The sequence below is a fragment of the Labilithrix sp. genome (genome assembly GCA_019637155.1).
Classification (GTDB): Bacteria; Myxococcota_A; Polyangia; order Polyangiales; family Polyangiaceae; genus Labilithrix.
On sequence record JAHBWE010000008.1, the window covers coordinates 112,084 to 169,754 of the forward strand.

Sequence of the window (57,671 nt, forward strand, 5' to 3'; positions counted from 1 at the left end):
GCGCGTCCACGATCGCGGCCTGGAAGCGCTCGTCGCCGAACTGCTCCTGCCCCTTTCGAGCTTCGACGAATCCATCGGTATAGAGGTAGACCCCATCTCCCGGCGCGATCCGATCCTCGTGGAGGCCAAACTTCATGCCGGGCCGGAGCCCGAGGAACGCGCCGCCGGCCTCGAGGAGGACCGGCGCGCCGGCGCGGACGATGCATGCGGGCGGGTGCGCGGCGGACGCGATCCACAGGCGCCCGGTGTCGAGGTCGAGATCGACGCACACCGCGGAGAAGAGCATCTCCGCGCTGCGGTAGGTGTGGGCGATCGTCTCGTTCAGCGCGGCGAGGAGCGAGGCCGGATCCGGCGCCGAGCGGCGGACCGCCTCGTAGCCGCTCTTGATGAACATCGTCGTGAGCGACGCGCGGACGCCGTGCCCCGTCGCGTCGGCGACGAACATGCGCACGCGACGGTCCTCCGCCGACACGGCGTAGAGGTCGCCGCCGACGAGGCCGAGCGGCGTGTACACGACCTCGACCGCCGCCCCCGCGATCCGCGGCGGCGTCCCCAGCATCTGGCGCTGGAAGCGGCGCGCTTCTTCGAGATCGCGCTGGATGATCTCGTCGCGCGCCTCGACGTCGCGCAAGAGGCCGACGAGCTCGCGCTCCTGGATCTCGAGCACCGCGAGCTCCTCCGCGCGGAGCTGCGCGATGAGGCGCACCGCGAGGACGCTCTCGACGTCGAAGGCGAGCTCGCCGAGGAGCTCCTCGTCGAGGCGCGCGCCGGCGACGAGGAGCGCGCCGAGCGGCTGCCCCGCCGAGCCGCGGAGCGCGACGGCGGCGGCCATCGGCTCCCCTTCCCCGAACGCGGTCACGATCGGATCGGCGGTCGTCCACACCGCGTCCGCGAGCGCCTGTCCGAGCGGGGACGAGCGCTCGATCGACGCCGGCGTCGCGCGCGTCTCGTCGGTGACGGCGAGGCGGACGTAGTCGCCGTCCTCTTTCTCGGCGCAATACAGCGCGGCGCGCGCGCAGCCGAGCACGTCGACCGCGAAGCGGAGGGCCACGCGCGCGATCCCTTCCAGGTCCTCGAGCACGCGCAGCTCGCGGCGGAGCCCGCCGAAGGCGCGCAGGCGGTCGAGGTGTTGTTGGATCTCCCCGTTCACGCCGTCACCGCGCGTACTTGCGGAGGACGACGCGCGTGCCCTTCTCCGGGCCGGTGTCGACCTCGAAGAAGTCGACGAGCCGGCGGGCGCCGAGGAGGCCCTTCCCCATCCCGGTGCGCGACTGGTACGTGCCGCTCAGGACGAGCTTCAGATCGGAGATGCCGGGGCCGCGGTCGGTCGCGACGATCTCGATGCCGGGGCGCGGCGACGCGAGCTTCCGGAGGTGGATGTTCCCGGTCTGCGCGTAGTGGAAGATGTTGCGCGCGAGCTCGGAGATCGCGGTCGCGACCTTGACCTGGTTGATCTCGCTGAGCCCGAGCTCGCGACACATCTCGCGCCCCGCCCCGCGGGCGCGCACGATGTCCCCCTCCATCTTGATCGCGATGTCGATCGTCTCGGGCCCCATCTCGCCGCCTCAGCGGTGGTCCGATTTTGCACTATTCTCACGAAAACCAAATCCAAGATTTCGACTATCGTCACGCTTCGTGTCTCCCCGGAAGATCCTCCTCGTCGACGACAGCGCCCTCGTCCGGGCCGTCGTCGCCCACGCCCTCGCCGCGGCGGGCCACGAGGTCGCCAGCGTCGAAGACCCTGGAAAAATCGATGATGCGGTCGCCGGCGGAACCCCCGACTTGCTCCTCGTCGACGCGAGCTACCCCGGCGTCACGGACGACGCGCTGGTCGAGGTGGTCTCCCGCCACGCGGCGCGCCTCCCGGTGGTCCTCTTCTCGGATCGCCCCCCCTGCGAGGTGGACGCCCTCGCGTCCCGCATCGGCGCCCGCGGCTCGGTCCCCAAGGACGGCGCCACCCTCGCCTCCCGCCTCGCCGCGTTCTTCTCGGAGGCCGGATAGCGCGAGGCCGCTGCTCGGCGCCTCCGCCCCGCGCTCCCACGGCGCAGCATCCTTCGAGGCCGGGCCGCACCGGCGGCGCGGTCAGCGCATTCGCACGTCCAGCTCCGCGGCGAACGCGGGGTCGCTGCTCGGCGGCGCGGTCGTCTTCTTGCCGACGTCGGTCATCGCGCTCACGAGCGAGCTCGCGATCATCTGCGCCTGGAGCGCGCGCGTGGCGGCGCCCGAGGCGAGCGCGGCGGCGGGGAGCTCGGCGACGGGCGCGGAGTCGGGGCTCTCCGCGATCGTGAGCGCGCCGGCCTCGCGCATCGCGGCGAGGCCCTCGAGGCCGTCGGTCCCCGTTCCCGAGAGGAGCACGCCGACCGCGTCTTTTCCGTAGGTCTCCGCGATCGAGCGGAACATGACCGTCATCGACGGCAGCGCCCCCGCGTACGGCGCGCCCTCGCGCGAGACGACGACGCCGCGCCGCGGGAAGTACACGTGCGCTCCCGGCTCGCCGACGATGACCTCACCCGGCATGCAGTCGTGCGGCGTCGCCGAGACGGTGCGCACGCGGAGCGCGGTCGCGCCCTGGAGGTACTTCACGAACGCGGCCCCGAACTTCGCCGGCATCTGCTGCACGATCACGATCGGCGCGGAGATTCCCGGCGGGATCGCCTCGAGGATCGTCGCGACCGACTTCGGCGCGCCGGTGCCGCCCGCGATCGCGATGAGCGAGAACGGCGGCGGCTCTTCGATCGGGCCCGCGCGCATCGTGCGCGACGCGTCGTGCCGCTCTTCCATGTGGAGGAACACCGGCACGTCGGCGAGGACGCGGACGTGCTGGCGCAGCATCTTCATGCTCTCTTCGTCGCCGATCGACGGCTTCGCCATGAAGTCGAGCGCGCCGGACTGGATCGCGCGGAAGCCGACGTCGCTGTCGGGTCCGAGGCGCTCGGCGGTCACGACGAGGATCGGCACCGGGCTCGTCCCCATGACGCGGCCGATCGTCTCGAGCCCGCTCGGGCCCGGCATGTCGATGTCCATCGTGACGAGGTTCGGCTTGTGCTCGAGGATCTTCGGGAGCGCCTCGAAGCCGTTCGTCGCCTCCCCGACGACCTGGATGTCGCCGTCCGCCTCGAGGATGCGGCGGAGGACCATCCGCGAGATCGACGAGTCGTCGACGACGACGACGCGGATCGTCACGGCGCGCGCTCCTCGGCGACGGCCTCGATCTCCGAGCGCAGCTCCTCGACGAGGTTGCGGAGCCGCACGCGGTCCCCCTTGCGCGCCGCCGCCTCCGCGTCGCGCGCGACGTCGGCCACGCCGTCGAAGGCGAGCATGCTCGCCTCGCCCGAGAGGCAATGCAGCTCCGACGCCGCGGAGCGGAGCTCCGTGCTCTCCCCGCCGGCCTCGCTCAGGAGCTGGGCGATGCGACGGTGGCGTTGCCACGCCATCTCCAGAAAGGGCGCGCGAAAGCTTTCCCGCATTTCCATGAAATCACCCATAACAGATGTAGCGCCGAGGCTCGACGGACACGGCGTCTCGTGCGAATCTCGGCCGCGATGACGGACAGCCTCGATCGCCTCCCGGTGATCCACCTCTGGAACCAAGTGCTCGTCCCGCTCCAGGGGGACGTGAGCGACCACATCGCCGAGCGGCTGGTAGATCAGGTGCTCGACACCATCCGGGATACCGGGGCGGAAGGGTTAATCATCGATCTCACGGGTATCTGGATGGTCGACAGCCACCTCTGCGCCGTCCTCTCGCGCCTCGCCGCCTCCGCGCGGCTGATGGGCGCGGACAGCATCATTTGTGGGATGAACGCGCAAGTCGCGATCACCCTCCAAACGATGGGGATAGACATGGGCGTGGTCCGGACGGCGCTCACGCTCGAGGCGGCGTTCAAGTCGCTCGGGATCGGCCGCCTCGACGGGCACGCGCCCAAGGGCGGCCCCAACAAGCGGCCGCGGCCGCGAACGCCGCGCGAGACGCGCTGACTTACCGAGAATAGTTTGCTTCCACGAAATGCCGTGCCATCGTGCGCGGGACGCAAAGGACCTGACGAATGCCGGAGGCGGTCGACCAGAACTTGTCGGAGCTGATGCTCGAGCGAATCGCTGACATCCTCATCGTCGTCGCGGACGTGGGAAGCGGTGATTACTCGACGCGCCTCAAGAGCAACCTGCCCGAGAACCACCCGCTCTCGACGCTCTACGAGGGCATCAACCAGATGATCGGCTCGCTCGCGAAGGAGCAGGAGCGGAGCGCGACGTACCAGAAGGAGCTCGAGGAGAAGCTCGCGACGATCGAGATCCAGCGCGCGGCGATCCGCGAGCTGTCGACCCCGATCATCGAGGTCTGGGCCGGCGTCCTCTGTCTCCCGGTCGTGGGCGTGCTGGACAGCACCCGCAGCGCCGAGATGACGGAGGCGCTCCTCAGCGCGATCGTCGAGAAAAAAGCGGACTGCGCGATCATCGACATCACCGGCATCCAGGTCATGGACACCGGAACCGCCGATCACTTCCTCCGCATGGCACGCGCGGTCCGCCTCCTCGGCGCCGAGTGCCTCCTCACCGGCATCAACCCGGCCATCGCGCAAACCATCATCCACATGGGCGTCGACCTCAGCGGCGTCCTCACCCACCGCACGATGCGCACCGCCCTCCAGCGCTACATCACCCGCTACTTCTCCCCCGACGACGACTGACCCAAGCCCGCGCCATCGCCGACAAGCCGCGACGCGACCGCTTCCAGAACGACGCGCGACGAGCCGCGACGCACCCGCTTCAACTACAGCGACGAGCGGCAGCCGACGAGCAAGCGCGACGAGCCGCGGACGGTACCGAGCAGGCGACGGGCGGCGGCGCGCGACGCGGCGGGGGCGCGCCTTCAGACGATGGCGACGAGCCGCCGGCGGCCGCACCGGCAGCGCGACGAGCGATGCCACCGCTTCGGAACGACGCGTGGCTTGGCCGGCTGAGCAGGCGGCGCGCTACGAGCCGCGACGCCGTCGGCCGAGCGATGACGAACTTGCAGCCACCTTCGGCGACGGCGCGACCGCTTCAGAACGACGGCGACGAGCCGCGGCGTGGCCGGCCGAGCAGGCGGCGCGCTACGATGCGCTTTCCTCCGCCGGCGAGGGGGACGAGATCGAGCCCGTCGCTGAAGCGCGCGACCGCGCCGAGCCCGGCGCCGATGCCGCCGCGGCCGTAGACGCTCGCGGGATCGAGCTTGCCGCGCGCGTCGTAGCCGTCGCGGAGGCTCCCCGCGAGGTCGAAGGGCGCGGTCTCGTCCTCGGCCGCGATCGCGATCCCGCGCATCCCTTCCTCCGGCCGATCGATCGCGGTGAGCTCGATGCGACCGCGCCGCCCGTACTTCACGATGTTCGAGGCGAGCTCCGACACGACGACGACGAGCTCCTCCACGACCTCGCGATCGAACCCGAGCGCCCCCGCGAACGAGCGCACGTGCGCGCGCGCGGTGAGCACGGCGTCGAAGTCGGCGACGGTGCAAGCGACAGGCAGCGGCGCGGTCATGCTCGGCTCGCGGTCATGCTCGGCTCGCGGTCATGCTCGGCTCGCGGTCATGCTCGGCTTCTCCGCTCCTCTGCTCGGATCGAATCAGAGCGCCACGTCGGCGACGAGGACGGTCGAGTCGTCGTGCGAGTGACGATGCTTCGCGAAGACGTGCGTCGCCGCTTCGCCGGGCGACATGGCGGCGAGCGCTTTCAGGTCGAACCGCCCCGAGATTCCGTCGCTAAACATGACGAACCGCTCCGCGACCGGCGCATCGACGCGGCACGATCGCGGGCTCCGCAGCCGCACCCCGAGCACACCTGGCGTAAGGACGAACGGGAGCCGCCCGCTGACGGAGCGGAGATCGACGTTGCCGACCCCGCATGCCTCCACGCCGGCGGCGGACGCCGCGACCACGAGCGCCGCCGCGCCGCGCGATCCCTGAAGCGCGCGATGGAGGCCATTGGAGATGTCCAGCACCGTCGCCGCGTCCGTCGTCGAGCGCACCCACTCCGTCGCCGCCCGCGCGACCCGCGCCGCGTTCGGCCCATGCCCGAGCGCATCGACGACGACGAGGAACACGGCGTCGCGACGCTCCAGCACGATCACATCGTCGCCGCTCTCCACCTCGCCGACGCGCGGCCGCGAGATCCACGCCGCCGTCACGCGCGGCGCCTCGGCGCTCCACACCGTGGGCTCCACGAGCGCAGGAGGCCGATTCGATCGCCGCCCGATCACGCCCACGTCACTCCCACGTCACTCGCTTCCCATCCCACTCCCACGTCACTCCACTTCCCTCCCATCGCACTCCCGCATCACACGCTTCCCCATCGCATGCCCACGTCGCTCGCTTCCCCATCGCATGCCCACGTCGCTCGCTTCCTCCCCTCACTCCCACGTCAGCTCGTACGCGAGCGCGCTGGGGGCGGGGCTGCCTTCGTCGAAGACGAAGCTGGCGCGGGGGTTCTTGCAGCCGACGGCTTCGAGCGCGTAGAGGACGAAGCCGGACGCGACGAGCCCGATGAAGTCGAAGCCCTCGACGTCGGTGAGCTTCATGCTCATCTTCCGATTCGCGGCCTCGAACGACGGCACCGCGAGCTCGCCGCAGCGGCTGTTCCGTTCCCACAAGTCCGACGCCTTCTTCGCGAAGAGCGCCGGCGTCATCAGGCGGAAGAGCAGCTTCAGCGACGTCGTCGAGGCGGTCTCGGCGATCTGGCGACCGACGCCCTCGAGCGCGGCGGCGATCTTCCCGTCGCTCTCGCGATGATGCGCCGCGATCGCGCGGAAGATCTCGGCCGCGTCATCGACGGGGTACCACTCGAACTTGTTCACGAACGCAAACAGCTCCCGCACGCGGGGAGAGATGCGGTCGTAGATGCGTTTGCGCGTCGCCGGCTCGTAGGCCTTCTCGATGTAGCTCGCCGCGCTGTGGATCATGTACCCGCGACACGTTCGCGCTGTTCGCGTGCTCATCTTGGGGACGTCAGCCTAGCAGACTCCGCCGTCGATGCGCACATCCCCGAAGCGCGCGAGCGGCACGGTATCCCCGGTCCCCCCGATTTAGCTGGCAAGCGCACCCGCCGTCGTGCACCCTGACCGCATGAGCAACGCACACGTGACGTTCATCGCGAAGGTTACGGCGAAGGCCGGTTCCGAGGGACAGCTGGCGGAGGCGCTCACCAGCCTCATCGCGCCCACCCGGGCCGAGACCGGCTGCCGTCACTATTTCCCTCACGCCTCGCTCGACAACCCGCGCGAGTTCCACATCTACGAGAGCTGGAACACCGAATCGGATTTCGAGACCCACACGAAGACCCCACATTTCCAGGCAATGATGGCCCGCTTCCCGGAGCTCCTCGACGGCCCCCCATCCCGCATCATGCTCCGCGATCTCGGCTAACCCGGCTCAACCGCCGCCCCCTCCACGCGCCACCGTCCACGACTCGGGACGCCCTCCACCGCAGCCTCGCCGCACAGCCGGAGCAAGAACGCGAACGCCGCGAGGCCCATGTGGGGAACGGGCGCGAGGCCTCCACGCTCGCTGCATCCGCAAGAGCATCCACAGATGCGCCCGCACGCCGCACCCGAAGGCGCTCGCCGCGCACGGCGCTGGTCGTCCACGCACCATGCATGCGCGAGAACATCCACGTGCGCTCGCTGCGCATGCGCCACGCACTCGCTGCACGCGAAGCCATCCCTTGCACGCGTGCGCGCCGACAGCTGCATGCGCGAGGCCACCCGCATGCGCGCTGCAGGCGAGCCTATCCGCTGGCGCACCGTGCACGCGCGAAGCCATCCTCAGGCGCCACGCGCTCGCTGCAGGTGAGGCCATCCGCAAGCGCACCGTGCAGGCGCGAAGCCATCCGCGTGTGGCGCCTGCTCGCTGCAGGCGAGGCTATCCGCGGGCGCCACTCACGCGAAGCCATCCGCAGGCGCCGCACGCTCGCTGCAGGCGAGACCATCCGCAGGCCACCGCTCGCTAGGCACGAAGCCATCCGCGGGCGCCGCACGCTCGCTGCAGGTGAGGCCATCCGCACCATGCGCACGCGCGAAGCCATCCGCGGGCGCCAGGAGCCACCACCACTGGCGCGAGGATCCGCGGGCGCCACGCTCGCTGCAGGCGAGCCTATCCGCTGGCGCACCGTGCACGCGCGAAGCCATCCGCGGGCGCCACGCGCTCGCTGCATACGCGTACACCACTCGCTGGCGCAGCGAGGCATCCGCGTGGGCCACGCTCGTTGCATGCGCGAGGCGTGCCTTCGCTGCGTGTTCCGCGAGCGCTTGCCCCGTCGAAGGCGTGTTGCATGCTGGGCGCCATCCGAGAGCGCTCATCCGAGAGGGCGGTCGAAGGCGTGCATGCGCGAGAGCGGCGGCGGCATGCGGCCGCTCTCGCGGGCGTGATGGGTGCGCGAGGGCATTCGATGTGCATCGGTGACGATGCCCGTCGGCGCGCCGGGTGCGTTGTTGCATATGGCGTGCTCGGCGCCGTACGTGGTCGCGAGGACGGTGGGCGCTCGTGTGCGGGGCGGCGAAGGGCGTGCGGGCGTGCGCGCGCGGCTTGCATGCTCGTGTGCTTGCGCGATGTTTGCATATTTCACGATTTGGAGCGTGGGCGGGGTCGGGGGCGGGACGTCGCTGATTCGTCGGGATCGACGAAACACCTCTTTCTCCGGAGGAACTGCTTGAAGTCGTATCCGGCTGGGGATAAATCTGGAGACGCGATTGAGACGACATCGGACGACAGGCGATGTGGGCGTCGGAGCAGGCGCGCGATCTACGTGATCAATCGCACTTTTTTTGAAATTCTCGATTCCGACTCCTTGCACGACTGCGGTCCATAGGTGATGGTAGAGGTAAGCGCTCTGCTTCTTTGTACTTGACCGTACGAGAATGCTCTTTGCGCACCCAGAACAACCCATCGCTCGACTCGTCGAAGCGGAAGCAGGAGTGCGAATGATCCTTCCGAGCTGGAAACTGTCGGTGCTTGTGTTGCTGACCGGCGCGACTGCTGCTTGTGGGTCGGAGACCTCCACGTCAGAGAACTTCGCGTCCACCGACGATGCCCTCCACGGGCACAACGGGAAGGGAAACGGACACGGAAAGGGGAACGACCACGGGAAGGGGAAAGGGCACGGCGACCACGGGAAAGGGAAAGGGCACGGGCACGGAAAGGGGAACGACGGGAAGGGAAAGGGGAACGGGAAGGGAAAGGGGCACAACCACGGCGACTGGTGCGACGACGCGGTCGGCCTGAGCCTCTGGTTCGAGAACGGCGCGGTGCGTCTCGAGAACGGAACGCCGAAGACGCTCACGATCTACGGCGACGAGGATCGCTACATGCAGGAGCTCGACTTCACGTCGAGCGTGGACACGACGACCGACAAGGGCATCACGCCCGTCACCCAGACCGGTGACATGGCGCGCCTCGACTGGCGCGGCGTCGAGATGGTGGACGAGGACTGGCGGCCCGAGCTCGGCTCGATGCCGAAGACGTACACGCGTAGCCGGTTCTATCGGAAGGCGAAGTGGATGACCAACGCGAGCGTCCTCTCCGTGACGCCGGTCGACGCGCAGAACCGCCCCGTCGGCGATCCGATCATCGTGAACGCGGGCACCGACGACAAATGGCGCGACTCCGACGACGGGTTCGTGCGCCGCTTCGATGCGCGCCAGATCACGTACGGGTGCCGCGCGATCGGCGACTGCACCGGCGCGACGAGCTTCACGGCGCAGGCGCTCATGCAGGTGCGCGACGCGATGCACGCCGAGCGGCGCGCCGAACGCATTCCGATGAACGCGAAGAAGCTCGCCGTCTTCTGGTCGGAGGACCCGCGCAACACGCGCTACGTCAACATCGTCCGCAAGCCGATGGCGCAGACGCCGTACCGCTACGGCTTCAACATCAAGCTCGACGTCGTGAGCAAGCCCGCCAACGGCAAGTACTTCCTCCCCGGCGACGTCATCGACTACCGCCTCACGATGCGCGACGGCTCCGGCAACCGCCTCCACCCCGCCGGCACCCTCCCCTCGTACGCCGACTTCGCGACCGACAACATCCCGAGCGGCATTCGATACTACGACGGTTTCCAGCAGTACCTCACGCTCTACTACGCGCTGAAGCACCGCGAAGGCAACAACATCTGGCAGTTCTCGGGCCCGACGAACAAGGTCAAATATTCGAGCCACGTCGTCAGCGATTTCGACTTCTTCGTCCTATCGGGCGCGACCGGCATTCCGTCGGCCACGGTCGCCGAGAACGGATTCAGCGCCGTATTCGACGTGTTCCCGAGCGTCGCCGGAACCGTCGATCCCGTCGTGTCGACGCTGCCCAACTCCGACATCATCCACGTGCAGGTCCCCGCCGACGCGAAGCCGGGCACCTACACGTTCACGTACAAGGGCCGCCGCGACTGGAGCGGCGAGGCGCTCAACGACTCCACGACCGTCGACGTCCAGGTCGGGCAGAAGCAACAGACCGAGTTCAGCCCGAAGACCGGCAAGTGCAACACTTGCCACGAAGGCCCGTCCGGCTTCGACGAGGTCCTCCACCGCAACGCCGACCGCCGCACCTGCTACGGCTGCCACATGCCGCTCGAGTCCGAGCCGGACCAGGCCCTCGACTACCGCATCCACCTCATTCACACGCGCTCGAACCGCGTCCCAGGCAACCCGAACAACTGTTCGACCTGTCACCTCACGACCCCGAGCGGCCCCCCCCGCGGCTTCCCCGGCGTCGGATACTGACCCGAGCCCGCACGCCCACGAGGCGTCGCGGGCGTGAACACGACAACTCGTAGGCGGATGGGATCAGCCTGGCGCGCCCGAAGGCGCGCCAGGACTGGTAGGGCAGAGCCCCATCACAAGAGCGGATGATCCGGCTCCACGCCGAGAAGGATCTTTCCGAACAGCTCGTAGCCGTGCGGCGCCACCATCGTGTGTTGCGTGATCGCGTGGACGTCGCGGAAGGAGCGCTGGAGCGGGCTCTTCGCGTAGACCGCCGAGCCGCCGCCGGCGGTGTAGACCAGGTCGACCGCGTGCGCTGCGCTCGTCACCGCGTTCGTCGCGGCGATCCGGAGACGGGCGCGGTCCGGCGGGGTCGGCGGCGTTCCCGACGTGACGCGATCCCACATCGCTGCGACCTCGGAGTGCAGCATCGCGCGGCCGGAGAGGAGCGACGCCTCCGCCTGCGAGACCGCGACCTGCGCGGTCGCGCGCGTGCTCAGCGACGACATCATGCCGAACGGGGTCTTCGTCTTCGCCATCCGCGTGAGCTCGTCGATCGCACCGCGCGCGATGCCGACGGCGCACGACGCGATCGAGAGCGACAGGAAACCCCACAGCGGGAAGCGATACAGCGGGCTCGTGAAGGCCGGCGGCTCGCGCGGCGGGATCGGCGTCGCGCGCGTCCGCGGGACCAGCACGTCCTGGACCTCGAAGTCGTGGCTGCCGGTGCCGCGGAGGCCCGCCACGTGCCACGTGTCGTGGATGGTGCCCTCCCCCACCGGCACCATCCCGATGACCATCTGCGGACCGAACGGCGTCATGTGCGGCTTGTCGCCGTCCATGAGCACGCCGGTGCAGCCGACGTACTTCGACGCGTGGATGCCGCTCATGAAGGCCCACCGCCCCGTGATGCGGTATCCGTCCGGCGTCTCGACCACCATGCCCGTCGGGGCGAAGCTCCCCGCCGTCGACTCCGCGAACGCCTCCGCCGCGCCCTCACGCGAGAACAGCGCCGCGTTCACGCCTCCCGCGCCGATGATCATCGCGCACCACGCGAGCGAGCCGTCGACGCGCGCCAGCTCCTCGATCGTGGCGCTCATCGTGAGCGGATCGGTCTCGAGCCCGCCGATCTCCTTCGGCGTGCACATCCTGAAAATTCCGGCCTTGGCGAAGGCGGCGGCGACCTCGTCGGGGAGGCGGCGCTCCCCCTCCGCGCGGTCCGCGTACTCGCGCAGGAGGGGAGCCAAATTGCGCGCAGCGTCAATCAACGGCGAAGAGCCCGGCGTATTTCCCATGTTCATTTTCCCTCCATTTACGATTTCCACGACTCGATACCAATCGAGGGTTGCGACCCTCGCCCTCGTGTGTAGCGTTTCCTTCCAAGATGAAGAACATCTTTCGCCTCATTGGAACGAAAGCATCCGTATTGTCACGGAACCCACTTTTCACGGAGTGGTTCGCGGACCCGGCGGTGCCACCTCGACGGAAGTTCGTTTTCACCCCGATGGCGCTGGACTTCATCATGGGGTTCCGCGACTTCAACCGCTACTTCGTCCACTACCCGAGCCCGCAGAACGAGCTCGAAGAGGCGATCAACGCCCACGCCCGCGAGGACGAGACGCACTCGGCGCTCCTGCTGAAGGACTGGGAGGCGCTCGACATGGACGCCACGCTCGGGTGGCGCCCGCGCGACCTGTTCTGGTGGCTCACGTCGGAGTGGACCGCCGACGCGCGACGCATGGACTTCGAGCTCATCTCGCTCGTCTGGCACAACCCGGATCCGCTGCTGCGCTTCGCGATCATCGAGTCGATGGAAGCCGCGGGGAACGTCTTTTTCGCGCGCACGGTGCGCATCATCAAGGCGCTCGGCGACGATCAGGATCGCCTCTTCCGCGAGTTCCCCTACTTCGGGCCCGATCACTTCGCGCGCGAGACGGGGCATCTCCAGGGCGGCGCCGACGAGCGGCCGTTCCTTCGCGCCACGCTCTCGGACGAGGACGCGGCGAAGGCGCGCGCGCACGTGGAGCACGTCTTCTCGATCTTCACGCGCCACTTCGACAGCTGGAACGCGCTCGCGCGATCGATGCACGACGGCACCTGGAAGTTCGACGCCGAGAAGGAGGGACGCGCCGCCGCCGTGCTCCGCCCCGACGTCCCGCACGACGTGAGCGGCGCCCTCGCGCTCGAGCACCCGACGTCCCCCTCCCCCGAGGCCGCTCCGCTCGTGCAGAAGCGTCGCGAGGCGTTCGACGAGCTGTGGGCGACGCCGGCGTACCGCTGGATGCGCGAGACGTGGCCCGGCGACTTCCGCCGGATGGTCCGCTACTTCCTCCTCCAGTGGGTCGTCGACAACTGGGCTTGCGCCGACTACTTCACGTTCGACACGACCTACCCGGACCCGAAGACCCCGCTCGAGCGCGGGATCAACCGGCTGTCCCAGCTCTACGCCTCCGAGATGCGGTGCCGCTACACCGAGTGGGAGACGCTGCAGCTCGACGAGTACACGCGCTGGACCGCGCTCGAGGCCCTCCGCCACTTCTGGCTCGACGAGCGCGTCGAGGAGCACCGCGAGGTCTTCGCCGACCTCCGGAAGCTCACGTTCCAGTATCCCGATCCGCTCTACCGGTACTGGATCCTCAAATGTTTCGTGCGCTTCGGCGACTCGATGATCCGCTCGCTGGGGGTGGCGCTGAAGCGGGGACAGGAGAAAGAGGATGATTTCGCGATGTTCGCGGGATCGGCTGAACGCATGCATCCCGATCTGCCCCCTGACCCCGAGGCCGACCGCGCCGTGTTCGAGCTGGAGCGTCGACCGTTGACGCCGGACCAAGTTAAGACGATCGATCGAATCATCGAAGAAACGAAAAAGCAGGAAGCACAGCGATCCGCCATCACCTGGAGGATCATCGGAGAGAATCGGTACGACTCTTTCGATCGACAGTGGGCGGAGAAGAACGGCGGCGCGACGCGCAAGAGCGTGGCGCCGCTCCGGGAACAGACGGCAGAAACGCGGTAACAGAGGGAAAAAGAGAAGCCATGGCCCAGATTGACCTTGCGAGCGCGCGCACGCACGAGACCGACCCCGCGAAGGCGGCGGAGGAGCTCCTCCAGAACCTCTCCGGCAAGACCCCGAAGCTCGCCGTCATCTTCGCGCACAGCTCGATCGACCAACGCGCCCTCAACGCCGCGCTCCGCGAACGCCTGCCGAAAGCGACCCGCCTCATCGGCGCGAGCACCCTCACGCCGCTCGACAACAGCGGCTACCAGCCCACCGGCGCGATGCTCGGCGCGATGACCGGCGACTTCGAGGTCGGGGTCGGGGTCGGCCGCCAGATCTCGGGCGACGCCGCCAGCGCGGGCGCGAAGGCGTTCACCGACGCCGCCCAGCAGCTCGGCGTCAAGCCGGCGGACCTCGATCCGCGGCGTCACGTCGGCCTCGTCATCGACGACGGGTACAAGTTGAAGAAGGAGGAGTTCCTCGTCGGCATGCTCGACGTGAACCCGTCCATCACCCTCGTCGGCGGCGGCGCGAGCAACACGACGCCGCCGGGCATGGGCGTCGAGGTCCACCCCGAGCTCCACGTCGACGGCGAGGTCGTCACCGACGCCGTCGCGGTCACGCTCTTCCGGATGGACGCGCCGTGGGCGGCGATCCGCCATCACGCCTACGTGCCGACGAACGAGCGCGTCGTCATCACCAAGGTCGATCCCAGCGCGAAGTGCGCGGTGGAGCTCGACGGCAAGCGCGCGGTCGATCGCTGGTCCGAGCTCGCCGGCGTCCCCGTCGACGAGCTGGAGAGCAAGGCGGCGCTCGTGACGATGAGCACCGCGATCAAGGTCGGCCGCGAGTACTTCATGCGGTCGCCGTGGAAGCCGCTCCCCGACGGCTCGATCATGTTCGCGAACATGCTGACGGAGAACACCGAGCTCCACGTCATGAAGCTCGGCGACATGCCGGAGATGCTCGATCACTTCCTCGTCGACGAGCTCCCGCTCAAGCTCCAGACGCCGACCGGCCTCATCGCCTTCGAGTGCGGAATGCGCGGGCTCGTCTCGCACATGATGGGGCTCAACGCGCGGATGGGCGCGGCGTTCAAGAAGGCGCCCACCGTGGTCGGCATGGCGGCGTGCTTCGAGCTCTGCAACGGGTTCCAGATCAACAGCACGATGACGGGGCTCGCGTTCGGCGCCAGCCGCACGTGAACAGGGACGAGCCATGAGCCTCAGCCTCGAAGAACGGGTCGCGCAGCTCGAAGCCGAGAACGCGCGGCTGAAGCAGGAAGCGGCAGCCCAGAAGTCGCTCGCCGCCCGCGCCATCGCGAGCTACCAGCAGCGCGCCCTCCAGATGGAGGTCATCCGCCAGCAGAACGAGGACCTCGATCGCCTCGCGAACGACCTCGCGCGCTCGAAGCGCGTCGAAGAGGAGCGCGCGCGACAGCTCGAAGAGGCGGCGCGCCTGAAGAGCGAGTTCCTCGCCAACTTCTCGCACGAGATCCGCACGCCGCTGAACGGCATCCTCGGCTACTGCGACCTCGTCCTCCGCGAAGAGGGCGCGCGCCTCACCCCGCACGGCCGCCGCGATCTGAACGTCATCAAGTCGAACGCGAAGACGCTCCTCGCCCTCATCAACGACATCCTCGACCTGTCGAAGATCGAGGCCGGGCGCGTCGACATCGTGCGCGAGGAGGTCGATCTCGCCGCCGTCGCGGACGAGTGCGTCGCGACGGTGCGCGAGCTCCTGAAGGGCAAGGACGTCACCGTCGGCTGCAACATCGACCCCGCCGCGCGGACGATCTTCACCGACTCGCTCAAGATCCGGCAGGTCCTCCTCAACCTGCTCTCGAACGCGGCGAAGTTCACGGACTCGGGCGAGATCATCGTCGAGGCGACCGCGCAGGGCAGCACGCTCGTCCTCGCGGTCGAGGACACCGGCGCCGGCATCCCGCCGAACCAGCTCGATCACATCTTCGAGAAGTTCCGCCAGGTCGACGGCACCTCCACGCGCAAGATCGGCGGCACCGGCCTCGGCCTCGCGATCGTCCGCGAGGTGAGCCGCATCCTCGGCGGCCGCGTCGACGTGGTGAGCACGCTCGGCCGCGGCTCGAAGTTCACCGTCGTGCTGCCGAACGCCTTCGACGCGGAGGGCCTCGGGACGCCGGTCGTCCACCGCGCCGAGGCCCGCGGCCACAGCGCGCCCGCGGGCGAGGCGCCGCTCATCATCATCATCGACGACGACCCGATGATCGTCGCGCTGCTCGAGGGCGAGCTCGAAAAAGAGGGCTTCCGCGTCATGTCCGAGGCCGACGGCGTCGCCGGGCTCCAGGCCGTGCGCCGGCATCGCCCCGCCGCCGTCGTCCTCGACATCCATCTCCCGCGCCTCGACGGCTGGTCCGCGCTCTCGGAGATGAAGAACGACCCCGCGACGAGCCACATCCCGGTCCTCATCATCTCCGTCGAAGAGGCGCGCGGACGCGGCTTCTCGTTCGGCGCGTGCGACTTCCTCGTGAAGCCGTTCGATCCCGAGCGCCTCGTCGACGTCGTGAAGCGGAACATCCGCGACACGGGCGGCACCGTCCTCGTCGTCGACGACGAAGCGCACGCGCGCGAGCTCGTGGTCCGCAACCTCCGCGCGGCCGGCTTCAGCTGTCAGGAGGCGCGCGACGGAGAAGACGCGCTCCTGAAGACACGCGTGATGAGCCCGGCGCTGCTCGTCCTCGACCTGACGATGCCGCGGATGGACGGCTTCGAGGTCCTCGCCCACCTGCGGAACGAAGGATCGTCGGTGCCCGTCATCGTCCTCACCGGGCGGACGCTCGACGCGAACGACGAGGCGAGCCTCCGCGCCGGCCTCGCGCACGTCATCCGGAAAGGAGGGCTCGCGATGGACTCGGTCGTCACGCAAGCGAAGCTCCTCCTCCGCGAGTCGCACAAGAACGCGCGGAAGCTGCCGCGCGTCCTGTACGTCGAGGACTCGCCGCAGAACCGCGACATCGTGCGGCGCTACCTCCAAGGCGACTACGAGGTGCTCGAGGCCGAAGACGGCGAGCACGGCTACGAGCGCGCCAAGCGCGAGATGCCCGACGTCATCTTGATGGACCTGTCGCTGCCGCGCATGGACGGCTGCGAGACGACCGCCAAGATCAAGGCGACGCCGCAGATCGAGCACGTCCCCGTGATCGCGCTGACGGCGCACGTCTCGAAGGAAGACCGCGACCGCGCGCGGCGCGCGGGCTGCGTCGAGTACCTCACGAAGCCGGTCGAGCGGGAGCTCCTCCTCGCCGCGCTCCGACAGGCGATCGGCGACTCGAAGGGGGCGAAGGATTCCCATGGCTGAAGACTCCCTCCGCGTCCTCGTCGTCGACGACGACGCCATGCAGCTCGAGCTCCTCGAACGCACCCTCAAGGGCGAGGGGTTCGACGTGATGACCTGCGAGAGCCCGATCGGCGTCACGAACATCGTCCGCTCGTTCGTGCCGCACGTCGTCCTGATGGACGTCGACATCCCTGCCCTCTCCGGCGATCGCATCCTCTTCATCGCGCGGAAGAGCGCGCCCCCGATGACGCGCTTCGTCCTCCACAGCTCCTCGGACGAGACGATCCTCAGGAACCTCGCGAAGGAGGTCGAAGCCGACGGCTACATCTCGAAGAGCGTCACCGGCTCCGACCTCGCCGCCCGCATCCGCACGCTCGTCGCCACGCCACGGCGTGCTCCCAAAGCGCTTCGCTAGGCTTTCAACGTCGGGGGCTTCGCCCCCGACACCCCCACCCCAGACACTCTTTCAACGTCGGGGGCTTCGCCCCCGACACCCCCACCCCAGACACGGCCCTCGCGCGGAGCGCGAGGGTTGCTTCGCAACCGCTGGAGCGGCCGCTTCTGGGGCCCCGGGGCGCGCTCGCAACCGCGGGCGCGGCCGGCTCTGGGGCCCCTGGGGCGCGGTCCGGTTCGCGCTCGCAACCGTTGGCGTGGCCGCTTCGCGAGCTGCCTGCGGCGCCGCGGTCTTAGCAATAAAACACAGATGTTTACATGCTACCCGATGGATCGGGCGTGGGGGACTGTAACGGTGGAGTGACGGGGGAAGGGGCGTAAAAGTGCGGAATCATCGAAGATCGGGTCGGCATCCTCTTCGCTTGGAGGGGACGCATGGTCCGTCCGGTCCTCCTCCTCGCGTTCCTCGTCGGTTCCCTCGCCGCCTGCGATGGAGCAGGCGATGGCCCTCCCGCCCGTGTCCTCGTCGAAGGGAGCGACGACGCGGAAGAGGCCGCGGCGGCGGCGAACGATCCCGCCGCGCCGGCGGAGGAGGAGCCGAAGGGGCCCTTCCCGATCGTCCTCCTCCACGGGATGGGTGGGTTCGTCGAGACCGAGGGGCTCATCAAGGTGAAGATGTTCCAGGGCGTGCCCGAGGACCTCACCAAGAACGGCAACCAGGTCTTCCAGACCCTCTCGCAGCCGTACGACACGAGCGAGCAGCGCGCGAAGATGATCGTCGAGCAACTCGAGACGATCATGAAGAACACCGGCGCGAAGAAGGTGAACCTGATCGGCCACTCGCAGGGCGGCCTCGACGCGCGCGTCATCGCGAGCCCGGGCGGCCTCGGCCTCGGAAAGAAGATCGCCTCCATCTCCACCGTCGCGACGCCGCACCTCGGGAGCGGCGTCGCCGACTTCGCGCTCGGCATCACCGCCCGCGTGCCGGACGGCGTCATCGACAAGGGCAGCGACGTGCTCCTCGGCATCGCGCAGAAGCGGATGTCCGATCTCGACGACGATCCCGCGCTCCGCGCGCAGGTGACCGAGCTCTCCACCCCGCACATGCGCGACGTGTTCAACCCGAAGTACACCGACGATCCCGGCGTGAAGTACTTCAGCTGGGCGGGGCGCACGAACAAGCAGACCGGCGCCGGCGTCTGCGACGACGGCGAGCAGCCGAACGATCCGAACGACGTGCGGCGCGTGAGCCCCAACCTCCTCGCGACGGTGAAGATCCTCGAAGACGGCCAGGGCAAGGCGAACGACGGCCTCGTGACGGTCGAGAACGCGAAGTGGGGGAAGTTCCAGCGCTGCGTGCCGGCCGATCACAACGCGTTCGTCATCGGCCAGGGCGGCTTCGATCAGGTCGCGTTCTTCCGCGACGTCGTGGCGCGCATCCGCAAGGACGGGCTCTGATCTCGGGCGCTGTCGCACACGAGTGCACTCTGCAACGTTCGTAAACTCATGCAAAGCGAGGCAACGCCGCGCCGCGGTCTTCGTATGATGGAAGACCATGGGCGGAACGATGCGGCGGTCCGGCGTCGCGCAGACGGTGACGGACTCGCACGAGCAGACCTCGCCCGCGCCGCCCGTCGCGCCGTACGCCGCACAGGCGCTGACGCCCGCGCCGCCGGCGACGATCGCGGCCGCGCCGCTCGGCGCCACGATCGCGCAAGGGCCCGCCGCGCAGACGGTCTCGTCGGTGCTCGCGCCGGGCGTCGTCGTCGCCGATCGCTACGTGCTCGAGCGCGAGATCGGGTCCGGCGCGACGGCGGTGGTGTGGCGCGTCCACGATCGACAGCTCCGGCGCGACGTCGCGCTCAAGGTCTTCTTCGTCGACGACGTCCACGGCCGGAAGGCGAACGAGGTCAGCTCCGAGGCGCAAGCGTCGAGCTGGATCCGGAGCGACCACGTCGTCCGCATCCACAACGCGTGCGTCGACGCGAAGCTCGGGATCGTCGCGATCGACATGGAGCTCTGCGCCGAGTTCGGCGACGACGGCGCGGAGCACTTCGCGACCGAGCTCGGCGCGCTCGTGCCGCGCGCGAGGCCGACCCACGCCGAGGTGCGGGAGGCCGCGCGCTGGGTGATGGAAGCCGCGCTCGGCGTCCACTCCGCGCACACGCGCAACGTCTTCCATCGCGACCTCAAGCCGGCCAACGTCCTCGTCTCGCACGCCGCTCGCCGCGCGCAGGTCGCCGACTTCGGGCTCGCGGCGTACGAGATCTCACGGCCGGACGAGGCCGGACCCGCGAAGGCGCGCACCGTCGCGGTCGACATGTCGGCCGGTCGCTTCCTCGCCGGAACGCCGGAGTACATGGCGCCGGAGCAAGCCCGCGGCGTGCCGCGCCTCGATCCCGACGGCAACCCGCAGCATCGCGCGCTGCTCCAGGGCATCGACGTGTACGGCCTCGGCGCCGTGCTCTTCGAGCTCCTCGCCGGGCACGCGCCGCACGACGCGGGGCCGGACGCGGACGTCATGACCGTCGTCGCGAAGGCGGCCGCGAACCAGGTCCCGTTCGACGCGCTCGCGCGCCGGCGCGTCCCGCGTCGCCTCCGCGCGATCGTGCGGCGCGCGCTCGACACCGATCCGACGAAGCGCTTCGCGACGGCGAAGGACATGGCGGCGGCGCTCCGCGCCTTCCTCGACGATCGCCCCTTCCCCGGAGAACGCGGCCTCTTCGGCGCGCTCTACCTCGCCGGCCGCCGCCACCCCGGCCTCGTCGCGTCCGTCGTCGCGTCGATGCTCTTCCTCGCGCTCACGATCGGGCTGTCGACCTGGCGCCTCCGCGCGCTCGACGCCGAGCTCGACGACGGCGACCGCCGCCTCGCCGCGCTCGAAGCGGAGACGACGCGCAAGCAGCAGGAGATCACGGACCTCCAGAAGCGGATCGTCGAGAACCAGGAGACCGCGCGCCAGCAGGCGCAAGCGGCGGCAGAGAGCGCGCAGTCGCTCGCCGACAGCCTGCGGAAGAAGGCCGAGACGGCGGGCTCGGAGGCGGAGCGCCAGAAGCTCCTCCTCCGCGCGAAGGAGGCGAGCCTCCAGGCGGAGAAGGAGCACGGCAAGGAGCTCGTCGCGCAGCACGAGACCGAGGTCGCGCAGCTCCGGTTCGAGCGGGAGATGGCGCTCAACGAGCAGAAGCTGAAGCACCAGCAGGAGACGACGAAGCTCCACACCGAGCAGGCGCAGTCGATCCAGCAGCTCCGCGACGAGCACGCGAAGGAGAAGCAGCGCATCGAGGGCGAGCACGCGAAGGAGATCGCGCGCCTCAACGCCGACCACGCGACGGCGATGAAGCAGACCGACGAGAGCTACCGCCGCGACATCAAGCGCGTCGAAGACGAGCGCGACAAGCTCCGCGCCCGCGTCGCGCAGCTCGAGTCCGCGCCAGCCCCCACGCCCGCGCCCGCGCCGGTCCCCACCCCCACACCCGGCCGCGAGGAGCCGCCGCGCCGCCGCCTCCCGCCGACGGTCCGCTGATCGCGAGCGCCGGAGAGCCGCGCCGGGATCAACGCCGGACGATTCGTCGATCGCCGCTGCGCTCGCCCGGCGCGAGCGTCCATCCCGGCTCGAGGCGGAGCGTCCAGTCGCGACGCGAGAGCGACACGAACGCGCGGGCGCTCGCGCGGTCCTCGAGCATCGCGCCGTCCTCCATCGTCAGCTTGCCCCACGGCGCGACGAGCGTGCGGCTCGTGTAGACGACCTGGTTCGACGCGAAGGCGTGCACCTTCCGCGGATCGAAGCTCCCCGAGGTCACGGTGGTGAGGTCGATCGCGAGGACCGGGCCCTCCACGAGCGCGACCCGCCACGCACGGAGCCGCACCTGGCGCTCGGCCTCGCGCGTGTCCTCGGCGGTGCCGAGCGCGATGCCGCCCCAGCGCTCCGCGTCGCCGGACGCGGGGACGTCGACGCGCGCGCGACGCGCGAGGAGGGCCCCGAGATCGGAGTCCTTCCCGAGGCCGCGGCGCCAGTCGTCGCCGGTGCGATCGAGCAGGTATCCATAGAGCGGGCCGCTCACGTACGCGAAGCTGCGGACGAAGCCCGAGGTCGCCTGGCGCCGCGCGCGCACCGCCGCGACGGCGTCGGCCTCGCTCGTCCCGCTCGCGCGCGCGCCGGTGTACTCCGCGAGCCCTTCGTGGATCTCGAGCGCGTTCTCGCGCGCCGCCGCCTCCGGGAACGCGCGGCGACGCGCGGCGCGGAAGGCGAGCGCGTCCGCGATCGCGGCGGCGGCGACGGGCGGCGACGCGATCGCGGTCTCGAGCGCGTTCCATTCGAGCTGCAGCCAGTAGCGTCCGTCGCGGGTGTCGAGGTGCTCGTTCGGCTCCCCCGCCGCGACGAGCCCGAGCGCCGGCTGCACGCGGTGAAAGGCCTCGTGCAACATGAGGCGGCGCCGACGCGCGGCGTCTTCGGCGAAGTCGTCGTCCCACATCACCATCGTCCACCGCGTCCCGCTCCACTCGACGGAGGTGTTCGCGATCATGTCGTCGTCGCCGAGGCGCCCGACGAACACGCCGTCACGCGCGGCGAGCTTGCCCTGCGCGTCGCGCTCGTTCGCGACGACCTGCCGCGTGCCGGGATCGACGAAGAGGAACGGACCCGCGAGCGAGCGGCCCCAGAGCTTGCCGCCGTCGGCCGCGGCGAGCCCGGCGTATTCGTCGAGGTACGATCGCGCGGTCGCGAGCGGGATCGCGCCCGTGCCCGCGACGCTCCGCGGCGATCCCGTCGCGACCTCTTCGACGCGGCACGCGCCGAGGGCGGCGCCGAACACGAGAACCGCGAAGGCGAAGGCACGCACGCGGGCCCGTTCTAGCGGAAGATCGACGGTCGGCGACTACTTCGCGGCGGCCGTCGTCTCCGGCTTCAGCTCGCCGAGGATGTACTGCGTCTTCGAGAGGTACTTCTTCGCCGCCGCCTTGATCCGATCGGACGTGACCTTCTCCGTCATCGCGGAGATGTCCTGGATCTGCTTCGGATCGTCGCCGTAGACGTACGCGCGCTCGAGCTCGCGGAGCCAGAAGGAGTTCTCCTTCAGGTCGGTCTCGTGCGCGCGCTTGCGCATCTCCTTGATCTTCGTGACGTAGAGGTCGCTGACGCCCTGGGCCTGGACCGACTGGATCTCGTCGAACACGGCTTTTTCGAGCTTATCGACGTTTTCGGGCGAACAGCCGAAGCTGACGTTGAACGAGTACTCCGCGCGCGGCCGGCGCGCGATGCCGCCGTTCGCGCCGACGCCGTAGACGCCGCCCATGTCCTCGCGCAGGACCTCGCGGAGGCGGATCCGCAGCGCCTCGCCGAGCATCTTCATGTCGTTCTCGGTGTCGCGCGTGAACTTCTCGTTGCCGTGGAACGTGAGCATCACCCTGCTCTTCGGCTCGCTCCCCTTGGTGATGACCTTCTTCGCGACGCCGGACGGGCGCGCGACCTTGGGGTCCTTCCACGTCTCCTTGCGTCCGCTCGACGGCAGGCTTCCAAGGTAGGTCTCCACGAGCGGCTTCAGCTTCTCGAGCTCGACGTTCCCGACGAAGAGGAACGTGAAGTCGCCGGCGTCGCCGAAGCGGTCCTTGTAGATCGCGAGCGCCTTGTCGAGGTCGACCTTCAGCAGGCTCTCCGGCGTCGTCGGCTGACGGCGGAGGTGGTTCTGCGTCGAGAAGAGCGACATGTCCTCCAGGAACGTGCTCTCGGGCGAGAGGCGGCGGTTCTTCACGCGCTCGGTCTCACGCGCGCGCCAGCTCGCGAACGCGCTCTCGTCCTTGCGCGGGGCGGTGAAGGTGAGGTGCACCATCTGCATCAGCGTCTCGAGGTCGTTCGGCGACGCGTTGCCGGTCAAGCCCTCCTCGAGCTCGTTGATGCGCGGATTGAGGGACGCGATCTTCCCCGCGAGCGACTTCCGGAGCTGGACCGCGTCGACGGGCCCGATGCCGCCCTGGCTCACGATCGTGTCGGCGGCGCGCGCGGTGTCGAAGTCGGCGTCCTTCACGAGGGAGGTGCCGCCCGGCGAGAACGCGGAGAGCTTCACCTCGTCGTTGGCGAAGGTCGTCGGCTTCACGACGACCCGCACGCCGTTCGACAGCGTCCACTCCGTGACGCCGATCTCGGCGATCGACTTCGTCGCGGTGACCTTCCCCGGCGCCGGCGCCTTCGCCATGAGCGGCACGCCCTCGCCGCCGTCGTCGTACGGCTTCACGTCCTTCGCCGCGAGCTCCTTGTCGAGCGCGGAGAACGTCTCCGGCGTCGGCTTCACCATCTTGGGCCCGCCCGCGACCGCGAGCACGTGGCTCCCCTTCCCGAGCGTCTTCCCGAGGACGTTCAGCTCCTCGAGCGTGATGGTGGGGAGCATCTCCTCCGCGAGCGCGAGCTCCTTCTCGGGGCCCGGCATCGCCTCTTCGGTGAGGAAGTTGCGGACGATCTCGGCGGAGAAGACGCGCGAGTCGCGCTTGTCGTACTCCTTCACGTGCTGCTGGAAGTTGCGGAGGGTCGACGCCTTCGCGCGCTCGAGCTCGCTCTTCACGAAGCCGTGCTTCTCGACGCGGAGGAGCTCCTCCCGGAGCGCCGCGTAGCCGGCGGGGATGCCGTCCTCCTTCACCGTCGCGTTCTGGCTGAAGACGTCGAGCGAGCGGACTCCCCCGCCCGCGTACGACATCGCGCTCAAGAACGGCGCGTTCGGCGCGCGGCGGATCTCGTCGAAGCGCGCGTTGAGCATGCTGTTGTAGAGCTGCTCGGTGAGGACGCGGCGGTAGTCCTTCGCGCTCTTGTGCGGCCGCTTCGGCAGCTTCGTCATCACGCTGATCGACGTCGCCGTCATCTCGGGATCGGTCTCGATGCTGTAGAGGTCCTGCGCGTGCGCCGGCACCTCCGCGAGCGCGCGCGGCTTCGCGTTCTTCGCCGCCGGCGGCAGGTTCGAGAACTCCGCCTTGATCTGCTTCTCGATGTCCGCGGCGGTGAAGTCGCCGACCGCGATCACCGCCATGTTGTCGGGGCGATACCAGTCTTTGTAGTAGCGATAGAGCGTGTCGCGCGACGCGGTCTTCAGGATCTCCGGCTTCCCGATCGTGATGCGCTCGGCGTACTTCGATCCGTGGAAGAGGACCGGCGCGCGCTTGTCGAAGAGGCGCATCCCGGCGCCGCGGCCGAGCCGCCACTCCTCGAGGACGACGCCGCGCTCCTTGTCGACCTCGACCGGGTCGAAGGTCACGTCGCCGGCCCAGTCGCGCAGCACGTTGAAGGCCTTCGCGAGGATCTCCGGTTTGTCGGTCGGGACCTGCAGCGTGTAGACGGTCTCGTCGAAGCTCGTGTACGCGTTGAGGTCGGCGCCGAACCGCACGCCGCTCTTCTCGAGGAAGTCGACGATCTCGCTCTTCGGGAACCGCTTCGTCCCGTTGAAAGCCATGTGCTCGACGAAGTGCGCGAGCCCGCGCTGGTCGTCGTCTTCCAGCACCGACCCGGCGTTCACCGCGAGCCACACCTGCGCGCGCGCCTCGGGCTTCTTGTGCGGGAGGATGTAATAGGTCAGCCCGTTCTCGAGCTTCCCCTTCGTGACGCGCGCATCCATCGCGAGCGGCGGATCGCTCTGCTCGGCCGCCTGCGCCGCCTTCGCGCCCGGCGGCGAAGCGACCGGCGCAGCCGGCGGAGGACTGCCACCACAGGCGGCGAGGAGGAGAAGAGCGGAGACGGCAACGAGTCGACGCATGGGCGAGTGATACCCCTTTCAGGGCTCGGGCGGAGCCCGAAACGACGGCGGACGAGCGACGAGTGCTACGATGATCGTCATGCAGCGGTTCCCCGGTCGTGGAGCGCCTCCCGTCGATGAACGGATCGTCGCGCCGGGCTCGCGTGCCGAGATCCTCGAGGGGCAGCTCGTGTTCGCGCCGCCGTCGGACGAGAACCATGCCGTTCCTCACGCCGACCTCGCCTACCTGCTGCGTGCGCACGTGAAGCCTGGGTTCAGCGTCGCCGTCGACATGCTCACGCGGACGAGCGTGCCGAACGACTTCGCGCCCGACGCGAGCGTCTTCGAGAGCGAGCGCGACGAGGTGACGGGCGGCCGCCGCCTCGAACAGCTCGCCTTCGAGGTCGTGAACGAGCAGTCGCTGGCCACGCAGACGACGAAGGCGCGCCAGCTCTCCACCCGCGGCGTGCGACGCATCTTCGTGCTCATCGTGAAGAAGCGAAAGATCCTCGAGTGGGCGCCCAGCACCAACGCCTGGGCCGCGACGCCGCTCGAGTCCATCGACGACCCATGTTTCGTCCGCCCCCTCGACGCCCGCGCGGTGTTCAGCGCGATCGACGCCGACGAAGCCGTCCTCCGCGCCCTCGCGGCCAAAGGCCATCCGTTCCTGGACTCTCTTCGCGAAGAGAGCCGCGAGGACGGTCGAGAGGAGGGGCGCGAAGAGGGGCGCGAGGAGGCCATGCGCGAGGTGCTCCTACGACAGATGCACCTCCGCTTCGGCGACCTCCCGCCCACCGTCGCCCAACGACTCCGCGACGGCACGGTCGACGACCTGACGCGCTGGACCGATCGCGTCATCACCGCGACGAGCATCGACGACATCTTCACGGCCTCCTGAGCGCGCGCAGCTCGTCGGCGCCGCACGACCACCGTCGAAGCGAGCGACAACGCGAGCCCGAAGCGAAACCCACCAGTCAAGAGGACAGCGACTCTCGGGCGAGAGGGCGCCGCCCCCGCCGCCCGCGCCCCCGCGGCTCACATGGAAGAGAGCGACGGAGGCCGAGCGAGCCCCTCAGCCCACCGCGATGCCCAGCGCCTTCCGCAGCGCCAGGTACTGCTCGCTCACCGAGAACATGATGAGCTCCTTCAGCTTGTCCGGCGGCGGGAGGTCGCCGGGGAGTTGGGGCTCCGCGGCGATGATCTTCTTCGCGATCTCGAGGTCCGCGCAGAGCAGGAGGCCCGCCCGCGCGCCCGTGACGTCGACCGCTTGCATCCAGCGCTTCAGGTCCGCCTTCGCGCCGTCCTCGATGAACTTGTGGACGACGAGGCGGAGCGAGTCGCGCTCGACCGGCTGCATGTACTTCACGAACTCGGCCGCCGTCATGTTCACCGCCTGCGCCATCTCGGCGGGGACGTTGAACTCCGGCTGGATGATCTTGATCGCCGAGAAGAAGACGACCTTGAGCTCACCGAGCGTGGGGAACAGGTTCTTGATGTAGTGCTCGCCGCGGTAGTAGCTGAGGTGCTTGCCGACGATGAACGTCAGCTCCTGCGGCGTGTACCCCGTCAGCACGTTCTGACCCGCGACCGACGCCGGGGGGCGCGACGGAACGGCCAGGAGCGCGCCCGCCACGTCGTTGCGGACGTAGAGGTCCGGGAGCTGGATGCCGAGGACCTGCGCCGCCCAGCCGAACGTCTTCGCGAACGTGACCGTGCTCGTGGCAGGGTCCTGCTTGAAGCGGCGATCGAGCACCGGCAGCTGCTTCGCCTTCGCGAGGGCCTGCGTCTTCGCGACGATCGCCGCGGGCGTGACCATCTCGAAGATCTTGCCGATGAAGATGTTCTCGTCCTTGTGGAAGAGGTTCTTCACCCACTGCTCGTTGTCGAGCCGGCTCTTCACCTGGATCATCGCGCGCGGGCGATAGTCCTCGAAGAAGCGCTGCTCCTCCTCGTCCGCCTTGTGGAGGAACGCGAGCGCGGAGCACATGCACCACGCGCGATCGTAGTCGTGCATCTTCAAGGCGAGCTTGTAGAGCGCGCGGTACGGGTCGACGCGGAGCGGGTCCTTCTGGAGGACCTGCGAGTGCTCGCCGACGGCCGCTTCGAGCTGGTCGGTCGACTCGTAGAGCTCGGCGAGGATCTGGCGCTCGACCGGCTCGTCCTTGAACCGCGTCGCCATCTTGAACGCCTCGATGGCGCTGTTGATGTCGGAGAGGCGGTCTCGGTAGATGAGGCCGAGGTTGTGCCAGAGGTTGAACTCGAGGTCGGGGTTGCCGGCGTTCGAGGTCGAGAGGCGGCGCAGCATCTTGCGGAACGCCCGCTCGAGCTGCTTCCAGTCCTTCTGCGCGGTCAGGATCTTGTTGATGCGCTCGAAGGCCTCGAGGTAGCTCGGGTTCAGATCGAGCGCCTCGTTGAACTGCTCGACCGCGCGATCCTGGTCCTGCATCTTGTCGCGGTAGAGCTGCGCGATCGTGAAGATGAACTTCGCCTTGCGGGCGTTGTCCTTCTCCATGTCGGCGATGGCCTGGATCGTGTCGATCATCTTGGCCCAGTTCTGCGTCGCCTCGTAGAGCGGCAGCATCTTGTTGAGGAGCGGCCGGTTGTCCGGCTGGAGATCCTTCGCGTCCTCGAGGGCCTCGATCGCCTTCGCCGGGTTCTTGTCGTTGTCCTGCCAGATGTCGGCGATGTCCTGGAGGACCTTGAAGCGCTCGTCGCCGTCGACGATCGAGTCGAGGATCTGGCGCTTGTAGTGGACGACCTGCTTCCAGTCCTTCAGGTCGGTGTAGATGCCGACCATCGCCTCGAGGGTGGGGCGGTGCGACGCGTCGACGCCGAGCGCCTTCTCGAAGTTGTTGATCGCCTGCTTCGCCTGCCCCTGCTCACGCTTGATCGCGCCGAGCTTCGAGTAGACGTCCGCCCGCTCCTCGGTCTGGTCCTCCGAGAGCGCGGTCAGCACCTTCTGGAAGTTCGTGAGCGACGCGCCCCAGTCCTTGAGCCGGAACGCGACCTCCGCGAGCCCGCGGATCGTGACCTGATCGGTCAGATCGAGCTGGTGCGCGGCCTGGTAGGCCTTGTGCGCCTTCTCGTCGCGACCGAGCGCGGCGGTGACCTGACCGAGCTTGTTGTAGAGCGAGTGCTGCTCGCCGCGGTCACGCTTGCCCGCCTTGCGGGTCAGCATGTCGAGGAGCGGCTCCGCCTTCTCCCACTCCTCCTTGACGATGTACTCGTCGACGAGAGGCATCGCCGCCTCCTCGTTCTCGGGGTCCGCCTCGAAGGCGGCCTCCCAGGCGAGGACGGCGCTGTCGTGATCGCCGAGCATCTCCTCGCGGAGACGACCGAGCTCGCAGAGCAGGCGCGCACGCTGGCGCGGGGCCGGCGTGTAGCTCTGCTCCTGATCGATGTAGCGCGCGGCCTTGTCGTAGTCCGCGTTGTCCATCGCGATCTGGCGCAGCGCGCCGAGGGTCGCGATGTGCGAGGGATCGAGATCGAGCGCCATCTCGAAGCGGTCCTGCGCGGAGACGCGGTCTCCGAGCTTCTCGTCGAGGGCCTTGCCGATCTTGTAGTAGCTCTCGACGCGCTGCTTCGTGTCCTGCGTCAGCTCGGCGACGCGCGTCATGTAGTCGATCGCCTGCGAGGCGTCGCCCTGCTTGTCGTAGAGCTTCGAGAGGGCCTCGAGCGCGGGGAGGTTCACGTCGTCGAGGTCGACGATGTTCCGGTACGCGTCGATCGCGCGCTCGGTGTCCTCGATCTCGTCGGCGTAGACCTGCGCGATCGAGGCGTAGAGGTCGATCTTCGTCTTGCGGTCGAGCGTCGCCGAGATGTGGCGCTCGTAGACGTTGATGAGCTCCACCCACTGCCGGAGCTTCCGGTAGCAGCGCTCGAGCGCGAAGTAGGCCTCCTCGTGGTTCGGGTCGATCTCGAGGACCTGCTCGAGCCGCTGCGCCGCGATGTCGGCCTTGAGGAAGTGCTCCTCGTGGATGTTGGCGAGCTGCATCAGGATGTCGATGCGCTCACGCTCGGTCGTGACGACGTCGAGCTGCGACTCGAGCACGCGCACGAGCTCGGGCCACTGGTTCAGGATCTCGTAGACGCGGGCGAGGCCGCGGAGGCCCTGCAGGTTCTGCGGCTCGATCTCGATGACCTCGCGGAAGGTCTGCGCCGCCTTCTGCGGATCGTTCATCTCCTCGTTGAGGCCGCCGATCCGCAGCTTCGTCGCCGCGATCTCCGCCGCGTCTTCGAGCGCGCGGACCTTGCGCGTCAGGATGTCGACGAGCTGCTTCTTCTCGCCGCGTGACGCGTAGATGCGCTCCAGGTTCTCGATCGCCGGGATGAAGAGCCCGTCGACCTCGAGCGCGCGGTTGAAGTGGGTGACCGCCTGATCGGTCTGGCCCATCTGCGAGTCGAGGAGCTCACCGAGCTCGGTGAGGATCTCCTTCCGGTCCACGTCGCTGACCGCGACGTCGAGCGCGCGCGTGAGCGTCGCGCCGAGCTGCTGCCAGTTGCCGTTCTTGCGATAGAGCTGGCCCATCTGGCGCAGCGCGCCGACGTTGTTCGGGTCGAGCGCGACGATCTGCGCGTAGTAGGGCTGCGCGTACTCGGGGTGGCCGAGGTCGTCGCCGTACCACTTCGCGAGGTGGAGGCAGAGGCGGATCTTCTGCGTCGGCTCCGTCTGCGCCTGGAGCCAGTTGTTCGCGGTCTGGATCACCTCGCCCCAGCGCCCGGTCGCCTGCGCCATGCGCTCGAGGTACTTCGACGTCTCACGATCGTGGAAGTCGAGGCCGAGCGCGTTGATGAGCGCGTCGAGGGCTTGGTTCTTGTCGTCGAGCTTCTCCTCGAAGACCTTCGCGATGCGGCGGAGGAGGTCGGTCTGGTCGGCGACCTCCGCGCGTGTGTCGAGGCGTCCGAGGTAGAGCTCGATGAGCGGCTCCCACCGCGACGCGTTGGTGTGCAACTTCTCGAGCTGGAGGAACGCCTCGTCGTGGGTGTTGTCGATCTCGAGGATCTTCTGCCAGGCGGTGGTCGCCTTGTCCGGCTCGTCCACCGTCTCGCGCCACAGCTCGGCGACCTGACGGTACTCCTCGATCTTCTGCGCGGGGTCTTCGAGCGCCGCCGCGCGCTGCATCTTGACGTCGATGACGTCCGGCCACTGCTCCTGGCCGCGGTAGATCGCCTCGAGCGCGTCCATCGCCTCGAAGTCGGGGCCGACCTCGAGGAGCTTCCGCCACGCGTCGGCCGCGTCGTACGGCTGCGAGAGCTGCTCGCCGTAGACCTTCCCGAGCTCGCGGAAGATCTCCTTCAGCTCCTCGGGATCGAACATCTGCGCCGCGCGGTCCACCTGCTGGTGGAGCGCGGTCACGAGCTCCTGCGCGTCGCCCTGGCGCCGCCGGATCGCGGCGATCGCGCGGAGCGCGGCGAGGTTCGCGTAGTCGATGTCGAGGACGCGGTTCCAGTCCTCGAGCGCGAGGTCGTCGCGCTCGAGCTTGCCCTCGAACGTGCGCGCCTTCCGCGTGAGGATGTTCACGCGGTCATCGTCGCTGTCGGCGATGTCGTATTGGCGCTCGAGGATGTCCACGAGCTCGCGCCACATCTGCTGGCCCTCGAAGAGGTTCGAGAGCGCGGTGAGGGCCTCGGGGTCTTCGCCGCGGAGGTCGAGGACGACCTTCCACGTGTCGATCGCGCGGTGCGGATCGTTGAGGCGGTCCGACGCGAGGTGCGCGAGCCGCGCGCGGATCTCGGCCTCGGCCACGTCGCCGGAGGCGTTCTCGAGCTCGCGCTCGTAGACGCCGTTCAGCTCGACCCAGTTCTCCTGCCCCGCGTAGATGCGCGCGAGCGCCTGGATGGCGGGGTCGTGCGTCTTGTCGAGGCCGTCGAAGATCTGGCGGAAGGCGCGCGTCGCGTTCGGGATGTCCCCGATCCGCGACTCGTACACCTCGCCGAGGCGGGCGTAGAGCTCGGTGAGGTCCAGCTCGTCGGCCGGCGCGCGGACGCGCATCTCGAGGATGCCGGCGAGGTCCGGCCACTGCTCGAGCGAGAGGTAGATGCGATCGAGGTTGGCGAGCGCCTCGAGGTCGAGCTCCTCGACGCTGAGGACGTAGCGGTACGTCTCGACCGCCTTCTCGACGTCGCCGAGATCGTCCTCGAACGTCTTCGCGAGGCGGCGGCCGATCGAGCACTGCACCGTCTTGTCGTTGTGCAAGCCGAGGATGTCGGCGTACGCGTTCGCGAGCGTCTCCCAGCCGTTGTCGATCGACCCGGCGAGGCGCGGCGCCTCCTCGCTCGACTTCTCGTCGAGCGGGAACTCCTTCAGCGCGCGGATGTACACGTCGAGCGTGCGCACCGGATCCATCAGCTTGTCTTCGAGGAGCTCCGCGATGCGGTAGTACGCGGCGAGGCGCTCCTCGTTGTTCGTCTCCGGGTTCGGCGGCGTGTGGTTGAGCTGCGCCTCGTGAACCGCGACGAGCTTCTCCCACTCCCCGGCGGCGCGGTAGAGCGGCTCGAGGATCTCGGCGATCTCGACCTGCTTGATGCCGTTCGAGAAGAGGCCCTCGAGCGCGCCGGCGGCGTTCTCGTGCTCGGGCGCGGCGGAGAGGACGTCGCGGTAGGCCGCGATCGCCGCGTCGACGTTGCCGAGGTTCGCCTGCTGGACCTGGCCGAGGCGGAACTTGAACTCGAGGATCTCGTCGGGCGTCTGCCCGATCTCGGCCTCGCGCTCGAGGATCGCCGCGAGGTCGGCCCAGCGCTCGGTGAAGACGTAGAGGCGATCGAGCGAGCGGACCGCGTTCTGGTTCTCGGGCTCGACCTCGACGACGCGGCGGTAGCGGCCGATCGCGTTGTCGACGTCCTCGAGCTGCACCTCGTAGATCTGGGCCAAGCGAAGGCCCAGCTCGACGAAGCGATCGGGCTGCTCCTCCGCGAGCTTGTCGAGCTCGACGTCGTAGAGCTGCGCGACCTGCGGCCAGCGGTTCACCACCATCGCGAGGCGCTCGAGGTTCTGGAGCGTCGCCTCGTTGCCGTTGTCGAGCGTGAGCGCGCGCGCGTACGTGTCGAACGCCTGGCCGTGGTTCTCGAGCGCGTCCTCGTAGAGGCGCGCGATGCGGTGGAGGAGGTCCACCTTCTGGAACTGATCGTCCGCGTGCGCGACCTGCACCTCGTGGACGGAGATGAGCTTCGGCCAGTCCTGCGACGCCTCGTAGACCGGCTCGAGGACGGCGGCCGCGCCGAGCGGATCTTGCGTCCCGGCCTTGAGGCCCTCGAGCGCCTGGAGCGTCGGCTCGTGATCGACCTGGCGCTGGAGGATCTCGCGGTAGAGCTCCACCGAGCGCACCACGTCCTCGAGCCGCTTCTCGTAGAGCTCGGCGATCCGGTACTGGAAGCTGATCGCCTCGCTCGGGTCGTCGCACATCTCCGACTCGCGCGTCAGGATGCCGAGGAGCTCCTGCCAGTTCTGCGCTTGCTCGTAAAGGACGTCGAGGCGCGAGAGGGCCTGGAGGTCGTCGGGATCGAGCTCGAGGATCTTCGTGTACGTCTCGATCGCCTGCTCGACGGAGCCGAGCTCGCGCTCGTAGACCGCGCCGACCTGGTAGTAGATGCGCTTCTTCTCGTCGGGATCGCCGACGAGGTCCGCCTTCCGCTCGTAGACCTGGAGGAGGTCCTGCCAGCGCGAGAGGCCGAGGTACCGCTTGATGAGCGCGTCGAGCGCGCGGACGTCGTCTTCGTCGATCGCGAGGACCTTCTGGTAGACCGCGATCGCGTCCTCCGGCTTCTCGAGGACGTCCTCCTCGATCGCCGCCGCCTGGAAGAGCGCGTCCTTCTGGTCGTTCGGCTCGACGAGGATGAGCGCCTTGCGCTGGAGGATCTGCGACAGCTCCGCGTAGCGCTCCGTCACGCGGTAGAGGCGCTCGAGCGACTCCGCCGCCGCGAGGTGGCCGGGGTCGATCTCGAGGACGCGGGTGTAGAGCGCGATCGCGGTGTCGACGTTGCCGATGTCGGCCTCGTAGACGCGCGCGCTCATCATCGTGAGCGCCGCGCCGAGCGCGGGATCGTTCGCGACGACCTCCTCGCCGAGCTGGCGGTACACCGAGGCGAGGTCTTCGAAGCGGCCGGTCGCGCGGGCGACGCGGTCGATCGCGGTCTGGGTCTGCTCGTTCGCGGGGTCCTCGCGCAGGGCGCGCGCGAGGGTCGAGAACGCGTTGTTCAGATCGGCGGCGGCGTCTTCGTAGAGCTGCGCGATCTGGTGGAGGAGCTCGACGCGGCGGTTCGGATCGTCCGAGCGCCGCACCTGCACCTCGTGCGCGCCGATGAGCTTCGCGTAGTCGCCGATCTGGCGGTACAGCGGCTCGAGGAGGTCGGCGATGACGAGCTCGTGGGCCGGATCCTGCCCTAGCCGCTCGAGCGCGCCGAGCGCCTCCGCGTTCTGGATGTCCCGCTCGAGGACGGAGCGGTAGCCGTCGATCGCCTGCTCGATCTGGCCCATCTGCGTCTCGCGCAGCGCCGCGAGGCGGAGCATGAGCGCGATCTGCTGCTCCTCGTCGGCCGCGAGGGCGAGCTGCGCCTCGAGGTTCTCGGCGAGGTCGCTCCACATGTGTTGGCGCGTGAAGAGCGCGTCGAGCGCGGCGAGCGCGGTCTGCGACGCAGGGTCGAGCTCGAGGACGCGCTTGTAGCAGGACACCGCGTCGTCGGGACGCGAGAGCTGCTCGTCGTAGATGCGCGCCATGCGGACGTAGAGCTGCTCGCGGAGCTCCGGCTCCGCGGTCTGCTCGATGCGGCGCTCGGTGACGCTGATGAGATCGGTCCACCGCTCGGTGCGCGTGAAGAGCGCCTCGAGCGCGTCGAGCGCCTCCGCGTCGGCGGGGTCGAGCGACAGCACGTGGAGGTAGCCCTTCGCCGCGTCGTCGACGAGGCCGAGGGCTTCGTCCTCGATCCGCGCGCTGAGCATCCAGTAGCTCCGCGCGAGCTGCGCGTCGGTGAGGCCCTCCGCGATCGACTCGTAGAGGTCGGTCAGCGCCTTCCACGCGTTCGAGACCTCGGCGATGTGCTGGATCTCCGCCCGCGTCTCGCCGTGGTGCGGCTGCTCGCGGAGCGCGGCGGCGAGCGCGTTGAACGCGCGCGCGTGGTCGTTCAGCATCTCGGAGGAGACGCGCGCGACCTTGCGCAGGAGCTGGACGCGCTTGTCGGAGTCGCCCTCGCTCTGGGCGAGGATCTCGAGCGCGACGAGGAGCTTCGGCCAGTCGCTCCGCTCCTCGTAGATGTTCTCGAGGATCGCGGCCGCCTCGCCGCGGAGCTGCTCGTTCTGCAGCAGCGCCTCGAGCGCCTCGCGCGCGCCCTGGTGCTGCGAGTCGAGGAAGAGGATCTCGCGGTAGTTCTCGAGCGCGCCGGCGGGGTCGCCGGTGTACCGCTCGAGCGTCTGGCCGAGGCGGAACTTGAGGTCCACCATCTCGCCTTCGTTCACGTCGAGCTCGATGCGGCGGCGCAGCGTGTCGACGTACGGGTCCCAGCGCTCGAGCTGACCGTAGAGGATGTCGAGCGCGCGGAGCGCGTGCGCGTCGGTCGGCTCGTCCTCGAGGACGGCGTTGTAAGTGTCGATCGCGCGATCGAGGTCCTTCACCTCGGTCTCGTACAGCTTCGCGATCTCGTAGCTGATCTGCTTCTTCTCGTCGTGCTCGGTCGAGAGGTCGCGGCGCTTCTCGTAGATGCCGAGGAGGTCGGCGTAGCGCGACGTCGTGCGGTAGAGGCGCTCGAGCGCGGCGAGCGCCTCCGCGTTCTCGCTGTCGGCGTCGTACACCGCGCGGAACGCGTCGAGCGCCTCGTCGACCTGGTTCATCTCCTCGACGAGGACGCGACCGAGCTTGAGGCGGAGCGTGATCGCGAGCTGGGCGTCGCCGGCGTTCATCGCGTCGTCGATCGCTTGGCGGTAGGCCTGCTGGACCTCCTCCCACTGCCCGGTCGCCTTCGCGGCGCGCTCGACGTCCACCGTCGTCTGCTCGTCCGACGGAGCGAGCACGAACGCGGACAGGTAGCGCGCGAACGCCTTGCCCGGATCGCGGACCTTGCCCTCGTAGAGGGAGGCGACCTCGCGCAGGAGCGCGAGCTTCGAGTACGGGTCCTCCTCGTGACCGAGCTTCACCTCGATCGCGTTCGCGAGCGCCTTGCTGTTGCCGGCCTGCGAGTAGATCGGGATGAGGGCCTCCGCCGCGCGGAGGTTCTGCGGATCGAGCTCGAGCGCCTTCTCGTAGGCGCGCGCGGCGCGGTCGTTCTTCTGCTTCTTGTCCGCCCAGAGCTCGGCGATCTTGAAGAGCATCCCGATCTTGGCTTCGGGGTTGGTCTCCTTGCCTTCTTGCTGCTCGAGGACGCGGATGAACTCGTCCCACTTGCCGCTCTCGGCGTAGAAGACCTCGAGGTCGTCCCAGCGACCGAGCGCGAGGTACTTCTTCTTGAGGGCCTCCTGCGCCTTGCGGTCGTTCGGCTCGATCGCGAGGAGCGCGCGCCAGGCGCTGACCGCGCCCTCGTCGTTGCTCAGGCGATCGCCGTAGATCGTGCCGAGCTTCGTGAGGATCTGGACCTTCGCCGCGTTGTCGAAGGTGACCTCGGCCTGCTTCTCGAGGACCTGCGCGAGCGTGTCGTAGTCCTTGTTGCGCTCGTAAAGGCCGGCGAGCGCGCCGAGCGCCTCGGCGTTCGACGGATCGCTCTCGAGGACCTGGCCCCAGAGCTCGATGCAGACGTCCGGCTTCTTGACGCGCTCGGTCGCGAGCTTCGCGATCTCGAGGAACTTCCGCGCGCGCTCGTCGCCGTAGAGGCGCTCCGCCTCCCTCCGCTCGAGACCGAGGAGCTTCTCCCAGTCTCGACGCTTTTCGTACATTCCACGGAGGTAGTCGATCGCGCTCCGGTTCTCCGGATCGATCGCGATGACCGCCTCGTAGGCCTTCACCGCCTCCGCCTGGTTGGCGAACTTGCCGGTGTAGAGCTCGGCTGCCTTCGTGTAGAGGGCGACCTTCTCGTCGGGCTCGGGCACGAGCTGCGCGAGCTGGAGGAGCGTCTTGACGTACTCGTTGTAGCGCTTGTTCGCCTCTTGCTTGTCGGCGAGCGCGCGGAGCTCCGCGATCTTGCCGGGATCGCCGGCGGGGGGGACGCTGGCGGCGGGCGGTGCGCTCACCTGCGCGGGCGGCGCGCTCACCTGCGCGGGCGGCGCGCTCACTTGCTGCGGGGGCTGCTCGCTGACGACGACGGGCGCGGGCGGCGGCTCGGAGACGAGCGGCTTCGGCGGCTCGCTGACCACCGCCGCGGGCGGCGGCACGCTCTGGCGAACCGGGGGAACCGTGTCGCGCGGGGAGGGCGTCGGCGCGGGCGGCGGCACGCTCTGGCGGACCGGCGGCGGGATCGACGGTGTCTTCTGCTGCTGCCCGAGCGGCTCGCCGATCTGCGCCTCGAAGGCACGGAGGATCGGGTGCTCGGGCGAGATCTGGTTGAGCCGCTCGAACACCGTGCGCGCGCGGATCAAGTTGCCGAGCTGACGCCACGCGATCGTGCCCGCCTGCGCGAGGAGGAAGGTCGCGTTGCCGTTCTCGCCGGCGCCGGTGACGGCCTCTTCGGCGAGCGTGAGCACGCGATCCCAGTCGCCGCCCTTCCGGCCGTACGCGTCGCGGAGGTAGTGGAAGGCGCCCTCGTTCTCGGGATCGAGCTTGATCGACTCCTCGAGGTACTTCGAGCCGCTGTCGACGTTCTGATGACGCGAGACCCAGCGCGTGCCGAAGACGAGCGCGAGGTGCGCGCGGCGGACGCGATCCGGCTCCGCCTGGAGGAGGCGCGTCTGGAACTGATCGAGTTGATCGAGCTGCCCCGCCTCCGCGAGCGCGCCCTCGAAGAGCGCGGCGGCCTGCTTGTCGCTCGGGTCCGCGGCGTAGGCCTCCTGCAGCAGCGCGAGCACGCCGTCCGGCTGGAAGCGGCGCGTGATGCGCGCGGCGCGCAGGTAGAGGCGGCAGCGCGCAGCGGGCTCCGCGGAGGCGGCGGCGCTCTGGAGCGCAGCGACGTGCTGCTCCCAGGAGCCGCTCTCGGCCTGCACGTCCTCGAGGCACGCGCGCGCGTCGGCGTTGCTGCCGCCGCTCGTCGCGAGCGAGCGCGCGTACGTGCTCGTCGCCTTGTCGTAGTCGCCCATGTCGCAAAGGACGTCGGCGAGCTCGAGGAGGAGCGCGCTCGCGACCTCCCCTTCTTTGTGCGTGCGCAGCTCCAGCTCGAGGAGCTTCTGCACCATGTTCAGCTTGCCGAGGCTCCAGTACACCGCGCGCGCGGCTTCGAGGCTCTCGCCGAGCGCCGGATTGAGCTTGTACGCGTCCTGGAAGTGCTTCAGCGCTTTGACGCCGGAGAGAAACTTCGACTCCAGCACCTTGCCGAGACGCAGATGGAAGCTCGCCTTCGACTCGTTCGCAGTCGTCGACTGGATGCCTTTTTCGAGCTCCTCGACGAGCCCCTGCCAGTCACGAACGGTTTCGAGCTGCTTCAGACGTTCCTGAAGTTCCATGGATTCCCTCGGTTATCCAAACCGAAAAAGGCAGGACGCAAGGCGCGCCGGCCGGTGAGGAAGGCTAACAAGAACCGTCCGAGATTTGGGAACGGTTCTTTTGGCTTCCGGCACGTTCGGCGCCCTCGAGCTTTTGTATTGCGAGATGTCGTCGCTTGTGAGCGCTTCGGTCGCGCAGCTTACTGAAGTGTGCCGCCGAGCTTCGTCGCGAGCTGCTGGGCCTGCGTGCACTGGTCGGCGTACCGCTGCGCCGCCGCCCCCTTGCACACGACCTTCTGGAAGCTCTGGAGGTTCGACATCGCCTCGCTCTTGCGAGGTGTCGGGAGCGTGGCGTACGCCGCGCCGAGGTTGAAATACGCGATCGGCTGCCCCGGCTCGTTGCATTGGCCGCATGCCTTCTTCGCCGCCTCGTACTCGGTGAGCGCCTTCTGCGGGTCCTTCTTGCGATCGTAGATGTCGCCGAGGAGGGAGTGGATGTTGAAGAGGGCCTTGTCGCCTTCCTTCGCGAACGGGAGGCCCTGGACGAGGACCTGCTCGGCGAGGTCGATGTAGTTCAGGTTCTTGTAGAGGTCCGCGAGGTACCCGTAGAACGAGAGCTCGTCGGGCTTCGTCATGATCGCCTTCGAGTACGACTGAATGGCGCTCGCCTCGTCGTCGAGGTGGAAGAAGACCTCGGCGAGGTCGAAGTGCGCGTCGGCGATGTTGGGGTCGAGCTTGATCGCCTCTTCGAGCGGCTGCTTCGCGTCGCCCCAGCCGGTGGGGCCCTTCTCGGCCTGCTTGATCAGCGCGTGCCCATGCTGCGCGTAGTAGTTGGCGAACTTCGGCGCCGCCTTCTCCGCGCGGACGCACGTGGAGACGACTTTGTCCCACGCCTCTTTCTTCTGGTACGCGTTCGCGAGCTTCCCGAGGATCTTGTGGTTGGTGGGGTCGAGGTTCGCGGCCTGCTCGTACTTCGAGATCGCGCCGTCGATGTTGTTCGCCTTCCGGTCCTGGTCCCCCTCGTTCGCGAGGTTGACGGCTTCGATGTTGTTACGGCTGCACCCCGTGACCGAGAGCGCCGCAATCGCCAGACCCGCTGCCAGAAGCCTCTTCATCGCGACGCGAGCATACGAAACTCGCGCGCGTTCTACCAAGTCTCTTCATGGTCGGGGGCTTCGCCCCCGACACCCCCACCCCAGACACGGCCCTCGCGCTTTGCGCTCGGGGCGCTTCGCGCCCGCTTTCGCGGCCGCTTCTGGGGCCCCGTTCTCAACGTCGGGGCTTCGGCCCGACACCCCAGCCCCGTTCGCGTGGGCCATCTCTGACATGAGCTCGCGCGAGCGGGTCTAGGGTGGGGCTTCTTCCGGGAGCTCGTCGACCTTGGACCAGAGGTCGTCGAGGTCGAGGGTGAGGCCGGCGAGTCCGGGGACGGTATCGATGCGGCCTTCCGCGGCGCCGACGACGCGCGCGTAGATGCCGGCCTCGGTCCGCTCGTAGATCTCGAACGTCCGCGCCTCCGGGTCGACGAGCCAGTACCAGCGCACACCGAAGGCGGCGTACTCGTCCATCTTCTCGATGCGGTCGCGTCGAACGTCACGCGAGGCGCGGCTGATGACCTCCACCATCAGGTCGGGTGCAGCTCGAACCGCGCCGCGACGCGGCGGCTTCGCTCCCCCGGGAAGAAACATCGAGAGGTCCGGCTTCCGCCCACGACCGCGCTGCAAGACGAACTTCGCTTCGGAGCCACCGACGATCCCACCGTGGGAGCGCGTCCAGCCGGCGAGCACGTAGATCAGCCAAACGACGACGGCCTCGTGCGCATAATCCGGCGCCTCTTCCTCCACCAAGACGCCGTCCACGAGCTCGCCGTCGACGTCCTCCGGCAGCGCGGCCCACTCCTCGTCGGAGAGGCGCCGCGGCGGAGCGACCTGGGAGGACGACGGGTTCGCGGACATCTCGTCTCGACCGTAGCACGAAGCAGGCGGTGCGCCTCGAACGGCAAAAGTTACAAAAACGAGAAAGCCGCGACTCTTGCGAGCGCGGCTTCCGTCCGTGGCGGCGGGCGCGAGGCCCTGTGCGTCAGTCGCCGGGGTTGAAGATGATCGGGTAGACGACGGTGACGATGCCGCCTTCCGGTTGCGGGAAGGAGAGGTTGCCGAAGCCGCGGACGACGCAGCTGATGACGCCCTGGTCCGGGAGCTCCGAGCCGCCGTCCTGCGCGGTCGAGACGGCGCCGGAGCGGTCGATGACGAACTTCACGCTGACACGACCGGAGAGGGTCGGGTTGTTGCGGAGGCCGTTCTCGTAACAGAGACGGAAGCGACCGAAGTTCTGGCGGACGATGCGCTGGATGACCTCCGGCGGGAGACGACCGTTGACCTGCGTCGTGCCCTGACGGAGCGACGGGGCCTTGGTCGCGTGCGAGCCGCCGAGGCGGCCGTGGCCGTTGCCGAAGCCCTGGCCGGTGCCGGTGCCCGCGCCGTGGCCGAGCGTACCGACGTTGCCGAGGCCGATGCCCTCGCCGCGACCGCCGCCGCCTTCGCCGACGCCGGAGAGGCCGAGACCGCCGGCGCCGAACGCGTCGCCGATCGCGTCACCCCACATGTTGCCGCGCGCGGAGAGCGGGTCGTTGCCGAGCGAGTCGTCGCGACCCCACGGCGCGGTCGGGGCGTTGGGATCGCCGCCCGCGCCGACGTTGATGAGGCCGATCATGCCGAACTCCTGCGCCTCCTTGAGCGCAGCCTGACGCGCGATGTGCGGGTCCGCGTTGTCGGCGGGTCCTTGCACGCCGTAGCGTTTGTTCGTGTCCTGGGTGTTGGGGTTGCCCATCGACCCCTCTTCCCCCTTCGCGCGCGTGCCGGTGCCGCCTTCCTTCTGATCGGCGTTCGCGTCCGGCTGCTGCTCGGTCTCCTTCTCCTCCTGCTCGCGCTCGGCCGCGGCGTTCAGCATCTTCTGCATGAGCAGGAGCTGATCGCGGTCGATCGCCTCGGCGTCGTCGCCGCCCATCTTCGGCATGAAGAACGCCATCGAGGCGACGATGCCGATGTGGAGGAGGAACGAGAGGCCGATGAACATGTACGCGGCCGGCTCGAGGCTCGAGAACACGCCGACCGGCGGCGACTTGCCCGCGTTGACGGCGCTGACCTCGAAGACGAGACCCGAGCCCTCGAGCTCCATCCTCGCCTTCGCGTTGTTCGGGAGATCGAGCTCGTGCGCGCCGCTCATCTCGGAGGAGGAGCGCGCGCGGCCGGACGCGATGAGGTCCTGGAACGAGAACGTCCCCTGCCCCGGGATCTCCACCGTGCCGCTCGAGCGCGGGAGCATGATGAGCGTCGCGCTGACGCCGCGCGCGACGACGACCGGCGCGCGCGTCGTGCCGAGCGTCTCGCTCGGGATGAAGTAGTCGCTCGCTTCCTCACCGACGAAGAAGCTCTTCGGCGGCGAGCTGTGCTGGACGTGGAGCGTGTTCTGGTCCCACTTCACGAGGACTTCGATCGCCGCCGCGTGCGTCTCGACCTCGTCGGGATGGACCTCGGGGCCGCTCTTCACGAGCGAGAACGTGTACGGCTGGTTCGGATCGAAGTCCGAACCGCCCGGCGCGTTGATGCCGTAGTTGCCCTGCTCCGCGGCGGACGCGACGAACGGGTTCGCGACCGCGGCGAACGGGCTCGCGACCGCGGCGAACGGGTTCGCCTGCGCGAACGGGTTCGGCGGCGGCGGCGGAGGCGGCGCGCTGGCATGTCCCGCCGGCGCGGCGAACGGGTTCGGCGGCGGCTGCGAGGCCGAGGGCGCGCCGAACGGGTTCGCGGCCGCGGCGGCGACGGCCGGCGGGGGCGGCGGAGCGCCGTGACCGCCGAGCTGCGTCGAGTGCTGCTGCTGCTGGATCGCCTCCGTCGGCGTGTTGCGCGGCGGAGCGCCGAGGCCCATCTGCGGGGTGGGCGGCGGCGGCGGCGCCGAGATCCCCGACTGCGCCGGCATCGCGGCGGTGCCGCCCGCGGTGGGCGCAGGCGCGGGCGCGCCGGCGGCGAGCTCGGCGCTCTCGAGGTGAATCATCGTCGACCCGATCTGGATCTGGTCGCCCGGACGCACCTTGCACTTGTTGACGCGCTGGCCGTTCACCATCGTGCCCGGCTCGTTGCCGAGATCGATCAGGGTGATGTCGTTCGGGCCCGCGACCTCGATGACCGCGTGCATGCGCGACGCGAGATCGTCATCGACGCGCAGGTGACTGCGCGGGTCCTTGCCGACCTTCACGATGTCCTGGGCGATCGTGTCGCGGCGCACGAGCTGATCGCCCTGGTAGAGCGCGAACGTCAGAGCAACCTTCGCCTTGCCTTCCATCTTTCCTGGTCTTTCTCGGGCGGTTAGCAAAAGACCTTCGGTCTTTTGCCCCGCGCCCTCGGTCAGGGGGTCGCGGGTTCGGTTTTGCCCCGCGCCCAGGGGGTCGCGGGTGCGGTGATGCTGGATCGGGTGTCTGGTGCCTATGAGATCAGAGGTTCTCGACGCTCTTCAACATCTCGGGCACGAAAGACGTGCGCGGACGAATCAGGGTCGTGCGCACCGGGCCGGGGCGCACACGGATCGTCGCGTCATTCGGGCCGAAGCCGCCTGCCGCGAGGGGATCGTCGGAGAACTCGTAGCCGTAGCCCTCGTCTTTGCCGCCACCGCCGGTCGCCTTCGCCGCCGCCGCACCGCCGCCCGGCTGTTGGGCGAAGGCCGCGGACGCGGTCGAGAGAACGAATGCAGCGACAAGACCGATCAGAACCCGCTTCTTCATCTTCGACTCCTATTCGTGCGCTTCGATCACGATAGCCGGTTTCGGTCGCACCTGGGTAAATTCTCCAAACCTCAATGCTTTTGAGGATTGGTGCGCCAATTCCAGTGGGAACGGTCAGACGGGACCGGGTTCGCTCGAAGACTGACAGCGCCCTGGGACCGTAGTTCCCCGAAACCTCGCCGGCTCACGATCTTGGGTAGGAGACTCTCAGAACCTGCCTTCCAGGAAGACCGTGCCCGGGCCAAGGCCGAGCTTCGTGTCGGTGCGCTTCCAGTCGACGAGCACGACCGCCACCACGCCGGTGAGGACCGCGAACCCGGCCGTGAACCCGAGGAGGACGTTCGTGCGGAGCTGCTTGCTCTTGCCGTCGTCGAGGTTCTGCTGCGACCGATCCTCGTCGAACTTCGCCTTCTGGTTCTGCACGTCGATCGCCGAGAGGACGGTGAGCCCGCCGAAGAGCACCGTGACGCCGCCGCCGATGTACGCCGCGAGCGGCGGCAGCGAAAACTTGTCGGTCGATTTCTTTACGGTCGGAGGCGAGCCTCGCGACGACGACGACGACGACGGCGGCGGCACGGGCAGCGGGGCCGCCTCCTCCGGCGGCTCCGCGAGCACCACCGCGACGAGCTCCCCCTTCACCGCGGTCGCCTGCTCCGTCGCGACGCGCGCGCCGAACGTGGCCTCGACCTTGTGCGCGCCCGGCGTCACGTACCAGGACTCCGCGAACGCGGGATCGACCGTCTCGCCGTCGACCGCGAGCTTGCTCGATCCCGTCGCGCGGATCGCGAACCGACCGAGCTTCGCGCCGAGCGCGTTGAGCGCCTTCTGCGCCGCGGCGCGGTCCTTCCGCTCCTTCTCCGGTGCGACGGAGAGGTACGCCGCGTAGTCGTTCGCGGCCTTCGCCGGCGCCTTCCTCTTCTGATGCGCTCGCGCCGCGTTGAGGAGCAGCTTCGCGTTCTTCGTCTTCTTGTATTCCTCTTCGAGCGCGACGGGATCTCCCTGCCCTGCCGCCGCGGCCGGTGCGACGACGATCCAGGTCGAAGCTGCGAAGAAGAGCGCTGCCAGGCGGCGCATCTCGATAGCGTATCGCGTGCGGGTGGCGATTGCCGCTCTCCTTGGATTCCGTACGATGAGGACGATGCGGTCGCGCGTGCTCCTGGGGGTCTCGTTCGCCGCCGTCGTCGGCGCGGCCGCGAGCTGCACGACGTTCGACGATCTGCACGCCGATCCCCAGCTCATCGGGGAAGGCAACGGCACGAGCAGCGGCGGCAACGGCACGTGCAAGAACCCTCCCTGCGTCGTCGGACCGAACGGCGAGCAGCTCGGGGGCGGAAAAGGTGCAGAGTGCACGACGGGCGCGGACTGCGCGAGCACGATCTGCGAGCCGAACGGCACGTGCACGGAGGCAACGAGCCTCGACGGGGTGAAGAACGGGAGCGAGACGGACGTGGACTGCGGCGGCGGCGTGCCGACGAACGCGCCGAAGTGCCTCGCCGACAAGGCGTGCAAGGCCGCCGAAGACTGCCTCTGGGGCTCGTGCGACGGCGGCAAGTGCAGCGGCGACAAGCCGGGAGTGAAGGACGGCGATCAGACCGACGTCGACTGCGGCGGCGTCCACTCCCCGCCGTGCGACTGGGAGCGGAGCTGCCAGTTCGATCGCGACTGCGCGGGCGGCGTCTGCGGGCCGGACCAAAAATGCCTCGTCGGCCCGAGCTGCGCGACCGCGCACGGCGGCACGACCTGCGGGACCGGCGAGCTCGACGACGCGACCAAGAAGCACGAGAGCTGCTGCAAGACGCTGCTCGTCCCGGGGTTCACCGACGCGCGCCAGCCGAACAAGAAGGTCTACCTCGACAAGTACGAGATCACCGCCGGACGCATGCGCGTGTTCCTCGAAGAGCTCGCGAAGAAGGACCCCGACGGCGTCCCGAACGTGAAGGCGTGGATCACGAAGAACACCCCCGCGCGCTGGAGCGCGAGCTGGACGGAGATGCTCCCGGAGGGCTGGCAGCAAGGTCAGCTCACGTACACGACGACGACGCCGACGCAGAACCAGGCCTACCCGGCGCAGGACCAGATGGCCCAGCAGCTCCCGCGGACGCCGCAGTTCACGATCCGCGACGGCAGCTGGACGATCTCGACCGGCGCGAATTTCGAGCTCGGGCCCTTCCATTTCTTCCCCGAATACATCGCGCAAGGCGCAGACCCCGACTACGGCGGAAGCCACAACCTGAACTGCACGACCGAGGACAACAGCTTCGGCTTCTCGACGTTCTGGTTCGACGCCGCGACCTTCCAGGCGATGGCCGGCGCGGGGCAGCGCGGCAAGGCGTACACGAAGGAGCAGATGGACGAGAAGGCGCTCAACTGCGCGCCGATGGGCCTCTTCGCCGCGTTCTGCGCGTGGGACGGCGGCCAGCTCATGACCGACGAGGTGTTCGACTTCGTCGCCGGCGGGCCGTGGCCGCTGAACCCGGTCCCGCACCAGGACACGGGGCTGAACCCGCAGATGCCGCCGCAGCTCGCCGGCCTCAACGCCGGGCTCTGCCCGCAGGGCCTCAACATCACGCCCGACAGCACGCAGACCTGCTTCGGCGTCTACGGGTTCCCGAACCCCGGCCTCGGCGGCACCTTCGACGGCTCGAGCCGCATCGCCGCGCCCGGCCGCGTCGCCGCGGACGCGATCTCGCTCGCCGGCGGAGAGCCGTGGATGGACCTGAAGGGCAACCTCAGCGAGGGCGTCTTCCGCGCCGACGGCCGCTACCACTTCCGCGGTCTCGGCATCGGCTACGCGAGCACGCAGGCGCACCGCACCCAGCAGTCCACGCCGCGGATGAAGACCGCGAGCATGGGCGCGCGCTGCATGCGCTTCCGCGACGCCGAGTTCGTCAAGCCCTGACGGATCAGGGACTACTTCGTGTCGCCCTGGTTCGCGGCGTCCTTCTGCGCGTTCGCGTCGAGCTTGAGGAAGGCGATCGTGTCGTCGATGTCGCCGATGCGGCCGGCGTCCTTCGGCGTCCCGTCGCCCTTCACGCGCTTGACCGCGCCGTCGTACTCCGGCTTGCCGCTCGCCTTCTCGAGGAAGGTCTGGAAGATCTTCTTCGCCTCCTCGAGCGTCGCGATCGTCTTCGCCGGCGCGCCGCCGGACTTCGCCTTGAACTCCTGGGTGAAGATGCCCTCGTTGTAGTAGGCGTCGGGCCGGTTCGGATCGATCTTCTTCGCCGCGTCGAGCTCCGCCTGCACCGCGGCGAGGCGCTGGTCGTAGTCGGCTTCGCTGCCGGTGATCGGACCGCGGATCGCGAGGGCGAGGCCGAGGTGCGCGTCGTAGTCGTTCGGGCGCATCTCGAGCGCGCGCTTGTACGCGCCCGCGGCCTGCTCGAAGCCGCGGAAGCCGAGGTTGACCGCGGCGTAGTTCATCTGCGCCTCGAAGAACTTCGGATCGAGCTGGGCCGCCTGCTTGAACTCCGCGACCGCGCCGTTGATCTGACCGAGCTCGTTCTGGATGAGGCCGGCCGTGTTGTGGATCGGGGCGTAGTTCGCGTTCTTGCGGATCGCCTGCGAGCAGACCAGCGCCGCGAGCTCGAGCTGCTGCACGTCCGCCTTCTTCGCGACCGACGCGTTGGTGACGACCTGACGGCCCTTCGCCGACTTGCTCGAGCCCTTCACCGCGCCGGCGCGCTTCTTCGCGAGCTGGAAGTAGTAGAGCGCGAGCTGGTTGAACGCCGGCATGAACGCGTCGTCGATCGCGAGCGCGCGCTGCAGGTTCAGCTTCGCGCAGTCCATGTCGTCCTTGCAGCCCTGGCCGCCCTGCGCGCTGTCGCGGGCCATCTGGACCATCGCGAGGTTGACGAGCGCGGGGACGTTCTGGAACTGCGCGTCGGTGACGGCCTGCTGGAGCGCGTCGATCGCCGCGTTCTCGTTCGAGTCCGCCTTGTACTGGTAGAGCGCGAGCTGCGCGCGCGCGTGGTGGAACTTCGCGTCCGCCTGGAGGGCGGCCTCGAACTTCGCCTTCGCGTTCTTGTCGTCGTTGCAGCGCTGGTACGCGAGGCCGGAGTTGAAGAGCGCCGGCGCGCTGCGGCCGACGGCGTCGAACGCCTTCGCGACCTCGGCGCAGGTCTCGTTGTTCCAGTCGTTCTTCTTGTCGTGCTCGACCATGAGGTCGACCGCGGCGTTGAACCTCGCCTGCTCGTCCTTCGAGAGCACGGTGGCCGCGCCGCCGCCGCCTCCCTTGCCGCCGCCGGCGCCCGGCGACTTCGCGTCCTGTTTGTCTCCCCCTCCGCACGCGGCGGAGAGGAGGAGGAGGGAGGCTCCGAGGATCGTGGTGATGCGCTTCATGGGATCCCTCACTTCTTCTTCGGCTTCGCGGCCGGCTTCGTGGGCTTCGCCGCGGGCTTGCCGCCCTTGTTGTCGTCGTCGCTCGACGCCGTGCCCGCCGCGTTCTTCTCGGGGGCCGGGGCCTGCGGGTGCCAGAACGTGCCGTCGGGGAGGACCGGCGGCGCCTTCTCGTCGAGGCCCGAGTTCGCGAGCGTCGGGGCGCCGCGGAGCTCGTCGACGACGTGGTACTCGGCCTTGTAGTTCTTCGCGAGCCAGACCTCGCACGCGCGGCTGTACTCGTCGAAGTACTGGTACTTCACGGAGAGGTCGAGGCACTTCTTGAGCGCCGGCTTCGCGTGCTGGACCTTGTAGGGCTCGCTCGCGTTGTCGAGCGCGTCGAAGTACGCGCCGCGGAGCTCCGCGTCCGTCTTCCACGCCGCCGGGATCGGCGCGCGGCGGAAGTCGTCGACGAGGTCGCCCCACATGAGGCCGGCGCGCGAACCGGCCGCGATGACCCACTTCGGCGGCGGCACCGGCTTGAGCTCGAGGATCTTCACGTACTCGGGCTCGGTCTTGACGATGGCGGCCTGCTTCTTCAGGTACCAGTCCTTGACCTTCGTGTTGATGTGCTTGAGCACCGTCGCCTTGTCGCCGGGCCCGGTGTACGCCGGGAACTTCACCGGCTCGACGTCGGCCTTGCGCTTCTCCTCGGCGGCGTAGAAGAACGCTTCGCCGACGGCGTTGAGCGCCTTCGCGAGGCGGCGCTCCTTCTGGTTGGCGTCCTCGTCCGGGTACGCCGCCTTGATCTTCTCCTCGGCCGCGCCGGGGTTCGACCAGTAGCCGCGGACCTTCGCGTATTCGGTCTTCGCCGAGGCGTTCTGCTTCAGCTTCTCGTACGCGCGCGCGAGCGTCGCGTGCGCCTGGACCTGGATGTCGGGGGCGGCCTTGTCGATCGTGCTCATCGAGCCCGTCAGCGCGCCCTTCGCCTTGTCCCACTGCTCGTTGTCGGCGTAGTGCGCGCCGACCGCGAACGCGATCGAGGCCGTCTGCGCCGGCTTCTTGCCGCCGTAGTTCTTCGTGAAGAGCTGCGCGTCCTGGATCGCGAGGTCCTCCTGGCCGAGGCCGAGGCGGAGGACGACGGCGTCGGCGAGCGCCTTGTCGGCGTCGGGCGCGTTCGGGTCGGTCTTCGCGTACTTCTCGTACCACTCGGCGGCGAGGTCGTAGACCGCGATCGCCTGGTAGTTACCGCCGATCTCGTAGGTCGCCTTCTTGGCGAGCGGCGAGTTGCCCTTCGTCTTCTCGTCGTAGGCGAGCAGCGCGCGGCGGACCGTGATCGCCTTCGCGACGAGGCGCGCGGCCTGGAACGAGCGCGCCGCGTTGTACGCGATTTCGTCGCATTTCTCGGCTTGCGGCGGCTGGTTGTTGTTGACCGGGTCCTGGCAGTAGCGCCGGAACATCTCGAAGTAGGCGGTGCCGCCCTTCTCGTAGAGGCTGATCGCCTCCTTGCCGCCTTCCTTGTCCGCGCGCTCGACGAGCTTCTGGCTCTTGAGGCGGAGGATGTCGACCTGGATCTTGTTGAGCGTCGTGCACTGCTCCTGGTTCTTCGCGAGCTTGTCCGCCGAGCAGTAGAGCTCGATGAACTTCGGCACGTCGTTCTCCATGTCGTCGAAGCACGACGTCTTCGAGAAGTGGGAGCCGAGGACGTTGACGCTCTCGAGGTAGAGCTGCGCGGCGTAGATGCCGACGTCACGGTCGGCGTGGTTCATCGCGATGTCGCGGAACCCGACCGCGGCCTCGTCCCAGTGCTGCGCCTCGAAGTACGTACGCGAGCGCGCGTACTTGACCTCGACGAGCTGCTCCTGCCCCTGCGCGTCGCCCGCGGCCGGCTTGATGTAGCAGATGTACTTGTTGAAGGCGGAGACCATGCCCTTCTGGCTGTCGGTCATCTCCTTCGGCTTGAGCGCCGCCGCCTCGGCCGCGGCCTGGGCCTTCTTGTCGCCCTTCTTCGTGTCGCCCTGACCCGGGAGGTTGCCCGAGCCCTTCTTCGCGGCGTCGCCCTTGTGCGTCTCTTCGTAGATGTTCTGGTAGCAGAGCACCGCCGCGTACGCGGACTCGGCCGCCTCCGGCGCCTGCGGGTTCTCCTCGACGACCGCGTCGAAGGCGGGGCCGCACTTCGCCCAGTCCTTCTGGAAGTAGAGCAAGTCCGCCATCGCGTACTTGATCTTGTAGATCGTCGGCCAGTCTTCCTTGACGATGCGCGGAAACTCGAATTTCGCGTATTCGTCGGTCTTCCAGGTATCGACGACCTTCTTGTAGAGCTGCGCCGCGAGCGCCATCGACTTGGTGTCGCCGGTGCCGCGCTGGCCCTGCGAGCCGACCGCCTCGAGGTGCCACGCCATCGCGGTCTCGGTCGTGAGGGCCGCGGTCTTGTTCGCGCACTCCGTCTTCTGCTCGGCGGTGAAGCTGCCGGCGCGGACCTCGTTGTGCAGCTTTACCTGCTGATCGATCTCTTTGACGATCGCGTCCTTGTTCGACGACTTCATCGCCATCGTCGCTTCGGTGATGTGCGCCTGGTACACGCACTGACGACCGCCGCGATCGCGGGTGAGGAGGTCCTTGTAGAGGACGATCGCCTCCTGGTAGTGGCCGGTGTCGAGGTAGTTGACGCCGAGGTCGTCCATCATCTTGAACGTCTTCTCGTTGCCCGAGGAGTCGCCCGAGATGTTGTGGAAGAAGTTGTACGCCTGCGCGGGGTCGCCCTTCAGCGCGTAGACCGGGATGACGTCGCGGCGCGCGGAGTCGGCGAGCTTGCTCGCGCCCGGGAGCTGCGAGTTGACGACGCCGAACTCGATCGTCTTCTTGAAGGCGTTGAGCGACTTCTCGAGCTCGCCCTTGTTCCAGAAGACGTAGCCGAGCTTGTACCAGGCGTAGCCGTAGACCTTGTTCGCCGGCGCCGGGTACTTCGTCACCTCCTGGTACGCCTGCGCGGCGAGGTCCCACTTGGAGGGATCGCCCTGCGCCTCGTTGAAGAAGAGCTCGCCGAACGCGAGGTAGGCGTTCGGGATGTACTTCGACTGCGGCGCCTTCTTGATGAGATCGAAGTAGACGCGGCGCGCGTTGGCGAGGTCGTTCGCCTGCTCGTACTCGTAGGCGAGGTAGTAGAGGACCTCGTCGAGCTGGCCGTAGGTCGGGTACTCGTTGACGATGATCGTGTAGTTGTCGATCGCCTTCTTGCGCGCCGCCTTCATGACCTGATCGGCCTGGTTGGCCTGGGTCTGCTGCTGGCCCGCGCCGGCGGGGTTCGACTTCTTCATGTCGTCGCGCTTGATCTCGGCCTGCGTCTTGTCGCGGAAGGCGGCCGACTCGAGCTCGACGTACGCCTCGGCGAGGCGCCGCGCGAGCTGCGGGCGATCGGGCTTGTTCTTCGCCGTCGTCTCGAAGAGGCGCTCGAGGCCCTGGATCTCCGTGACGAGGAGCGCGCGCTGGCGAGCCTGGAGGCGGCTTTTGCGCTCGTCGCGCGGGGCCTCCTCGATGTTCGGCTTGCCGGGCTTGATGTCGCCCTTCTTCTTCAGGTCGGCGGGCTGCGGCGCGGAGTGGAAGTTCGTGGTCGGAGTCTTCGACCCTTTGAACTCCTTCGGCGCGATGCCACCTCCGCACGCGGAGAGGGTGCTCTTCGCCTTCTCGTCGATACAGACTTCCGCCGCCGCCGCGTGCGCCGCGAGCGCAAACACGCCGCCGAACGCGAGAGATTGAAAGACACGCTTCATGGGAACAACTACCTCCCGCACTTCGAGGTGATGGTCTGCCGGTAGAACCCGAGCTCGTCGCGCCAGTACTCGCCGTCGAACGGCCAGATGACGTGCTCCTCGTCCGGCTTCACGATGTTTCGCTCCGACTCCTGGACCGTGACCTGGGAGCCGGCGAGCGCCGCGTCGAGCTGGTTCCTCTTCGCGGACGTGATGTCGATGAGGATCTTCGCCGCGTCGCGCAGGTGCTCGTTGAGCTCGTCGAGGTTGCGCTGGTAGCGCTCGCGGGCGAGCTGGCCGGCGTTACGAACGGCGATGTCGCGCGCGAGCTGCATCGCGTCCTTGACGTCCATGCCGAGGGCGGAGTCGCGGAACGCCGCCGGCGCCTTGCCGTAGCGCTTCTGCTCGTCGTCGAGCACCTGCACGTACTGGAGGTGGCGGAGGAGCTGGCGATCGCCGAGCGCGTTGGTGACGACGGTCTTGATGCGCGGCGGGAGGTCCGCCTTGCCGTCGCGGACCTCGCGGAGAAACTTGTAGAACGGCTCGTCCTGCTCCTCGCCCTGGAAGCGCTTCAGGACCTTGGCGAGGTCGTCGTAGAGCGGCTGGTACTTCTGCTGAAACTTGGCGACGATCGTCTCGGCGTCGTCGTACTGGCAGTTCGCGAAGTAGATGACGGCGCGGAGGATGTCCGCCTCCGGGTAGTACGAGTTCGGGAAGTACGGCGACTGGATCGTGTGGATGTTGCCGAGCGCGTGCGCGTAGTCGCCGGCCATGAAGTACGCCCACGACTCCTCGAAGAGGGCGTCGAGCCAGTACTCGCTCGCGACGTCGACCTTGTTCCAGTACTTCACCGCGGCGGACAGCTTCGCGCTGTCGATCGTCGGCGAGTTCGACTCGTCGAGGCGGACCGACGCCGAGTAGTACGTGCGCGCCATCGAGAGGTAGGCGAGGTCGCGCATGCGGTCCTCGTCCTCGATCGCCTGCTCGCCCTCGTCGATCGCGCCGACGATGCGCTGGAAGCTCTGGACCGCGGGGACGGAGCGGCGGAGCTGGACGTTCGAGATGCCGCTGAAGAACTGGCCGCGGACGTAGTACTTCGACTCGCGCGACACCTTCGAGAACAGGCGCAGCGCGTCGTCGTACTGGCGGTTGCGGTACTTGTAGCGGCCGAGCAGGTAGTTCAGCTGCCAGTACAGCTCGCGCTGGTTCGAGTTGTTGAACTTGTCGATCTGCGAGTCGTTGTACTTGCCGACGCGCTCGACGATGTCGGCGGGCTCGGGGAGGTCGGTCGCGAGCTTGGCGAGCCAGAGGAGCGTCTCGTTGAACTTGAGGTGGTTCGGCTTGTCCGCGATCTCGGAGAAGTACGCGTAGGCGCCTTGATAGAACTTGAGGCGGTAGAGCGCGATCGCGAGGTGGTACTGCGCGAGCTGCTTGTTGCCCTCGTCGTCGCCGGTCTCGCCCTTGTAGACGCGGTAGAGCGCGGCGGCGGCGTCGCCCCATTTCTCGCCGTCGAAGAGGCGCTTCGCCTGCGCGGCCTGCTCCGTCATCTGACCCGCGACGGGCGGCGGTCCGCTCTCGGCGGCCGCCCTCGGCGCGGGGCCCGGCGCGGGCGCGCCCGCACCCGGCTCGTCGAGCTCCACGGTGTTCGAGCCACCAGGCGCGGGCTTCCCACCCTTCGGCTTCTTGCCTTGCGCCATCGAATTCGTCGCGAGCGAGAGCGTCAGCAGCGCGGTTGCAGACGCCATCATGAGCTTGCGGAGTGTAGAGAGACGCATCCTGGTGGTTCCTCTGGGTCGTGAGGTGCGGAGCCTAGCTCGTCCGGGGAATTCCCGAACGTTTTTGACAAGATAATCCCCGCGGGCGGCGTGATGGTACGGAGGCCGCAGCGAGGTTGTCAAGCACGGAACCGGGGCTGCCGGTTCTTCTCTCACGAGTCGTCCGAAGGTCGGCCGACGGCTCACAGACCCGCCCCCTGCGTGTCGTCTTGGGTGAGCCGTCGGTGTGGGCCTCCGCCACTCCTTCAGGACGATGGGGTGCCGCGATGATGTTGAATGAGATTGACGCTCCTTGCCGCAAACCAGTACCGTTCGCGTCGATGACGCTCGAGGCCTTGCCCCGTCCCACCGTGTCGGCAGCCGCACCCGCGGTGGCGCAAACCTCGCGGATTTCCTCGCGCCTGGGGCGCGCGGCGAAGGCGCTGGCCAAGCTGGGCGGTTTGGTCGCGGGCATCACGCTCATCGCGGGCGCGAGCTGCGAGGAGGGCATCGGCGATCCCTGCACTCCCGAGCAGGAGTACAACAAGGACTTCCTCGGCTTCGACGAGAAGGAAGTCAACGTCGAGTCGAAGTCCTTCCAGTGCCGCACGCGCCTCTGTCTCGTGAACCACTTCCGCGGCCGCGTGTCCTGCCCGTACGGCCAGCAGCCGAGCGGCGAGGCGCCGGTCGGCGGCGACCGGTCGTGCACGATCCCTGGCACGGACACGAAGATCGAGGGCGCGAAGGACCCGACGACGGGCGAGTTCGTCGACCCGCGCAAGCAGAACGCGGTCCCCGCGCAGTGCGTCGATCGCGCGTCCGACAAGGCGGTCTACTGCTCGTGCCGCTGCGCCGACATCAACGGCCAGAAGCCGAGCGACCAGACCTTCTGCGACTGCCCCGACGGCTTCCAGTGCCAGCGCCTCGTCACGTCGATCGGCCAAGGCAACGAGGGCCTCACGGGCTCCTACTGCATCAAGACGAACACGGGCTACGACCCGACGACGGCCTGCACCCAGGGCGACTGCGACCCGAACAACAAGCAGCGCCCCTGCAACTAGGAGCCCGCGCGCTACTCCGTGAAGGCGCCTTCAATCCACTTCGTGCCGGAGGGGTTGATCGCGATCACGTCGAGGCGGACTCGGGAGATGCCTTGCATCTTGCTCAGGCGCCCGCGCCAGAGGCCGCGAGCGGCGCGGAGTAGCCGCGCGCGCTTTTGTCGTGTGACGCTCGCGAGCGCCGTGTCGAGCGCACTTCCGCCGCGGTAGCGGACCTCCACGATGACCACGAGGTCATCGCGCCGCGCGACGAGGTCGACCTCGAGGTGCCCGATACGCAGGTTCCGCCAGAGAACCTCGAAGCCCGCCCCCCGCAGGACCTCGACCGCAGCATCCTCGTACTCACGCCCAACCGACACGGTGCTCCTCACCGCAGACCGTTCGCCACGCGCAGCGGAGCGTTCGCCACGCGCAACGGGAGGTTCGCGCGCCGCGGGATGTTCGGCGCGCTCATAGGCCGCTGCGTCGCCGGACGGCTTCGATGCATGCGTCATCGCGCGCTGCTCGGTCGCCGCACCGCGAAGTTGCGTGAAACCCACACGCACGAACCCGACACCCGACGTGCAGAGGCCCGCTCCAGCGGCGCGCTCCGCATCTGCGCTCGCGACCGAACGCGGAAGTCGGACGCCCGCGAAGAGGGCCGAGCGGCCGTCGTGCGGGTGCTTTGCGGTGGAGCGTGCGGCGACTCGGATGCTGGGGGCTGGGTGGTGGACTCGGGAATGGATCGGTGGCTGGGATGCAGGCGCGATGCGGAGCGAAAGGCAGATCCTCGCGACGCCGCATACCGAAGGCGTCGCAGCGAACTGGAGAGTCGTGCGCGCCTAAAGAAAGCGCACGTAGATGCGGCGTCCCTCCCGCGGCGCCGCGTCTGCGCCCGTGGCCCGCCTGTCCGTGCCGCGCGCCCCACGACCGAGCGCGAACGGCTCACGACCAGCAGCGACCCCACGACCGAGGCGAACGGCTCACGACCGGCGGCCCCCATGACCAAGGCGAACGGCTGGCGATCGGTGGCGACCCTACGACCGAGCGCGAACGGCTGGCGATCGGTGGCGCCCCCACGACCGAGCGCGAACGGCTGGCGATCGGTGGCGCCCCCACGACCGAGCGCGAACGGCTCACGACCGCCGGCGCACCCACGACCGAGGCGAACGGCTGGCGACCGGCGCCCCCACGACCGAGCGCGAACGGCTCACGACCGCCGGCGGACCCCACGACCGAGGCGAACGGCTGGGCGACCCCACGAGCGCGAACGCGAACGCGCCCATGACCGAGGCGACCGGCTGTGCCGGAGCCCCCACCGAGCGAGAACGGCTGGCGACCGACGACCACGACCGAGCACGAACGGCGGACGCCCGAGCGCTACGGAGCGCGAACAGCGGGCGCGCCGAGCCCACCACCGAGCGCGAGCGGCTTTGCGCCCCACGACCGGTCGCAGCCGCCACCGAGCGCGAACGGCTTGCGCCCACCACCGAACGCGCGCGGCGTGCACGCCGAGCGCGGCCGGCCTGCGACCGGGGCCCCGCGAAAGCGGCCGCGAAGCAACACGAGCGCGCTGCGCGAGGACCGTGCGCGAGCGGCTTGCGCCCACCACCGAGCGCGCACGGCGTGCACGCCGAGCGCTAGCGGCTTGCGAGCGGGGCCCCGCGAAGCGGCCGCGACAGCGGGCGCGAAGCAACACGAGCGCGCTGCGCGAGGACCGTGCGCGAGCGCGCTGCGCGAGCGGCTTGCGACCGGGCCCGCGAAAGCGGGTGCGAAGCAACCCGAGCGAAGCGCGAGGGCCGTGCGCGAGCGCGCAGCGCGAGGGCCGTGCGCGAGCGGCTTTGCGAGCGGGACCGGGGCCCCGCGAAAGCGGCCGCGACAGCGGTTGCGAAGCAACCCGAGCGCGCAGCGCGAGGGCCGTGTTCGCGGGGTGGGGGTGTCGGGGGCGAAGCCCCTGACCGTGAAAGACTACTTGCCGAGGGCGGCTTGCATCTCGTCGCGGACGAGGGCGATCTTCGCGATTGCGGCGTCGCTGGCGCCGGTTGCCTTGGCTTCGGCCATCGCGGCTTCGAGGGTCTTTACCTCTTCGGCTTGGCGGGCCTTCAGCTTTTCGACCATTTCGGCGAATACCTGGAAGAAGTCCTGGAGCTCGTCGCCCTTGCGGGGCTTGCGGTGGAAGTTGAGCTTTCCGTCGCCGACCTGACGAAGGAGGATCTTCATCATGTGAATCGGGCCGACGACCTTGTGCGTGAAGAAGATGCCGAGGATGCCGATGAGCACGACGAGGAGAAGGAGGCCTGCGACGAGCGTGACCTTCATCGTCGTCTGCTGCTCCGCCGTCTTGAGCGCCTGCGCCTTGAGGTCGTCACGCTGCTGCTGCAGCGCCGCCATGCGCTTGTCCTCCTCGTCCTTGAAGTTCTTGGCGAGCGCCGGCTCGTCCGCGTACTTCTCCGCCATCTGCATCGCGACGATCTTCGCGCTCGTCTCGCTCTCGGCGATCTGCTTCTCACCCTGCGCGATGACCTGCTGGCTCTGCTCCGTCAGCTTGTCGCTCGTGCGGAAGAGGAGGAACCCCATCAGCGCGCTGATGAAGAGCGCGACGAAGATGATGCGCCCGGTCCATTTGAGCTGGAACCTCGCGTCTAGCAGGTAGTTCTTGATGCTCCGCTTGTATTTGACGGGAGCTGCGGGCCGGGGCTCGGCGGACGTGGTCATGACGTTCCTCTCAAGATCACAAGAACTGCGACGCGTTGTTCGCGAACTGCTCGCTGGCGAGACCCGCCGCGAGCTCCAAGAGACGGTCCTCGGACGCCTTGTCGCCGCTCGACACGCCTTGGGCCGTGAGCGACTTGTCGACGTTACCGAGCAGTGACTTGTTCGGGTAATTGAAGACGCCGATCTTCACCTTCACGCGAAGGTTGCCGCCGTCGTACTGGAAGTTGTCGATCGCGATCGCGAGGTAGAAGCCGCCCTTCAGCTTCTTGTCCTTGATCACCTGCCGCGCCTTCTCCGGCGTCTCCCCCGCCGACGGCGCGAGCTGCACCGTGCCCGCAGCGTCGAGCTTCGCCTTCACCGAATTGAGGACGATCTTCTCGACCTCCGCGTTCGCGCGGCTCGTCGCGTTCGCGACCGACGAGAGAGAGATGTAGTACTTGGCGTTGGGGTTGTCCTTGATCACGTCCCCGCCGCCGCCCGACTTGTTGATCGTGTTGATCGCGAGCGAGATCGCGTCCCTCACCGCCGCGCTCGACTCCGTGCGCAGGTGCGCCTCGAGGCAAGGCAAGGCGCTGCGCTTGTTGAGGAGCTTCAAGCCCGCCGTCGCCGCCTGGCGTACGCCTTCTTCTCGATCGCCGAGCCCGCCGCAGAGCGGATCGACCGCGCCTTCGTCGTTGGTTCCGCCGAGCGAGAGCGCGGCGGACGTGCGAACACGCGCGTCGCTGTCCCTCATCTTCTCGGAGAGGTATCTGATCCGCTCGCTGTCCGCATGCGCGTCGCCGGGCGTGAACGCGAACAACGCGCCCGCACATAGCGACGCAGCCATGACGCTTCCCCGCAGCCGTCTCACGAAGCCAAGTCTACGCATCCGCCACGCCTCCGGAACAGCTTTTCGCTGGCTCCACATAGTTCAGCGGGAAGATCGACGGCCGCGCCGGCCAAAACTTCAACGCGACGATGCAGTCCATTGGCTTGGACCTCCGGGCGATCAACGATGATGTCACCCATGTGGAGACTCTCGCAAGCGTGCCTCTTCATCATCGCGTTCTTCGCGATGATCGAGGCCGCGCACGCCGCGCCGCTGAAAGTGCGGGTGCGTGGAGCGGCGAAGATCTCCGCGCGTGGGTGGCGGGAGCAGGTCGGCGGTGACGCGGCGCGTACCGAGCTCGTCCTCAGCGGCACATTGACCGACGACGCCTCGCTCGCGATGCCGGGGCAGCCGGTGATCGTCCGCGTCGCGCGCGAGACGGACCCGCACGACGCCATGGTGGCGGAGGGGATCCGAGCTGCGAGATCGTGCGACAGAGGCCACGCGCAGGTCGTGAAGGTGCAGGGGCCGCGCGAGGCGCCGGAGGTGGCGATCACCACCGACGAGGCCGGCCGCTTCTGCTTCCGCGCGCCGCTCGAGCCCGATCGCTACAAAGCGACGGTCGTGTTCGCGCCGCCCGGGGGCCGCGGCCTCGTCGACGGCGCCGAGCGCGAGATCGGCTTCGACCTCTCGCGCCGCGGGCTCGCCTTGAAATTCGATCCCGAGCCGAAGGTGCTCGAGCTCGACACGCCGCGCGTGACGGTCGAGGCCGTCGCGCTGCACGACGACGAGGACTCGCCGCACGTCGCGCCCGGCCTCGTCGTCGTGCTGTCGAACGAGAAGGAGGAGATCGCGCGCGCGACGTCGGACGGCTCCGGACGCGCGCGCTTCGCGTTC

At 68.7% G+C, this 57,671-nt stretch carries 37 protein-coding genes (2 of these 37 only partly in view); 15 read left to right on the forward strand and 22 right to left on the reverse strand.

Annotated elements, in window-relative coordinates; genetic code table 11:
• On the reverse strand, positions 1 to 1,150 hold the 5' portion of the coding sequence (locus KF837_18275) for a serine/threonine-protein phosphatase (GenBank protein MBX3229272.1). Its footprint begins 146 nt before the window's first position; the window shows 1,150 of its 1,296 coding nt (coding positions 1-1,150); the start codon lies at positions 1,148 to 1,150; its stop codon lies off the left edge, out of view.
• Between the two features lie 4 nt (positions 1,151 to 1,154).
• Positions 1,155 to 1,556, reverse strand: coding sequence for an anti-sigma regulatory factor (locus KF837_18280; GenBank protein MBX3229273.1), 402 nt, complete (start codon positions 1,554 to 1,556; stop codon positions 1,155 to 1,157).
• Between the two features lie 79 nt (positions 1,557 to 1,635).
• Between KF837_18280 and KF837_18285 the strand changes: the two genes are divergently transcribed.
• The gene (locus KF837_18285; GenBank protein MBX3229274.1) at positions 1,636 to 2,001 is read left to right on the forward strand and encodes a response regulator; all 366 of its coding nucleotides are present in this window, start codon (positions 1,636 to 1,638) and stop codon (positions 1,999 to 2,001) included.
• An 81-nt stretch (positions 2,002 to 2,082) separates the two neighbouring features.
• On the opposite strand, the gene KF837_18290 is transcribed toward KF837_18285, so the two are convergent.
• Positions 2,083 to 3,183: a chemotaxis protein CheB gene (locus KF837_18290; protein MBX3229275.1), complete on the reverse strand. Its 1,101-nt coding sequence runs from the start codon at positions 3,181 to 3,183 to the stop codon at positions 2,083 to 2,085.
• Positions 3,180 to 3,434: an Hpt domain-containing protein gene (locus KF837_18295; GenBank protein MBX3229276.1), complete on the reverse strand. Its 255-nt coding sequence runs from the start codon at positions 3,432 to 3,434 to the stop codon at positions 3,180 to 3,182. Before KF837_18295 ends, KF837_18290 begins: the two co-directional genes overlap by 4 nt.
• A 180-nt stretch (positions 3,435 to 3,614) precedes the next feature.
• Between KF837_18295 and KF837_18300 the strand changes: the two genes are divergently transcribed.
• Both KF837_18300 and KF837_18305 read left to right on the forward strand, forming a co-directional pair.
• Positions 3,615 to 3,977 carry an STAS domain-containing protein gene (locus KF837_18300; protein MBX3229277.1) on the forward strand — a complete coding sequence of 121 codons (363 nt, stop codon included), beginning with the start codon at positions 3,615 to 3,617 and terminating at the stop codon, positions 3,975 to 3,977.
• Between the two features lie 68 nt (positions 3,978 to 4,045).
• Complete coding sequence (locus KF837_18305) at positions 4,046 to 4,687, forward strand: STAS domain-containing protein (GenBank protein MBX3229278.1); 642 nt, start codon at positions 4,046 to 4,048, stop codon at positions 4,685 to 4,687.
• A gap of 355 nt (positions 4,688 to 5,042) precedes the next feature.
• Here the strand turns inward: KF837_18305 and KF837_18310 are convergent, their stop codons facing one another.
• The 3 genes from KF837_18310 to KF837_18320 all read right to left on the reverse strand — a co-directional run bounded on the left by KF837_18310 (position 5,043) and on the right by KF837_18320 (position 6,932).
• Positions 5,043 to 5,516, reverse strand: a complete 474-nt coding sequence (locus tag KF837_18310) for an ATP-binding protein (GenBank protein ID MBX3229279.1) — start codon at positions 5,514 to 5,516, stop codon at positions 5,043 to 5,045.
• Between the two features lie 84 nt (positions 5,517 to 5,600).
• Entirely contained in the window at positions 5,601 to 6,233 is a 633-nt protein-coding gene (locus tag KF837_18315) for a SpoIIE family protein phosphatase (protein MBX3229280.1), read from the reverse strand.
• A gap of 150 nt (positions 6,234 to 6,383) precedes the next feature.
• Positions 6,384 to 6,932 (reverse strand): hypothetical protein, encoded by a 549-nt coding sequence (locus KF837_18320; protein ID MBX3229281.1) that lies wholly within the window; start codon positions 6,930 to 6,932, stop codon positions 6,384 to 6,386.
• 178 nt (positions 6,933 to 7,110) lie between these two features.
• Here KF837_18320 and KF837_18325 point away from each other — a divergent pair, with 178 nt between their 5' ends.
• Both KF837_18325 and KF837_18330 read left to right on the forward strand, forming a co-directional pair.
• The gene (locus tag KF837_18325; protein ID MBX3229282.1) at positions 7,111 to 7,395 is read left to right on the forward strand and encodes an antibiotic biosynthesis monooxygenase; all 285 of its coding nucleotides are present in this window, start codon (positions 7,111 to 7,113) and stop codon (positions 7,393 to 7,395) included.
• A gap of 1,553 nt (positions 7,396 to 8,948) precedes the next feature.
• A complete protein-coding gene (locus tag KF837_18330; protein ID MBX3229283.1) occupies positions 8,949 to 10,739 on the forward strand; it encodes a hypothetical protein in 1,791 nt (596 codons plus the stop codon).
• A 113-nt stretch (positions 10,740 to 10,852) separates the two neighbouring features.
• Here the strand turns inward: KF837_18330 and KF837_18335 are convergent, their stop codons facing one another.
• On the reverse strand, positions 10,853 to 12,019 hold the full coding sequence (locus tag KF837_18335) for an acyl-CoA dehydrogenase family protein (protein ID MBX3229284.1): 1,167 nt from the start codon (positions 12,017 to 12,019) through the stop codon (positions 10,853 to 10,855).
• Between the two features lie 203 nt (positions 12,020 to 12,222).
• On the opposite strand from KF837_18335, the gene KF837_18340 reads away from it, so the two are divergent.
• From KF837_18340 to KF837_18365, 6 genes are all read left to right on the forward strand, one after another.
• Positions 12,223 to 13,734, forward strand: coding sequence for a hypothetical protein (locus KF837_18340; protein MBX3229285.1), 1,512 nt, complete (start codon positions 12,223 to 12,225; stop codon positions 13,732 to 13,734).
• Positions 13,735 to 13,754: 20 nt separating this feature from the next.
• Complete coding sequence (locus KF837_18345; GenBank protein ID MBX3229286.1) at positions 13,755 to 14,921, forward strand: hypothetical protein; 1,167 nt, start codon at positions 13,755 to 13,757, stop codon at positions 14,919 to 14,921.
• 13 nt (positions 14,922 to 14,934) lie between these two features.
• On the forward strand, positions 14,935 to 17,052 hold the full coding sequence (locus tag KF837_18350; protein MBX3229287.1) for a response regulator: 2,118 nt from the start codon (positions 14,935 to 14,937) through the stop codon (positions 17,050 to 17,052).
• Positions 17,045 to 17,446 (forward strand): response regulator, encoded by a 402-nt coding sequence (locus KF837_18355; GenBank protein ID MBX3229288.1) that lies wholly within the window; start codon positions 17,045 to 17,047, stop codon positions 17,444 to 17,446. The genes KF837_18350 and KF837_18355 overlap by 8 nt, the downstream gene beginning before the upstream one ends.
• Positions 17,447 to 17,859: 413 nt before the next feature.
• The gene (locus KF837_18360; GenBank protein ID MBX3229289.1) at positions 17,860 to 18,882 is read left to right on the forward strand and encodes a hypothetical protein; all 1,023 of its coding nucleotides are present in this window, start codon (positions 17,860 to 17,862) and stop codon (positions 18,880 to 18,882) included.
• Between the two features lie 97 nt (positions 18,883 to 18,979).
• Positions 18,980 to 20,947: a protein kinase gene (locus KF837_18365; protein ID MBX3229290.1), complete on the forward strand. Its 1,968-nt coding sequence runs from the start codon at positions 18,980 to 18,982 to the stop codon at positions 20,945 to 20,947.
• Between the two features lie 28 nt (positions 20,948 to 20,975).
• On the opposite strand, the gene KF837_18370 is transcribed toward KF837_18365, so the two are convergent.
• Both KF837_18370 and KF837_18375 read right to left on the reverse strand, forming a co-directional pair.
• On the reverse strand, positions 20,976 to 22,262 hold the full coding sequence (locus KF837_18370) for a hypothetical protein (protein ID MBX3229291.1): 1,287 nt from the start codon (positions 22,260 to 22,262) through the stop codon (positions 20,976 to 20,978).
• A gap of 36 nt (positions 22,263 to 22,298) precedes the next feature.
• A complete protein-coding gene (locus tag KF837_18375) occupies positions 22,299 to 25,154 on the reverse strand; it encodes an insulinase family protein (protein ID MBX3229292.1) in 2,856 nt (951 codons plus the stop codon).
• A 79-nt stretch (positions 25,155 to 25,233) separates the two neighbouring features.
• Here KF837_18375 and KF837_18380 point away from each other — a divergent pair, with 79 nt between their 5' ends.
• Positions 25,234 to 26,031 (forward strand): Uma2 family endonuclease, encoded by a 798-nt coding sequence (locus KF837_18380; GenBank protein ID MBX3229293.1) that lies wholly within the window; start codon positions 25,234 to 25,236, stop codon positions 26,029 to 26,031.
• A 174-nt stretch (positions 26,032 to 26,205) separates the two neighbouring features.
• On the opposite strand, the gene KF837_18385 is transcribed toward KF837_18380, so the two are convergent.
• The 6 genes from KF837_18385 to KF837_18410 form a co-directional block, all read right to left on the reverse strand.
• Positions 26,206 to 37,644, reverse strand: a complete 11,439-nt coding sequence (locus KF837_18385) for a tetratricopeptide repeat protein (protein ID MBX3229294.1) — start codon at positions 37,642 to 37,644, stop codon at positions 26,206 to 26,208.
• 179 nt (positions 37,645 to 37,823) lie between these two features.
• On the reverse strand, positions 37,824 to 38,738 hold the full coding sequence (locus KF837_18390; protein MBX3229295.1) for a tetratricopeptide repeat protein: 915 nt from the start codon (positions 38,736 to 38,738) through the stop codon (positions 37,824 to 37,826).
• Between the two features lie 231 nt (positions 38,739 to 38,969).
• Entirely contained in the window at positions 38,970 to 39,578 is a 609-nt protein-coding gene (locus tag KF837_18395; GenBank protein ID MBX3229296.1) for a Uma2 family endonuclease, read from the reverse strand.
• A gap of 124 nt (positions 39,579 to 39,702) precedes the next feature.
• Entirely contained in the window at positions 39,703 to 41,964 is a 2,262-nt protein-coding gene (locus tag KF837_18400) for an FHA domain-containing protein (protein MBX3229297.1), read from the reverse strand.
• 148 nt (positions 41,965 to 42,112) lie between these two features.
• Positions 42,113 to 42,400 carry a hypothetical protein gene (locus tag KF837_18405; GenBank protein ID MBX3229298.1) on the reverse strand — a complete coding sequence of 96 codons (288 nt, stop codon included), beginning with the start codon at positions 42,398 to 42,400 and terminating at the stop codon, positions 42,113 to 42,115.
• A gap of 207 nt (positions 42,401 to 42,607) precedes the next feature.
• Positions 42,608 to 43,474 (reverse strand): hypothetical protein, encoded by an 867-nt coding sequence (locus tag KF837_18410; GenBank protein MBX3229299.1) that lies wholly within the window; start codon positions 43,472 to 43,474, stop codon positions 42,608 to 42,610.
• 64 nt (positions 43,475 to 43,538) lie between these two features.
• Between KF837_18410 and KF837_18415 the strand changes: the two genes are divergently transcribed.
• Complete coding sequence (locus KF837_18415; GenBank protein MBX3229300.1) at positions 43,539 to 45,299, forward strand: hypothetical protein; 1,761 nt, start codon at positions 43,539 to 43,541, stop codon at positions 45,297 to 45,299.
• An 11-nt stretch (positions 45,300 to 45,310) separates the two neighbouring features.
• Here KF837_18415 and KF837_18420 read toward each other — a convergent pair whose 3' ends face one another.
• From KF837_18420 to KF837_18430, 3 genes are read right to left on the reverse strand one after another with little or no spacing between them, the layout of a single operon-like run.
• Positions 45,311 to 46,735, reverse strand: coding sequence for a hypothetical protein (locus tag KF837_18420; protein ID MBX3229301.1), 1,425 nt, complete (start codon positions 46,733 to 46,735; stop codon positions 45,311 to 45,313).
• Positions 46,736 to 46,743: 8 nt separating this feature from the next.
• The gene (locus tag KF837_18425) at positions 46,744 to 50,481 is read right to left on the reverse strand and encodes a hypothetical protein (protein MBX3229302.1); all 3,738 of its coding nucleotides are present in this window, start codon (positions 50,479 to 50,481) and stop codon (positions 46,744 to 46,746) included.
• Positions 50,482 to 50,489: 8 nt separating this feature from the next.
• Positions 50,490 to 52,235 (reverse strand): hypothetical protein, encoded by a 1,746-nt coding sequence (locus KF837_18430; protein ID MBX3229303.1) that lies wholly within the window; start codon positions 52,233 to 52,235, stop codon positions 50,490 to 50,492.
• 440 nt (positions 52,236 to 52,675) lie between these two features.
• On the opposite strand from KF837_18430, the gene KF837_18435 reads away from it, so the two are divergent.
• Complete coding sequence (locus tag KF837_18435) at positions 52,676 to 53,275, forward strand: hypothetical protein (protein ID MBX3229304.1); 600 nt, start codon at positions 52,676 to 52,678, stop codon at positions 53,273 to 53,275.
• Positions 53,276 to 53,286: 11 nt separating this feature from the next.
• Here the strand turns inward: KF837_18435 and KF837_18440 are convergent, their stop codons facing one another.
• From KF837_18440 to KF837_18450, 3 genes are all read right to left on the reverse strand, one after another.
• Complete coding sequence (locus KF837_18440) at positions 53,287 to 53,811, reverse strand: YraN family protein (GenBank protein MBX3229305.1); 525 nt, start codon at positions 53,809 to 53,811, stop codon at positions 53,287 to 53,289.
• Positions 53,812 to 55,219: 1,408 nt separating this feature from the next.
• Positions 55,220 to 55,966 (reverse strand): hypothetical protein, encoded by a 747-nt coding sequence (locus KF837_18445; GenBank protein ID MBX3229306.1) that lies wholly within the window; start codon positions 55,964 to 55,966, stop codon positions 55,220 to 55,222.
• Between the two features lie 16 nt (positions 55,967 to 55,982).
• A complete protein-coding gene (locus KF837_18450; protein MBX3229307.1) occupies positions 55,983 to 56,792 on the reverse strand; it encodes a HEAT repeat domain-containing protein in 810 nt (269 codons plus the stop codon).
• Positions 56,793 to 56,972: 180 nt separating this feature from the next.
• Here KF837_18450 and KF837_18455 point away from each other — a divergent pair, with 180 nt between their 5' ends.
• Positions 56,973 to 57,671, forward strand: partial view of a hypothetical protein gene (locus KF837_18455; GenBank protein ID MBX3229308.1) — the start only. It continues 1,092 nt past the right edge of the window; only the first 699 of its 1,791 coding nucleotides appear in the window; its start codon is at positions 56,973 to 56,975; the stop codon falls past the right edge of the window.

What these genes read in the sequence shown, in the direction of transcription:
- KF837_18280 (MBX3229273.1), bottom strand. Translation starts at nt 1,556, where the DNA reads ATGGGGCCCGAGACGATCGACATCGCGATCAAGATGGAGGGGGACATC.
- KF837_18330 (MBX3229283.1), top strand. Translation starts at nt 8,949, where the DNA reads ATGATCCTTCCGAGCTGGAAACTGTCGGTGCTTGTGTTGCTGACCGGC.
- KF837_18425 (MBX3229302.1), bottom strand. Translation starts at nt 50,481, where the DNA reads ATGAAGCGTGTCTTTCAATCTCTCGCGTTCGGCGGCGTGTTTGCGCTC.
- KF837_18420 (MBX3229301.1), bottom strand. Translation starts at nt 46,735, where the DNA reads ATGAAGCGCATCACCACGATCCTCGGAGCCTCCCTCCTCCTCCTCTCC.
- KF837_18450 (MBX3229307.1), bottom strand. Translation starts at nt 56,792, where the DNA reads ATGGCTGCGTCGCTATGTGCGGGCGCGTTGTTCGCGTTCACGCCCGGC.
- KF837_18365 (MBX3229290.1), top strand. Translation starts at nt 18,980, where the DNA reads ATGGGCGGAACGATGCGGCGGTCCGGCGTCGCGCAGACGGTGACGGAC.
- KF837_18375 (MBX3229292.1), bottom strand. Translation starts at nt 25,154, where the DNA reads ATGCGTCGACTCGTTGCCGTCTCCGCTCTTCTCCTCCTCGCCGCCTGT.
- KF837_18355 (MBX3229288.1), top strand. Translation starts at nt 17,045, where the DNA reads ATGGCTGAAGACTCCCTCCGCGTCCTCGTCGTCGACGACGACGCCATG.
- KF837_18405 (MBX3229298.1), bottom strand. Translation starts at nt 42,400, where the DNA reads ATGAAGAAGCGGGTTCTGATCGGTCTTGTCGCTGCATTCGTTCTCTCG.
- KF837_18400 (MBX3229297.1), bottom strand. Translation starts at nt 41,964, where the DNA reads ATGGAAGGCAAGGCGAAGGTTGCTCTGACGTTCGCGCTCTACCAGGGC.
- KF837_18295 (MBX3229276.1), bottom strand. Translation starts at nt 3,434, where the DNA reads ATGGCGTGGCAACGCCACCGTCGCATCGCCCAGCTCCTGAGCGAGGCC.
- KF837_18350 (MBX3229287.1), top strand. Translation starts at nt 14,935, where the DNA reads ATGAGCCTCAGCCTCGAAGAACGGGTCGCGCAGCTCGAAGCCGAGAAC.
- KF837_18335 (MBX3229284.1), bottom strand. Translation starts at nt 12,019, where the DNA reads ATGAACATGGGAAATACGCCGGGCTCTTCGCCGTTGATTGACGCTGCG.
- KF837_18360 (MBX3229289.1), top strand. Translation starts at nt 17,860, where the DNA reads ATGGTCCGTCCGGTCCTCCTCCTCGCGTTCCTCGTCGGTTCCCTCGCC.
- KF837_18430 (MBX3229303.1), bottom strand. Translation starts at nt 52,235, where the DNA reads ATGCGTCTCTCTACACTCCGCAAGCTCATGATGGCGTCTGCAACCGCG.
- KF837_18305 (MBX3229278.1), top strand. Translation starts at nt 4,046, where the DNA reads ATGCCGGAGGCGGTCGACCAGAACTTGTCGGAGCTGATGCTCGAGCGA.
- KF837_18410 (MBX3229299.1), bottom strand. Translation starts at nt 43,474, where the DNA reads ATGCGCCGCCTGGCAGCGCTCTTCTTCGCAGCTTCGACCTGGATCGTC.
- KF837_18445 (MBX3229306.1), bottom strand. Translation starts at nt 55,966, where the DNA reads ATGACCACGTCCGCCGAGCCCCGGCCCGCAGCTCCCGTCAAATACAAG.
- KF837_18385 (MBX3229294.1), bottom strand. Translation starts at nt 37,644, where the DNA reads ATGGAACTTCAGGAACGTCTGAAGCAGCTCGAAACCGTTCGTGACTGG.
- KF837_18395 (MBX3229296.1), bottom strand. Translation starts at nt 39,578, where the DNA reads ATGTCCGCGAACCCGTCGTCCTCCCAGGTCGCTCCGCCGCGGCGCCTC.
- KF837_18320 (MBX3229281.1), bottom strand. Translation starts at nt 6,932, where the DNA reads ATGATCCACAGCGCGGCGAGCTACATCGAGAAGGCCTACGAGCCGGCG.
- KF837_18390 (MBX3229295.1), bottom strand. Translation starts at nt 38,738, where the DNA reads ATGAAGAGGCTTCTGGCAGCGGGTCTGGCGATTGCGGCGCTCTCGGTC.
- KF837_18310 (MBX3229279.1), bottom strand. Translation starts at nt 5,516, where the DNA reads ATGACCGCGCCGCTGCCTGTCGCTTGCACCGTCGCCGACTTCGACGCC.
- KF837_18380 (MBX3229293.1), top strand. Translation starts at nt 25,234, where the DNA reads ATGCAGCGGTTCCCCGGTCGTGGAGCGCCTCCCGTCGATGAACGGATC.
- KF837_18340 (MBX3229285.1), top strand. Translation starts at nt 12,223, where the DNA reads ATGGCGCTGGACTTCATCATGGGGTTCCGCGACTTCAACCGCTACTTC.
- KF837_18415 (MBX3229300.1), top strand. Translation starts at nt 43,539, where the DNA reads ATGCGGTCGCGCGTGCTCCTGGGGGTCTCGTTCGCCGCCGTCGTCGGC.
- KF837_18345 (MBX3229286.1), top strand. Translation starts at nt 13,755, where the DNA reads ATGGCCCAGATTGACCTTGCGAGCGCGCGCACGCACGAGACCGACCCC.